The sequence below is a fragment of the Streptomyces sp. NBC_01460 genome (genome assembly GCF_036227405.1).
GTDB lineage: Bacteria > Actinomycetota > Actinomycetes > Streptomycetales > Streptomycetaceae > Streptomyces.
This window is the reverse complement of sequence record NZ_CP109473.1, coordinates 4912418-4967602: the sequence shown is the minus strand read 5'-3', so window position 1 is coordinate 4967602 and position 55185 is coordinate 4912418. Positions and strand designations below refer to the sequence as shown.

Here is a 55185-nt window from a genome sequence, read left to right as displayed (position 1 = left end):
GGCTGGCCCCGGCTAGCTGATGCCGCTCAGCAGGGTGCGCGCGAGGGACGCGGCGAAGTCGTCCAGCGTCTGCGGGGCGGCGCCCATCTCGTAGGCGAAGGCGCGCTGGGCGCAGGCGCCCAGCAGCAGCGAGGCCGCGGCGTAGGTGTCCGCGCCGGGGCCGACGCGGCCCGCCTGCTGTTCGGCGCGCAGATAGGCGTCGAGCCCCTGGATCGGCTTGTGGGGGCCGGTGCCCATCTCCCGCATGGCCGCTTCGTGGCGCTGCTTGAGCCGGGGCTCGGCGTAGAGGGAGGCGAGCACCGGGAAGGTCTGCTCGTAGAAGAGCGCCGCCTGTCGGGCGATCTCGGTGAGGTTCTGCTCCAGGTCGCCCCGGCCCGCCTCCAGATCGCTCAGGAGCGGGCCCAGCCTCGGCATGCGTTCGCCGAGGACGGTCACGAAGAGCTCCTCCTTGCTCCCGAAGTACTTGTACAGCGCCGCCTCGGAACAGCCGGCGGCCTTGGCGATCTCCTTCGTCGTCGTCCGCGCGAGGCCGATGCGGAGCATGAGCTCGTGGGCCGCGTCGACGATCCGGATGCGGGCCGGCTTCTGCTCCATGAGGACTCCCGAAGGGCTTGACGAAGGGGTGAGCGTCCACTCACCCTAAAGGTGAGTGAATACTCACCCACCTGAGGAGGCGTGCGCCATGAGGCTCACAGTGTTCGGAGCGACGGGGGCCGTCGGCCAGGAGATCGTGCGGCAGGCGCTCACGGCGGGGCACGAGGTGACGGCCGTGGTCCGGGACCCCGCACGGCTTCCGGAGGGCCTGCGGGGCGCGGCTCTGCACGCGGTCGTGCCCCTGGGCGACACCGCCGCCGTGCGCGCGGCGGTCGCGGGGCGGGACGCGGTGCTCTCGGGGCTCGGGGCCCGGGGCCGGAAGGCCGGCGACGTGGCGGAGCGGCTGACCCGGCAGGTGACCGGGGCGATGGAGGCGGAGGGGGTGCGCCGGCTGCTCGTCGTCAGCGCGGCACCGGTCGGCCCGGAGCCCGCGGACGACCCCCTGCTGGACCGTGTGGTCCGCCGGGTGATCGGCGCGGTCCTCAAGGAGGTGTACGCGGATCTGACACGCATGGAGGCCGCGTTGGCCGCCGGCGCGACGGACTGGACGTCGGTGCGGCCGCCGAAGCTCACGAACGGCCCGCTGACGGGGACGTACCGGACGGTCGTGGGCGGCACCCCGCGCAGCGGACGGTCCCTCGCGCGGGCCGATGTGGCCCACGCGATGCTGGCGCTGATCGACGAGCCGGGCGCGGTGAAGCAGGGCGTGGGCATCGCCTACTGAACCGCCCCGGAGCCCGTGACCCCGGCGCGGGGCCATGGGCCGCCGGGCCGTGGGCCGCAGGCCGGGCGGCTACAGGCTGACGCCGACCGTCACCGGCTCGTTGACGAGGGTGACCCCGAAGGCCTCGTGGACCCCTGCGACGACCTCGCGGGCCAGCGCCAGCAGGTCCTCGGTGGTCGCCCCGCCCCGGTTGGTGAGGGCCAGCGTGTGCTTGGTGGAGATGCGCGCGGGGCCCGTGCCGTAGCCCTTCGTGAAGCCCGCCTTGTCGATGAGCCAGGCGGCCGAGGTCTTCATCCGCCCGTCGCCCGCGGGGAAGGCCGGGGGCGTGACGTCCGCGCCCAGGCGCTCGGCGGCGCGGTCGAGGAAGGCCGCGTGCTGCGCCTCGTCGAGGATCGGGTTGGTGAAGAAGGACCCGGCCGACCAGGTGTCGTGGTCCTCCGGGTCGAGCACCATCCCCTTGCCCGCCCGCAGCCGCAGGACGGTCTCGCCGGCGGAGGCGAGGGGGACGCGGTCGCCCTGCTCGACGCCCATGGCCCTGGCCGTCTCCGGGTAGCGCAGGGGCGCGGACCGGCCGCCCGCGTCCTCCAGCCCGAACCGGACGCGGAGGACGACGTACCGGTCGGGTTCGGCCTTGAAACGGCTGTGGCGGTAGGAGAAGCCGCAGGCCTCGTTCGGCAGGGTGACCGTCTCCCGGGTGTGCCGGTCGTAGGCGACGACCTCGGTGATGACGGAGGACACCTCCTGCCCGTAGGCGCCGACGTTCTGGATCGGTGTCGCCCCGGCGGACCCGGGGATCCCGGCGAGGCACTCGATCCCGGCCAGACCCGCCTCGACCGTACGGGCCACGGCGTCGGTCCAGACCTCGCCCGCGGCGAGCTCGAGCGTCGTACCGGAGAGCGCGAAGCCCTTGGTCGCGATGCGGAGGGCCGTCCCGTCGAAGCCCTTGTCGCCGATGACCAGGTTGGAGCCGCCACCGATGACCAGGAGCGGGGTGCCGCTGTCGTCGGCTTCGCGTACGGCGGCGATCACCTCGGTGTCGGTGGTCGCCGTCAGGAGGCGGCCGGCCGGGCCGCCGAGCCGGAAGGTGGTCAGGGGGGCGAGGGGGGCGTCGTGGAGTTCCTGCACGGGGACAAGAGTACGGTCCACGGCCCGGGAGCGGACCACGGACCGTGCGGGGCGGGCCAGAGGTCGGACGGCCACGCGGACACACTCCGCGGCCGTCCCGGGTGCCGGGCCGGAGGCCGGCTCGCAGCGCGGGTGACCCGGTCGAGCGCCCCGGCGACCGGACGACGACGAAGGGGCACGGTCCCCTGGACCGCACCCCTTCACCCCGCGTACAGCGGGCTCAGCCGAGCCGCACGACCGCGCGGGACATGCCGAGGACCTTCTTGCCGTCGCTCGTCGCGGTCAGGTCGACCCGCACCAGGTTGTCGTCCAGCTTCGCGGCGACCTTCCCGCTGACCTCGATCAGCGCACCGGTGGCGTCGTTGGGCACGACGACCGGCTTGGTGAACCGCACCCCGTACTCGACGACCGCGCCCGGGTCGCCGGTCCAGTCCGTGACCACCCGGATCGCCTCGGCCATCGTGAACATGCCGTGCGCGATGACGTCCGGCAGCCCGACCTCCTTCGCGAACTTCTCGTTCCAGTGGATCGGGTTGAAGTCACCGGAGGCGCCCGCGTACTGCACCAGCGTCGCCCGGGTCACCGGGAACGACCGCGCCGGCAGTTCCGTGCCGACCTCGACCGCCCCGTAGGCGATGTTCGCCGTCATCACGCCTCCTCGGCGGCGCGTGCCACCAGCTTCGTCCACGCGGTCACCACGTACTCGCCGGACTCGTCGTGCACCTCGCCGCGGATGTCCACGATGTCGTTGCCCGCCATCGTCTTGATCGCCTCGATGGTGGAGGTGACCGTAAGCCGGTCCCCCGCCCGGACGGGACGCGCGTAGGCGAACTTCTGGTCACCGTGCACCACGCGGCTGTAGTCGAGGCCCAGCTGGGGGTCCTGGACGACCTGGCCCGCGGCCTTGAAGGTGATGGAGAAGACAAAAGTGGGAGGAGCGATCACGTCGGAGTACCCGAGAGCCTTGGCGGCCTCCGGGTCCACGTACGCGGGGTTGGTGTCACCCACCGCTTCCGCGAACTCCCGGATCTTCTCCCGGCCGACCTCGTACGCCGGGGTGGGCGGATAGGTCCGCCCCACGAAGGACTGGTCGAGCGCCATGAGCCCGGTACCTCCTGATGAAAGTCGAATAGGGCGAGGGACAGCCCGAGCCATCAAGATAAACGACACGAGGCCGCCCCCAATGGGGACGGCCTCGTGTACGAGCCTGTTTTCAGCGCGTTTCGCGGTGCGCAGTGTGTGAGTTGCAGCGCGGGCAGTGCTTCTTCATCTCAAGACGGTCCGGGTTGTTACGCCGGTTCTTCTTGGTGATGTAGTTCCGCTCCTTGCACTCCACGCAGGCCAGCGTGATCTTCGGGCGGACGTCGGTGGCAGCCACGTGAGTGCTCCTTGGACGGACGGATGGACGGATGAACGCAAAAAAGAGTAGCCGATCGAAGGACCGACCCCACAATCGGCTACCGTTAGTAGCGGTGACCGGACTTGAACCGGTGACACAGCGATTATGAGCCGCTTGCTCTACCGACTGAGCTACACCGCTTTGATGCCGGGCTTCCCCCGCCGAAGCGGGGTGACCCGATCACCAGAGCCCCAATGCGGAATCGAACCGCAGACCTTCTCCTTACCATGGAGACGCTCTACCGACTGAGCTATTGGGGCGAGCGAGGAAGACATTACACGGTCTCTCGCCGATCGCCCAAATCCGTTTCCGTCACCCTCACCGGACCCCGCCGCGCCCCCCGGCCGGCACCCGCCTCCACCCCCCTGATCAGGCCCTTGATCAGCCCGTACGTGATCTCCGCCGCGCACCTCGCGGACGCCCGTGAGGCACCTCTCCGGGCCCGCCCCGGCCCTCACCGCCAGGGCCACATTCGTACGACTAATTCGCTCCTCCCTGGAGCGGGAGGGGCATCCGCCTAGGTTGGGCGCACTCTGCGTGATCTTGCATTTCTTCCAGGAGCGGCGCGATGCCCGACAGCCCTACCGACGCGCCCGCACTCCTCCTCGGCGGAGCCAGGCTCGCGGACGGGCGCACCGTCGACGTACGCATCGGCGGCACGCGGATCGAGGCGGTCGGCACGGCGGGCAGTCTCACCGCCCGGGGGACCCGCCTGGACCTGCGCGGGTACCTCCTGCTGCCCGCCCCCGCCGAGCCCCACGCCCACGCGGACACGGCGCTCACCGGCGCCGCGGAGGGCCCCGCGTCCCGCCGGCCCGAGGACGTCCGCCGCCGCGCCACGGAGGCCGCGCTGCTCCAGCTCAGCCACGGGGCCACCGCGCTGCGCGCCCACGTACGCGTCGGCGACGTCCAGGGACTCGGCTCCCTCGAAGGCGTCCTCGGGGCGCGCCGCTCCCTGCGCGGCCTCACGGAACTGACCGCCGTCGCGGTGCCCCGGCTCCTCACCGGCGTCGCGGGGGCCGACGGCCTCGCCGTGCTCCGTGACGCCGTCGACATGGGCGCGGACGTGATCGGCGGCTGCCCCGACCTCGACCCCGATCCGGCCGGCTACACCGAGGCGGTCCTGGAACTGGCCGCCGCCACGGGCCGGCCCGTGGACCTCCACACCGACGGTGACGACCCCGCCCGGCTCGCCCGGCTGGCCGCGATGGCCGGCGGGCTCCGTCCCGGTGTCTGCCTGGGCCCCTGTGCGGGTCTCTCGCGGCTTCCGGGCGACGAGGCGGCCCGCACCGCCGACCGGCTCGCCGCCGCCGCCGTGACGGTGATCTGCCTCCCCCAGGGCGGCTGCTCGGGCTCCCGGCTCCGCGGGAGCCCGCCCGTACGGCTGCTGAGGGCCGCCGGGGTGCGGGTGGCCGCCGGCAGCGGAGCCCTGCGCGACAGCGCCAACCCGGTCGGCCGCGGCGACCCCCTGGAGGCCGCCTACCTGCTCGCCTCCCAGGGCGGCCTCGGCCCCGGGTCCGCCTACGAGGCCGTCTCCGCCGCCGCGAGGGCGGCCCTGGGCCTTCCCGGGGTGCGCGTCGAGGCCGGCTTCCCCGCCGAGCTGCTGGCCGTGCGCGGGGACGGGCTGGCCGGGGTGCTCTCCCTCGCGTACAGCCGGATCGTGGTGCACCGGGGACGCGTGGTGGCGCGGACCAGCGCCGTACGTGAGTACTGCGACTCGGAGGCCGCGGCCGCCCTGGACCTCCCCCGTCAGGGACGCGCCGATTCCGGCCCCGGCGGCGGGGCTTGAGCACGAGCGTCCCGCGCGGCGTACGGTCGGAAGCATGCGCATTGTCATTGCAGGTGGACATGGTCAGATCGCGCTGCGGCTGGAGCGGCTGCTCGCCGCGCGCGGTGACGAAGCGGTAGGTGTGATCCGCAACCCGGAGCAGCGGGAGGACCTGGAGGCGGCGGGCGCCGAGCCCGTGGTCCTCGACCTGGAGTCGGCCTCGGTCGAGGAGGTGGCGGAGGTCCTGCGAGGAGCGGACGCGGTGGTCTTCGCGGCCGGCGCGGGCCCCGACAGCGGCTCGGCGCGCAAGGACACGGTGGACCGGGGAGCGGCCGTGCTCTTCGCGGACGCCGCGGAGCGGGCGGGGGTGCGCCGCTACGTCGTGGTGTCCTCCATGGGCGCCGATCCCGGCCGCTCCGGCGACGAGGTCTTCGACATCTACCAGCGGGCCAAGGGCGAGGCGGACGCGTACGTGCGCTCCAGGAGCAGCCTGGACTGGACGATCCTGCGCCCCGGGATGCTCACGAACGACGCCGGCACCGGCCAGGTCCTGCTCGCCGCGTCGACGGGCCGCGGGCCGGTCCCGCGTGACGACGTGGCGGCGGTGCTGGCGGAACTGCTGGACACCCCCGCGACGGCGGGCCTGACGCTGGAGCTGATCAGCGGCTCCAAGCCGGTGACCGTGGCGGTGAAGGACATCGCGGGGAACTGAGGCCGGGCGCTGCCCGCGCAGGGGTGCGGTTCTCCGCAGGTCCGGTTCCTGCGGAGAACCGCACCGGACCGGACGGCCGTCCGCATACCGGCCGGTGAGCTGCGGTTCCCAAGATGGAGGGTGATCGGGGTACACGCCCCGGAGTGACGACCCGCCGACTTGGAGACCCTATGCATCTCACGTACGCGGCTGCACCGCAGGAGCCCTCGGGCGGCATCGCGGGCTGGGCCACCGGACTCGTCGAGACCCTGGGCGGCCCCGGAGCGGGCCTGGCCATCGCTCTGGAGAACCTCTTCCCCCCGCTGCCGAGCGAGGTGATCCTGCCGCTGACCGGCTTCGCCGCCGGGCAGGGAGTCCTCAGCCTGGCTTCGGCGCTGTTCTGGACCACGCTCGGCTCGGTCGTGGGAGCCCTGGTCCTCTACTGGATCGGCGCCGGCTTCGGCCGGGAGCGCATGCACGCCCTGTGGGCGAAGCTGCCGCTGGTGAAGGCCTCCGACCTGGTGCGCACGGAGGAGTGGTTCGCCCGGCACGGCACCAAGGCGGTCTTCTTCGGCCGCATGGTGCCGGTCTTCCGCAGCCTCATCTCCGTCCCCGCGGGCGTGGAGCGCATGCCCCTGCCCGTCTTCGTCACGCTGACGGCGCTCGGCAGCCTGATCTGGAACTCGGTTCTGGTGATGGCCGGATACTGGCTGGGCGACCGGTGGGAGTCGGTGGGGACGTACGTGGGCTACGCCTCCAAGGCGGTGCTCGGCCTGGCGGTCGTGGCCGTCGTGACGTACGTGGTCCTGCGGCTGCGCGGCAACGACCGCGCTCAGCACCGCCGCAGTTCGTGAACCGCCCGGGCCACCCGCGGGTGGCGCCCCCGCCTCCTGGACGGTCCGAGCGATCTTGTTGCGGACCCGCCGCCGCACTAGGCTCCGTCGTCGTGCAGGGGAATCCCGCGGACCTCACCACCCGTCACCTCCTGGGCCCGCCAGGGCGGAAGGGCTCCGGAACGGACGATGCCGAGGCCGGCCGGACCGTCTCCTGGTGGCGCCGTGTGCGGGGAACGCTCCTCGGCTGCGCGACGGCCCTGGCCGGATTCCTCTACGTCGTCCTCGCCGGAAGCGTTCTCGGCCCCTTCCTGCTGTGGCCGCGCACCCGGGCCCGCGCCCTCCGCGTCTTCGTGGCCGGAGCCCGACGGCAGGCGGAGCTGGAACGGAAGCGCAGGTCGTCCTTCTTCGGCGACCGCTTCCCGGAGCACTACGAGGCGTCCGACCGCAGGGTCCTCCGCTACCTGGCGGCCCGCAGCTACGCCGGGCTGTTGTGCGCCCTCGTGATCGGGCTGCTGGGTTGTGGTGCCGTCCTGGCGGGACTGCTCACGAGGGGGATGCTGCGGGGTTCGCTCCGGTGGGAGGAGCTGCTCGTGCAGGCCGTCCTCGGCGGTGTGCTGCTCTTCCTCGACCTCCAGGGGCTCCGCTCGCTCCTCGCTCTGGACTCCCGGCTCGCCCGCGCGTGCTTCGGCCCCTCCGAGCAGGAACTGTTGCGCCGGCGGGTCGACGAACTGGCCGGAAGCCGGGCGGCGGCCGTCCGGGCGGTGGACGCCGAGCGCCGGCGCATCGAGCGCGACCTCCACGACGGAATCCAGCAGCGGCTGGTTGCCCTGGCCATGCTGCTCGGCCGGGCCCGCAGGGGACGCGACCCGGGGCAGGCGGACGCGCTGCTGCGCCAGGCGCACCAGGAGGCGGGGGACGTCCTCGCGGAACTGCGCGAAGTGGCCTGGCGGGTCTACCCCTCGGCGCTCGACAGCCTGGGGCTGGAGGAGGCCCTGGGAGGGGTGTCCGAGCGGTGCTCGATCCCCGTCCGCACGGAGTTCGATGTCCGCGGGCCCCTGCCCCGGCCGGTGGAGACCGCCGCGTACTTCGTGGTGTCGGAGTCCGTGACCAACGCGGCCAAGCACGCGGTCGCCACGGCTGTGTCCGTGCGCGTGCTGCTCGACCGCGGAGTGCTCACGGTGTGCGTCCAGGACAACGGCAAGGGCGGCGCGGACCCCGCGGGCATCGGGCTGAGCGGTCTGCGCAGCCGGGTGGACGCGCTCGACGGCACTCTGCGCGTCGACAGCCCCGAGGGGGGACCGACCACGGTGACCGCGGAGCTTCCATGCGCCTGATGCTCGCCGAGGACTCGGCCCTGCTGCGCGAGGGGCTGGTCCGGCTCCTCGTCGAGGAGGGGCACGAGGTTCTGGCCTCGTTCGGGGACGCGGTGTCCCTGCTGAAGGAGATGGAGGCACGGCGGCCGGACGTCGTCGTCCTCGACATCCGGATGCCTCCGACGCACACCGTGGAAGGGCTGCGCGCGGCGCTGGAGATCCGCGAGCGGTGGCCGGACACCGGTGTGCTGGTGCTGTCGCAGCACATCGAACGCCACTACGCGGCCCAACTGCTGGCCTCCGGCGCGGAAGGGGTGGGGTACCTCCTCAAGGACCGGGTCGCCCAGGTCGAGGAGTTCCTGGAGGCGTTGGAGCGCGTGCGGGCCGGTGGCGCCGCCCTCGATCCCGAGGTGGTCCGGCAGCTTGTCGTCCGCTCCGCCCACGGTGACCCCCTGGCCCGCCTCACACCGCGCGAACGCGATGTCCTCGAAGCCCTGGCCCAGGGGCTCACCAACACGGCGATCGCGAAGCAGCTCCACATCTCCGTGAGCGCGGTCGAGAAGAACCTCAACGCGATCTTCGACAAGCTGGATCTGTCGCGGACCACCGGTCACAGCCGGCGGATCCTCGCCGTCCTGAGGTACCTGGAGTCGTAGCCGGGCGCGAGGCGTTGCGGCCTGCCGGAGCGCCTGCGGGATACCGTCGGTCCCATGGACGGTGGCCTTGATCGCCGGGGTTGGCTCGCCTGCTGTCTCAGCGGGGCGGTGTTCGCGGTGTGCATGGCGGGGACCACTCTGCCGACGCCGCTCTACAGCCTCTACCAGCAGAAGCTCGGCTTCTCCGAGCTGACGGTGACCGTGGTGTACGCCGTGTACGCCTTCGGCGTCATCGGGGTGCTCCTGCTGGCGGGAAACGCCTCCGACGCGGTCGGCAGACGCCCGGTGCTGCTCTGGGGCCTGGGCTGCGCGGCGGCGAGCGCGGTCTGCTTCCTGTGCGCCACCGCTCTGGGCTGGCTCTTCGCGGGACGGCTGCTGTCGGGCCTGTCGGCCGGGCTGTTCACCGGGGCGGCCACCGCGTACGTCATGGAGCTGGCGCCGGGCAGGGGCTCTCCCAGGGCCTCGTTCGTGGCGACGGCGGCGAACATGGGCGGCCTGGGCTGCGGGCCGCTGCTCGCCGGGATCCTCGCGCAGTACGCGCCCTGGCCGCTGTACCTGCCGTTCGTCGTGCACCTGGCGCTGCTGGCCGTCTCCGTGGTCGTCCTGCTCGGCCTGAAGGAGACCGTGGGCGAGCGGCGGCCCCTGAACACCGTCCGTCCGCAGCGGCCCGGACTGCCGCCCGGAGTCCGGGCGGTGTTCCGGCCGGCGGCGGCTGCGTCCTTCGTGGGGTTCGCGCTGTTCGGGGTGTTCACCTCGGTCAGCCCGGCGTTCCTGTCCGAGTTCCTGGACGTCGACAACCACGCGGTGAGCGGGCTGATCGTCGCGCTGGCCTTCTTCGCCTCGATCGCCGGGCAGTCGGCCGTCGGCCGGATCGGTGAGCGGCGGTCACTGCCCCTGGGCTGCGCGGGACTCCTCGGCGGGCTCGCGCTGCTCGCGGCCGCGCTGTGGTGGCAGTTGCTGCCCCTGGTGGTGCTGAGCGCACTCCTCGGCGGCGCGGGCCAGGGGCTGACCTTCCGGGCCGCCCTGGCCCAAGTGGCCGCGGCGTCACCGGCCGACAAGCGGGCGGCGGTCATCTCGACGCTGTTCGTGGTGGCCTACGCGGGCATCTCGCTGCCGGTGATCGGCGTGGGCGTCCTGTCGGTCCACATCGGCCTCCAGGACGCGGGGCTGGTCTTCATCGCGTGCATGGCCGTCCTGGTGTCGTGCGCCGGTGTCTACCTGCTGCGGCGCCCGGCGGGTGCCGCGGCGGCGTGAGAGAGCGGTGGCCCCCGGTCGGCGCTTCCGTCCCCAGTGGGGCGAGCCGAACGGCCGAGGGCCCCTCAGGCACCGCGGGAAGGAGTCGCCGCGACCCCACCCGTCTCCTGTTCCGCCAATCACTCTTGACCGCCAGGCACTTTGCAATACAAAGTAGATGTGCGGGGTGGCCGACGGCTACCGAGGCACGACCGACGGGGGACGTCATGGGAAGGCCGGCATCAAGCAGTACGGAGTCAGGGCCGGAGGCTCACGCGGCCGGCCTCCTGGCGACGGCGGAAAGCCTGCGGGCCGGCACCCGCGCGCAGATGAACGGCTCGTGGATCTCCCTCGTCGGCCTCGGCCTTCTCGCCCTGGCGGCCGCTCCCGTCGCCCGGTACGCCTTCAACTTCGGAGCCCACGGCCGCAACGTCGCGTCCTATCCGCTCTTCGCGTACGCGGAGCTGAGCGGCCTCTGCGTGGTCCATGAGCCAGGAACGCCGTGCCTGAAAGGCGAGTTCGACGGCGCCACCCTGCGCTTCGCGGCCTGGGGCGTGTGGTTCGCGCTTCTCCCCCTGGCCTGGTTCGTCTTCGCCCGCTGGTACCGCGTGCGCGGCGAGTCCAGGGGCGTCGTCCCGCGTCGCGGCGCGTGGATCCGTACGACCGCCCTGGCCACCGCGGCGATCGGGACGGCCCTGCTGGCACTGCTGTTCGTCCGGGGCCAGTCGTGGGAGGCAACTCTGCTGGAGAACAGCTACACCTCGCCCTGGTATCTGGCCGGCATCGGCCTCGTCGCCCTCGGACTGGTCGAACGCAGCTGGATCGCCGTAGCCGCCGGTACCGCCCACGCGTTGTTGCTGACCGGCTATCTCGGCGCGTCCTGGGGCAGCGGCTGGGTTCCCGGGCAGCACCCCGTCCACCCGGGCTGGGCCGACGGCCCCGAGGCCAAGGCGTTGCTGCTCGCCGCTGTCCTGCTCCTCGGCGGCCTGGCCGAACGGGCGGTCTCCCTCCGCCGAGCCGCGTCCGGGGACGCCGGTACGGGTACGGTTGCCCCATGAGTGTCGGGGCCTCGGCTGCTACGTCGGACGAGCAAGAAGGACCGCATCCGACCCAGTCGCTGGACGACACCGTCCACCAACGTGTGCGGCTCGGCGTTCTCACCATCGCCCGGGAAGCCGACCGGGTGGAGTTCGGTTTCCTGAAGAAGCAGCTGGCCGTCACGGACGGGAACCTCTCGCGGCATCTGAGGGTGCTGGAGGAATCGGGTCTGATCACCGTGGAGAAGGGCTATGCGGGCCGGCGCCCCCGGACATGGGTCACCCTCACCCGGGACGGCGCGCGTGCCCTGGACGCCGAACTCCGGGCCCTGCGTGCGCTCGTCCTCCGCCTGGACCGCTCCCCCGCTCCCCGCACCTGACGTCGGTTCAGCAGCCCCGGCCCGCTTCCGTGCCCGGGACAGAATTCCCCCCGCCCCGGGCACGCAAGCGGGATGAAACACCCACCGCAGGACTAGGGTCGGCAGGTGAGCCGAACCGAGGAGCGCGCCGAAGGCGCAGGGCCGTTCACGACCCGTCTGACCTGGCGCCTCAGTGATGGAAGCACCGCTGTCTGGGACTCACGGCGGGCGCGGAAGCGCGGCCTGCTCACCGTGCGGGCCTCAGGAGAGTCCGGGAACCGGCCCCGACGCGCGGACACCGCGTCGGTGGATCGCCTCCGCAGGCTGAACGCCATCGCCGCGGGCGCGTTCGCGGCCGGCGGGGGCCTGTTCGTCTCCGGGGCCTCGGTGGCCCAGTTCGGCACGGGCGGTGCGACGGGTGCCTGGATCTACTTCCTCGGAGGCCTGTTCTTCAACACGGGCGGCTACGCGTCCCTGCTCCAGGTGATCAACGCTCCTCGCCAGGACAGCCGCAGCGGGGCGCTTTCCCCACGACTCTGGAGATGGTGGAGCTACGAACCCGGCCGGATCGACTGGCTCAGCACCTTCCTGCTGTTCGCGGGAACGCTGGTGTTCGGGATCAACCTGCTCGGCTCCCTGATGCAAGGGCTCTCCGTACGGCAGGCGAACGCGCTGATCTGGTCCCCCGACCTGATCGGGTGCACGCTGTTCCTCGTCTCCGGACACCTCGCCCTGGTCGAGGTGTGCCACGGCCGGCCCGGCATCCGTACGCGCGATCTCGGCTGGTGGATCGTCGCGGTCAACCAGCTCGGATCGGTGCTCTTCATGGCCTCGGCACTGGCCGACTTCACCCGCCCCGCCACGGGGAGCGTCCTGAACGTCGACATCGCCAACTGGGGCACGCTCACGGGCGCGGCCTGCTTCTCCGCCGGCGGGGTGCTGCAGTTCTACGAGCGGCCCTGATCCGCCGAGAAGGAGCATGTCCCGCACGGGCGGACCGCGCTCTGCGCATACAGCACTTGCTGCGGCCTCACCGATGCCCGGCAGCTCGACTCCGCGGGCACCGTTTCCCGAGAACTCGGAGTGGCCGGACGGCGACCGGCTCTTCCGCGTCGGCCGCCTGCGGCGGAAGGACGCCGTACCCGACAGCGAATGGGGCGCCGTCCGGTCGGTCATGCGCTCGCCGGCACACCTGCGCGGCGACGAGGGAGTCCGCCTCGTCGTCCGGTTCGACGGCTGACGCCACCAGAACCGAATCCACCGGCCGACTACGCCGGAGGCCGGCCGGGCCGGATCCGCCCCTGGACCGACCGTGCTGATGGATCGCGCTCTTCGGGGATCGGCACAGCACTACGGGAGTGGAACGAGACCCGCACGAGAGTGGGACGAGACGGAGTGAGCCTGTTCCCCCGGGGGACAGGCTGGGGGCAGCCGGGGGGACACACCCCGACAAGGGCGGATCCCGGTGGGACGGCGTGGGATTTCGGGGGCCGGCAGGCCCGCTCCGCAGCGACACGTGCACGCACGAAAAAACCCCGCCCGACCTGGTGTTTAAGCAGGTCGGACGGGGTTTCCCGTCCTGTGGCGGCGCCAGGGTTCGAACCTGGGTAGGCGAAGCCGGCAGATTTACAGTCTGCTCCCTTTGGCCACTCGGGCACACCGCCTGGAACGACGCCTCGGATCCCCGTAAGGGCTCCTTGGCGACGACGTAAACGATACCCGATACCCAGGGGTGCTACGCCACCCGGTTGATCAGCACCGGGCGCCGGCGGGGGTGGCTAGGCTTTGTGCCGTACCCACCGCATACGACGCAAGGAGCCACACGTCATGGCCGACTCCAGTTTCGACATCGTCTCGAAGGTCGAGCGGCAGGAGGTCGACAACGCCCTCAACCAGGCCGCCAAGGAGATCTCCCAGCGCTACGACTTCAAGGGGACGGGCGCGTCGATCTCCTGGTCCGGCGAGAAGATCCTCATGGAGGCGAACGGCGAGGAGCGGGTCAAGGCGATCCTCGACATCTTCCAGTCCAAGCTGATCAAGCGCGGGATCTCCCTGAAGTCGCTGGACGCGGGCGAGCCCCAGCTCTCCGGCAAGGAGTACAAGATCTTCGCCACGATCGAGGAGGGCATCTCCCAGGAGAACGCCAAGAAGGTGGCGAAGATCATTCGCGATGAGGGCCCGAAGGGCGTCAAGGCGCTGGTCCAGGGCGACGAGCTGCGCGTCAGCTCCAAGAGCCGGGACGACCTGCAGGAGGTGCAGGCGCTGGTCAAGGGCAAGGACCTCGACTTCGCGGTGCAGTTCGCCAACTACCGGTAGACGGCTCGCTGCCGTGTGCAGCGGGGCGCGGGCGGGGCGGGAAGCGCCGTGCGGCGCTTCCCGCCCCGTTGCCGTTCGCGTGGCAGCGGGCAGCGGCGACCGGGGGCCGGGTCAGCGGCGTTCGCGGGAGTTGCCGAAGAGCAGCCGGTAGGCGATCAGCAGGACGAGGGATCCCGCGATGGCGGCGACCCAGGTAGCCGCGTCGAAGAAGTCCGTGCTGATGGGGCGGTCCAGGAAGCGCGACGACAGCCAGCCGCCGAGGAAGGCGCCCACGACGCCTATCAGGGTGGTGCCGATGATGCCCCCGGGGTCGCGGCCCGGAAGCAGGATTTTGGCTATGGCGCCGGCCAGCAGCCCAAGGATGATCCAGCTGATGATGCTCATGTCCGCGTTCCTACCCGTCACTCGTTCCTGCAAGCCATGACGCCTTCAGGACGGGTGCGGTTGCCGGCCGGCCGTTCCGTCAGTGGCCCACGAGCGGCTGGTCGCTCGGGACGATCTCCTTGCCGAAGGGCATCAGCGAGACCGGGATGAGCTTGAAGTTCGCGATGCCCAGCGGGATGCCGATGATCGTGACGCACAGGGCGATGCCGGTGAAGATGTGGCCGAGCGCGAGCCACCAGCCCGCCAGGACGACCCAGAGGACGTTGCCGATGAGGGAGCCGCCTCCGGCTCCGGGACGGTCCACGACGGTGCGGCCGAAGGGCCAGAGGGCGTAGACGCCGATACGGAACGCGGCCACGCCGAAGGGGATGCCGATGATCGTGATGCAGAGCAGGAGCCCCGCGGCGATGTAGCCCAGGAACATCCAGAGTCCGCACAGGACCAGCCATATGACGTTCAGGATTGCGTTCATGGTCGATACCCTGCCATCTGCTCGAGTCGGGCGATGCGTTCAGCCATGGGCGGGTGGGTGGAGAACATCTTGGACATGCCCTGCCCGGGACGGAACGGGTTCGCGATCATCATGTGGCTCGCGGTCTCGATCCGCGGTTCGGGCGGGAGCGGAAGCTGTTTGGTCCCGGCGTCCAGCTTGCGCAGGGCGGACGCCAGGGCGAGCGGGTCGCCGGTGAGCTGAGCCCCGGACGCGTCGGCCTGGTACTCACGGGATCGGCTCACGGCGAGCTGGATCACGGAGGCGGCGAGCGGGCCGAGGATCATGATCAGGAGCATCCCGAGGAGACCGGGGCCGTCGTCGTCGTCCGACCGCCCGACGGGGATGAGCCAGGCGAAGTTGACCAGGAACATGACGACGGAGGCGAGGGCTCCCGCGACGGAGGAGATGAGGATGTCGCGGTTGTAGACGTGGCTCAGCTCATGGCCGAGCACGCCGCGCAGTTCGCGCTCGTCGAGGATCTGGAGGATGCCCTCGGTGCAGCACACGGCGGCGTTGCGCGGGTTGCGGCCGGTGGCGAAGGCGTTCGGTGCCTGCGTCGGGGAGATGTAGAGCCGGGGCATGGGCTGGCGCGCCGCAGTCGAGAGCTCGCGGACCGTGCGGTAGAGCTGCGGTGCCTCGAATTCGCTGACCGGGCGGGCCCTCATGGCGCGCAGGGCGAGCTTGTCGCTGTTCCAGTACGCGTAGGCGTTGGTGGCGAGCGCGACGAGGAGGGCCACGATCAGGCCGGTCCGTCCGAAGAAGCTGCCGATGACGATGATGAGGGCCGAGAGGCCCCCGAGGAGTACAGCGGTTTTCAGCCCGTTGTGCCGGCGGTGCACGGTACGCCCTCCAAATGGTGCAGCAGGGGAACCCTTGCTCGGTGGTGCTCCACTCCCCAGTGGAACGTCCTGTACTGGTCAACGCGAGGCGAAGGGAGCTAGTTCCCTTGTGCGAGGTGGCCGGGGGCACAGGCAGCAGGGGCGGATCCTGGTGGATCCGCCCCTGGGCCGTACGGGTGGAAGTGCCGCCGCGGGCGGGTGGCTCCGCGCGGTGGAGGGGTCAGCGCTGGGCGGGGAGCCCCGCGAGAGCGCGCGCCTCGGCGTCCGGCTCGACCTCACAGGTGCAGTGCGCGCACCGGCTGGCGACCGAGGGGATCTCGCTGAAGCACTGGGGGCAGTCGCGCAGGGCGGCCTTGATGTCGGCCGCCTTCTCCTCCGCCTTGGCCGTGAAGCGGTTCTGGACCTTGGCCATGGGGAGGACGACCAGGAAGTAGAGGACCGCGGCGGTGATGAGGAAGGCGATGGCGGCGCTGATGAAGAGGCCGTAGGGGAACGTCACGCCGTCGACGGAGTAGGAGGCCTTGCTGAAGTCTCCGGTGCCGCGGGTGAAGAGGCCGATCAGCGGCAGGATGAAGGCGTTGCTGAAGGCGGTGACGACAGCGGTGAAGGCGGCTCCCACGGCGAGGCCGATGGCCATGGAGATGACGTTCCCGCGGAGGATGAAGTCCTTGAACCCGTTCAGCACCGCTCTGGCTCCTCTGTGCTCTTCTGTGTGGTCGTCCTGCGTCCCTTTTCGTGACGCCTGCACGCATGACCATGCCCTGTCCGCGGCTCCGCGGGCAAGCCGGTCGGAGCGGCTCAGAAGAGGCTGACGGCGGCGAAGCGGAGGATGAGCTGCGGTGCCCCGGAGAGTGTGATTCCGGCTACGGCGGTCAGGACGATCGCCACGGTGAGCGGCGCGGGGACCCGGTGCGTGGGCGCGGCGGGGACGTCTTCGGCGGCCGTGTCCTTCGCCGGGCTCCTGAAGAGCGCGGCGGTCCACCGGAGGTAGTAGTACAGCGCGATCACGACGTTGACGGCCATGACGACGGCGAGCCAGCCGAGTCCCGCGTCGACGGCCGTGGAGAAGACCGTGACCTTGGCGAAGAGGCCCACGATGCCGGGCGGCAGGCCCGCGAGGCAGAGCAGGAAGAAGCCCAGGGCGAGCGCGGCCAGGGGCCGGGTTGCGTAAAGGCCGCGGTAGTCGCTGAGGCGGTTGCCGGGGTGGCTGCGGGCGACCAGGGCGGCGACCGCGAAGGCTCCGAGGTTCACCACGGCGTACATGAGCGCGTAGGCGACGGTCGAGCCGATCTGTGTGTCCCCGGCGTAGGCGGCTGCCGCGATCGGTACGAGGAGGTAGCCGGCCTGGCCGACGGACGACCAGGCGAGGAGGCGCACGGCGCTCCGGGCGCGGGTGGCGTTCTGGCGGAGCGCGGCGAGGTTGCCCGTGGTCATGGTCAGCGCGGCGAGGACGGCCAGGGCCGGGCCCCAGACGTCGGCGTACGACGGGAAGCCGATGACGGTGACGAGGATGAGGCCGGAGAAACCGACCGCCTTGCCGACGACCGAGAGGTACGCGGCGATGGGGAGCGGCGCCCCCACGTAGGTGTCGGGGACCCAGAAGTGGAACGGGGCGACGGCCGTCTTGAAGGCGAAGCCGACCAGGGTGAGGACGACGCCCGCCTCGGCGAGGGTGGTGAACCTGCCCGGTACGTCGTCGAGCCGGGCGGCGATCTCCGTGAGGTGCATGGTGCCGGTGGTGGCGTAGACGAAGCTGACGCCGAGGAGCATGACGGCGGTGGCGACGACCGAGGAGAGGAAGAACTTCAGGGCGGCCTCGGAGGAGCGCCGGTCGCCGCGCTTGATGCCGACGAGGGCGAACGCGGGGAGCGAGGCGACTTCGAGCGCGACGACGAGGGTGGCCAGGTCCCGGGCCGCCGGCAGGAGCGCCGCGCCCGCCGCGGAGGAGAGCAGCAGGAACCAGAACTCGCCGGCGGGGAGCTTGCGGGTGTCGCCGATCGAGAGCAGCGCGGTGAGCAGTGCTCCGCCGAGCACGAGCGCCTGGATGACGAGCGCGAAGTGGTCGGCGGTGTAGCTGCAGGCCTGGGTGGCGCCGGTGAGGCAGAAGGTGGAGCGGTCACCGGCGCGCAGCGGGACGAGCACGGCGAGCGCGGCGACGAGCCCGGCCACCGCCCCGTAGCCGAGGAGCGGCTTGTGCCGTTCGCCGACGAAGAGGTCCGCGACGAGGATCAGCAGGGCTGCGGACGCCGCGATGACGGGGGGTGCGATGGCGAGCCAGTCGACGGACTGGACGAGGCTTTCCGCCCCGGTTGCGCTGCCGGCTGCCACGGTCACGACTTGCCTCCTGCGAGGAGCTTCTGCACGGCCGGGTCGGTGAGGCCGAGGAGGACGGCGGGCCAGAGGCCGGCAAGGACGGTCAGGGCGGCGAGCGGGGTCCAGGCGGCGAATTCGTAGCGCTGGATGTCGGCGACCGGGTGGGGCTGCTCGCGGTGCTCGCCCATGCAGACGCGGCGTACGACGATCAGCATGTACGCGGCGGTGAGCAGGGTGCCGAAGGCGCCGATCGCCATGAAGGTGAGGAAGGCGGGGCGGCTGAGTCCCGCGGCGGGGTCGAAGGCGCCGAACAGCGTGAGCATCTCGCCCCAGAATCCGGCGAGGCCGGGGAGTCCGAGCGACGCGACCGCGGCGAAGGCGAGGAGTCCGCCGAGCCGGGGGGCGCGGCCGTAGAGGGCGGCTCCGGTGGCACCCGACAGGGTGTCGAGGTCGGCGGTGCCGTAGCGGTCCTTGACGGCGCCGACCAGGAAGAACAGCAGGCCGGTGATGAGGCCGTGGGCGATGTTCGCGAAGAGCGCGCCGTTGACGCCGGTCGGGGTCATCGTCGCGATGCCGAGGAGCACGAAGCCCATGTGGCCCACGGAGGAGTAGGCGATCAGGCGCTTGAGGTCGCCCTTGGCGCCGGGGCGGGCGAGGGCGAGGCAGGCGAGGGATCCGTAGATGATCCCGACGACGGCGAAGGCGGCGAGGTACGGCGCGAAGGTCCGCATCCCGTCGGGGGCGACGGGGAGCAGGATCCGGACGAAGCCGTAGGTGCCCATCTTCAGCAGCACGCCGGCGAGGAGGACGGAGCCGACGGTGGGGGCCGCGGTGTGGGCGTCCGGCAGCCAGCTGTGCAGGGGCCACATCGGGGTCTTCACGGCGAGCCCGATCCCGACGGCGAGTACGGCGATGACCTGCACGGACGTGGTCAGGCCACGGCCGTTGTCAGTGGCGAGTGCCACCATGTCGAAGGTGCCGCTCTTCAGTCCGATGAGGAGCAGCCCCAGCAGCATGATCACGGAACCGAGCAGGGTGTAGAGGATGAACTTCCAGGCGGCGGGCTGCTTCCGGTCGCCGCCCCAGCGGGCGATGAGGAAGTACATCGGGATGAGGACCATCTCGAAGGCCAGGAAGAACAGCATCAGGTCGAGGACGGCGAAGGTCGCGAGGGTGCCGGCCTCGAGGACGAGGACGAGAGCGACGAAGGCCTTCGGGGAGGGTCCCGCGGGGAGCTTGAAGTAGCTGTAGAGCGCGCAGAGGAAGGTCAGCAGCGCGGTCAGCACGAGAAGGGGGAGCGAGATGCCGTCTGTGCCGAGATGGATCCGGACGTCGAGTGCCGGGATCCAGCTGATGTCCGTGGTGGCCTGCATCCTCGACGGGTGGTCGTGGTCGAAGCCGGCGGCCAGGACGAGCGTGGCCAGGAGTACGGCGCCGGTGACGGTCACGCCGTGGCGGAGCACGGCCTGGTCGGGGCTGCTGCCCTTGAGCCCGGGCGGGGCGGGCAGGAGGGCCGCGACCGCGCCGAGGAGCGGGGCGACGACGACGAACGCCAGAAGGAACTGCATCACGGATGCGCTGATATCGAACACGGCTCACGCCCCGGCGTAGACGTTGGCAAAGACGACGGCGGCGATCGCCAGGACAAGGGTTCCGGCGAGCAGCGCGCCGAGGTAGGTCTGCACGTTGCCCGTCTGGGCGCGGCGGACCGCGGTGCCGAGTCCGCGGGCGATGCTGCCCGAGCCGCGTACGTAGGTCTCGACGACCTCGCGGTCCAGGAAGCGGACGAGCCGGGCGGCGGCGGCGACGGGGCGGACGAACACCGCCGTGTAGAGGGCGTCCAGGTGGAAGCCGGTCACCGCGTGGCGGTGGAGCGGGCCCAGCAGGAGACGGCCGGGGTCCGAGGGGTCCTGGGCGTCCGCGATGGTGCCGTACGCGGCGGTGTGCGAGGTCATCGCCTCGGCCTCCACGAGGGCGGGTTCGGCGTCGGGGTGGGCGGCGACGGCGCCGACCGGGGGGCGGTCGGCGAGCGCCGTGGTGTGGCGCCAGGCCCCGTAGGTGACGAGTCCGCCGACGAGCCCGACGCCGGTGGAGAGGACGGCGGTCGTGAGGGAGGGGGTGAGGCTGTGTCCGTCGAACCAGTCGGTGAGGGTGCCGACGGTGAGGCCGAAGGCGATCGTCGGGACGGCGAGGACCCAGAGCACGGAGGTCATCGCGACGGGCTGCCTGCCGTGGTCGGGGGCCTCGGGGCCGCGTCCGCGGAAGGCCAGGAGCCACAGCCGGGTGGCATAGGCGGCGGTGAGGACCGCCGCCGCGAGTCCGGCGACGAGGATCGTCCAGCCCGCCGCGGCCGGTGCGACGTCGCGGTCCCCGAAGGCGGTGTGCTCGGCGGCGACGAGAACGGCTTCCTTCGAGAAGAAGCCGGCGAACGGGGGGATGGCGGCGAGCGCGAGAAGGGCGACGGTCATCGTCCAGTAGGCGTCCGGGATCCGCTTGGTCAGGCCTCCCATGCGGGACATCGCGGCGAGTGAGTTGGTGCCGGCCGCGTGGATGACGACGCCCGCGGCAAGGAAGAGGACTGCTTTGAAGGCGCCGTGGGACAGGAGGTGGAAGACGGCGGCCCCGCGGTCGCCGACGGCGAGGGCGCCGGACATGTAGCCGAGCTGGCCGATCGTCGAGTAGGCGAGGACGCGCTTGATGTCGTCCTGGGCGAGTGCGGCGAGTCCAGAACCGACCATGGTGACGGCCGCCATCACGGCGAGGACGACGAGGGCGGCGCCCGAGGCGGCGAAGACGGGCAGGAGCCGGGCCACGAAGTAGATGCCGGCGGCGACCATCGTCGCGGCGTGGATCAGCGCGGAGACGGGGGTGGGGCCGGCCATCGCGTCGGGCAGCCAGGTGTGCAGGGGGAACTGCGCGGACTTGCCCGCGACACCGGCGAGGAGCAGCAGGGCGACGATCGTGGGGTGGTCGAGTCCGCCGTTGGTGACCGCGGCCAGGATGCCGGTGATGCGGAAGGTCCCGGTGTCCGCGGCGAGCGCGAACAGGCCGATGAGGAACGGCACGTCGCCGAGCTTGGTGACGAGGAAGGCCTTGAGGGAGGCGGCGCGCGCCTCGGGGGTCTCCCAGTAGTGGCCGACGAGGAAGTACGAGCAGATGCCCATGATCTCCCAGCCGACCAGGAGCACCATCAGGTCGCCGGAGTAGACGACGAGCAGCATCGCGGAGGTGAAGAGGGAGACGAGGGCCGCGTACGAGGGGTAGCGGACGTCGTCCTTGAGATACGCCGTCGAGTAGATCTGCACGCAGGTGGCGACGAGCCCGACGAGGACGGCGACGAGGACGGCGAAGCCGTCGAGGTGCAGGGCGAGGTCGATCGGGACGGAGCCGGTGGGGGTCAGCTGCGTCGCGGCGTCGATGGGGCGGCCGCCGCCCTGGCGCGCGGCGACGACGACGGCGAGCACGGCGGCGGTCAGGGTCGGCAGGACGGCGAGGGGGCGGACGAAGCCGGGTGCGCTCCGGCCCAGGAGCAGCCCTGCGGCGGCACCCAGGAAGGGAAGGAGGGGGACGAGGACGGCGAGGGTCGTGGTGGTCACGCGGTGGCCTCTGCCTTCTTTGCCTTCCCTGCCGGAGCAGTGGCCTGGTCTGCGGTGGTGTCCTGGGAGCCGTCGTCGGCGTCGTCCGGGAGCGATTCGGCGTCGTCGGTCTCCGCGGTGTCGCGGAGACGGTCGATGTCCGAGCTGCCGCGGTTGCGGTAGACGGCCAGGACGATCGCGAGCCCGATACCGATCTCGGCCGCGGCGATGGCGATCGTGAAGAGGGTGAGGGCCTGGCCGGCGTGGAGCGCGTCGCGGAGCCAGACGTCGAAGGCGACCAGGTTGAGGTTGACGGCGTTGAGCATGAGCTCGACGGACATCAGGACGAGGATCACGTTGCGGCGGGCCAGCACTCCGTACAGCCCGGTGCAGAAGAGGAGGACGGCGAGGACGGCGGGATAGGCGAGGTGCATCAGCTCTGTTCCTCCCTCTCGGCCCGAAGGTTCCGGCCGGTCCGGCGGTCGTCGCTGCCCTTGCCGCCCTTGCCGCCGTTGCCGTCCTGGCGGTCCTTGCCGTCCTGGCGGTCCGTGCCGTCCGTGCCGTCCTTGCGGGACACGACGATCGCGCCCACGAGGGCGGCGAGCAGCAGGACGGAGAGTGCTTCGAAGGGCAGCACCCAGTGCCTGAAGAGGAATTCCCCGGAGGCCTTGGTCGAGCCCTGGGCGGGACCGTCCAGATCGATCCAGGTCGTACGGAAGGCGTCCACGACGACCCAGACCAGGGTGCCCGCGGCGGCGGCCGAGGCGCCGAGCGCGATCCACCGGTTGCCCGAGTCGGCGTCCGGGGAGCGGCCGATGGGGGCTCTGGTGAGCATCAGCCCGAAGAGGAGGAGGACGACGACGGAGCCGACGTAGATCAGGACCTGCACCCAGGCGATGAACTCAGCGGTGAGCAGCAGGTACTCCACCGCGATGCCGCCGAGTGCCACGACGAGCCAGAGGGCCGCGTGCACGAGCTGCTTGGTCGTGACGGTGATCAGGGCTGCGCCGAGGGTGGCGAGGCCGACGAGGACGAAGGCGATCTCGACACCGGTCGGGGAGAGGAAGCCGGGATGGCCGGCGGCGGCCGCGAGGGTCACTCCTGCCCCTCCTGTTCCGCTTCCTGGCCCGACCGCTGGGCTTCCTGTGCCTGGAGGGCCTCTTGGGCCTCCTGGGCCTCCTGGGCCTGGAGCTTGTCGGCCGTCTTGCGGGCGGCGGCGATCTCCTTGGGCTCCTCGGCCCCCGGGTCGAGCGCGGGCGGCTCGGGAACGGTCCACATCCACTCACGGAGCTTGTCGCGCTCGTGGGTGAGCTCGTGGATGTCCGTCTCCGCGTACTCGAACTCGGGCGACCAGAACAGCGCGTCGAAGGGGCACACCTCGATGCAGATACCGCAGTACATGCACAGGGCGAAGTCGATCGCGAAGCGGTCCAGGACGTTGCGGCTGCGCTCCCGGCCGCCGGGTGCGGCGGCGGGCATCGTCTCCTTGTGGGAGTCGATGTAGATGCACCAGTCGGGGCACTCGCGGGCGCAGAGCATGCAGACCGTGCAGTTCTCCTCGAACAGTCCGATGACTCCCCGGGTGCGGGGCGGCAGTTCGGGCTGGACGTCCGGGTACTGCGCGGTGACCGTGCGCTTCGTCATGGTCCGCAGGGTGACGGCGAGACCCTTGGCCAGGCCTGAGCCGGGGATCGGGGGCACTAGTTGATCGCCACCTTCACGATGCCGGTGAGCGCGATCTGCGCGAGGGCGAGGGGGATGAGCGTGGTCCAGGCGAGCTTCTGCAGCTGGTCCTCACGCAGGCGGGGGTAGGTGACCCGGAGCCAGATGACGACGAACGCGAGGACCGCGGTCTTGAGCAGGGTCCAGACCCAGCCGAGCCCGTCGGCGCCGAGCGGTCCGTGCCACCCGCCGAGGAAGAGGACGGTCGTCAGGCCGCACAGGACGACGATCCCGGCGTACTCGGCGAGCAGGAAGAGGGCGAAGCGAAGTCCCGTGTACTCGGTGTAGGCACCGAAGATGATCTCCGAGTCCGCGACCGGCATGTCGAAGGGCGGGCGCTGGAGTTCGGCGAGGCCCGCCACGAAGAAGACCAGGGCGCCGACGATCTGCCAGGGCAGCCACCACCACTCGAAGGCGTTGAGGATGCCGGGGAGGGAGACGGTGCCGGCCGCCATGGCCACGGACGCCGCGGCGAGCAGCATCGGCAGTTCGTAGGCGAGGAGCTGTGCGGCCGTGCGGAGACCGCCGAGGAGGGAGAACTTGTTGGCCGAGGCCCAGCCCGCCATCAGCGAGCCGAGCACGCCCACGCCCATGACGGCCAGCACGAAGAAGATGCCCGCGTCGACGACCTGACCGACCGCTCCCTCACCGGGGCCGATCGGGATGGCGACGATCACGAGGAGGTACGGGAGCAGGGCGACGGCGGGGGCCATCTGGAAGACGCGGCGGTCCGCGGCGGCCGGTACGACGTCTTCCTTCTGCGCGAACTTCACCCCGTCCGCGACGAGCTGGGCCCAGCCGTGGAAGCCGCCCGCGTACATGGGGCCGAGGCGGCCCTGCATGTGGGCCATCACCTTGTGCTCGGCCTGTCCCACGACGAGCGGGACCACCATGAACACGGCAAAGACGATGACGAGGCGGAGGGCGACGTCGAGTACGTCGTTCACGCGGTATCGCCTCCGGCAGGTCGGTCGGGACCGGCGGAACGGTCGGGTCGGGACGAGGAGTCGGGGTCCGGGTCAGGGGTGGAACGGTCCGGGTCGGTGCCGGACCCCTGGCCGTCCGGACCGCTGTCCGGGCCACGGTCCGGTTCGCGGACGTCATCGTCCTGCGCGGCGGTGTCCGAGGGTTCGGGCTCCGTCGGCTGCTCGGACTCGGGTGTGGGCTCGGCTGCCGGTTCCGACGGTGCGGACTCGGCAGACTGCTCGGGCGCGGGTTCGGCCGACGCGGACTCCGCCGACGCAGAGTCCGACGGTTCGGGCTCCGTCCGAGCAGGCCCGGAGGACTCGGGCTCGGAGGACGACTCGGGCTCGGAGGACTGTTCGGGCGCAGGCGCGGACCGTCGCTCCCCCGTCGGCTGCTCCGGGGCGGCCTCGTCGAACGCGGGGCGCGCGTCGTGCCAGGGTGCGTCGGCACTGCTCGCCGCGCCCCTCGCCCGTGCCGTGTCGCCGCCGCTCTGGGTGGTGCCGGTCTCCGTCGTGGCGGGCGGAGGTACGGAGGGCGGAGGTGTAGCTGCCGGAGGCGTCTCTGGCGCAGGCGTCCCTGCCGGAGGCGTCGCCGCCGGCCCCGCGGCCTGGCTCGCCGAGCCCTGGGAGACGCTGCGGCTGCGGCGCGGAGGCGACGCCTGCGGTGTCTCCGCCGCGTCGGGCCGCTGCGCCGCCGACCCCTCGGTCACGCTCCGGGCCCGGCGCACCGGGCGGTCGCCCGCCGCGCGCGCCCCTCGGGCCGGGCGGGCGGGAGCGGGCGGGAGCTGTCCCTTGAGCGGGCCCCATTCGTTGGGATCGGGCACCCCGGGCGGCAGCATCGTGCGCCGCTTGGGCCCGCCGTGCTCGGATTCGCCCGGCTCCTTCGCCCCCGGCCATGCCTTGGCGACCCGGGCCGCCAGGACGAAGTCCTTGCGCAGCGGGTGGCCCTCGAAGCTCTCGGGCAGCAGCAGGGGGACCAGGTGCGGGTGGTCCTCGAAGGCGATGCCGAACATCTCGTGCGTCTCGCGCTCGTGCCATGCCGCGCCCGCGTACACGCCGACGGCGGTGGGCAGGGTGGCCGCGTCGTGCGGGACGGTCGTACGGATCAGCAGGCGCCGGACCGTGCCGTCGCCGAGCGCGGCGACGTGGGCGCAGACGCGGAAGCCGGTGCCCGGTTCGTCGACGGCGCTCAGCCAGTCGAAGTAGGTGCAGCCCAGCGCGTCGCGGGCCGTTTCCAGGGCCCCGGTCCAGGACGCGGCAGGGACGTCCACGGTGAGCAGGTCGTACGCGTGCGCGGCGGTGGCGCCCTCGCCGAAGACGTCGGTGACGGCGTCGGGCAGCCGGTCGTAGGCGTCCGATGCGGCACCCGGGGTGGCGTCCGAGGCGGTGTCCGATGCGGCACCCGGGGTGGCGTCCGAGGGGTTCACCTGTCCTCCTCCCCCGGCGTCCTCGGGGCGGCGACGAGACCGCTGCGCAGGGCGGCGGACGAGGGCCGCGCCGTGTCCTCGGTCGCGTACCGCTCGGCGAGCGATTCGCGGGCGATCTTCTCCTGGAGCTTGAGGATGCCCTGCAGGAGCGCCTCGGGCCGGGGCGGGCACCCGGGTACATAGACGTCGACGGGGATGATCTGGTCGACGCCCTTCGTCACGGAGTACGAATCCCAGTACGGTCCGCCGCAGTTGGAGCAGGCACCGAAGGAGATGACGTACTTCGGCTCGGGCATCTGCTCGTACAGGCGTTTCACGGCCGGCGCCATCTTGTCCGTCACCGTGCCGGACACGATCATCAGGTCGGCCTGCCGGGGGCCGGGAGCGAACGGGATGACGCCGAGCCGGATGAAGTCGTGCCGTGCCATGGAGGCGGCGATGAACTCGATCGCACAGCAGGCGAGTCCGAAGTTGAAGACCCAGAGGCTGTAGCGGCGGCCCCAGTTGAGGACCACCTTCATCGGTTCGGGCGCGAGCCGGGACAGCACCCCGAGCTTCTTCGGCCCGGGGAGCGTCGTCGGATCGGGCAGCGACACGGGGGGTTCGGGGTTCGGCCGGCTCGTCACGCCCATGCGAGGACGCCCTTCTTCCATGCGTAGAGCAGTCCCACGGCCAGGAAACCGAGGAAGATGAACATCTCCACCAGCGTCGTCGCCCCGTATCCGGGAGCCGCGAACACCGTCGCCCAGGGGAAGAGGAAGATCGAGTCGACGGCGAAGATCACGTACAGGAAGGCGTACACGTAATAGCGAACCTGGGTGTGGGCCCAGCCCTCCCCCACGGGGTCCACGCCGCACTCGTACGTGAGGAGTTTCTCCGGCGTCGGGACCACGGGCCTCAGCAGCCGGCCGGCCCCGAAGGCGACGGCGACGAACAGCACGCCCACCAGGGCGAGCAGTCCGACCACTGAGTAGCTCTGGAAGTAGTCCGACGCGAGAACGGTCGGTCCCGGCACGTCCGCCACGTCCGCCCCTCGCTCCCTCAACCTGTTCGACGGTCTGTACGCACGGGAGTCTAGGCCCTGTTAAAGAGACGGTAAGCAGCCCCGTCGCACAACGGGTGGGACGGGAGGTGACAGGGGGCCCGGTGCGAGGTGGGGTTACCCCTACCCGGCTCCCACCCACGAACCCCATGGCGTGGCCGGGCCCGGCCCGGCACGCTGGTCCTATGACCATGAGCCCCTCACTGCCGGACAACGACCGGCCGCCGCCCGCGCGCTTCGCCTTCGACCGGCGGACGTGGAAGGAGATCGCCCATCTCCTGGCCAATCTGCCGATGGCGATCGCCGGGTTCGTGTACGCCGTGTTCCTGGTCGGGGTGGGCGCCGGGCTCTCGGTCACCGTGATCGGACTGCCGCTCCTCGCGCTGGGGCTGCAGGGTGCGCGCGGGCTGGGCCGGGCCGAGCGCGCCCGGGCGCGGGGGATGCTCGGCGTGCGGATCGACGAGCCGAGCCCGATGGCGCGCGGCCGACGGGAGCAGGGCTTCTTCTCCTGGCTGTGGTCGGGGCTGAAGGACCCGGTGGGATGGCGGGCGTTGCTGTACGCGTTCATGCGGCTGCCGTGGGGGGTGGCGACGTTCGTCGTGACGCTGGTGGGCCTGTTCGTGCTCTGGCCGGTGCTCCCGTTCATCGCGCGGGGACTGACGAACGCGGACCGGGCGATGGCGCGGGCGCTGCTCTCGCCCTCCGACGAGCTGGAACGCAGGATCGCCGAGCTGGAGTCGGACCGGGGTGTGGTCGTGGACACGGCCGCCGCGGACCTGCGCCGCATCGAACGCGACCTCCACGACGGCGCACAGGCCCGCCTCGTCGCCCTCGCCATGGGCCTGGGGCTGGCGAAGGAGAAACTCACCGACGACCCCGAAGCAGCCGCCCGCATGGTCGACGAAGCCCACGGAGAGGTCAAGGTCGCCCTCCAGGAACTCCGTGACCTCGCCCGCGGCATCCACCCCGCCGTCCTCACCGACCGCGGCCTCGACGCCGCACTCTCCGCCATCGCCTCCCGCTGCACCGTCCCCGTCACGGTGTCGGTGGACCTGGAGTCCCGGCCGGCGGAGGCCATCGAGGGCATCGCCTACTTCACCGTCTCCGAACTCCTCCAGAACGTCAGCAAGCACGCCCGCGCCACCCGCGCCACCGTCGACGTCTGGCGCGCCGCCGACCGGCTGATGCTCCAGGTGCGGGACGACGGGAGGGGCGGTGCCCGGCTCGACGGCGGTACGGGCATGTCGGGTCTGGCGGAGCGGCTGGGCGCGGTCGACGGGCTGTTCGTCGTGGACTCCCCCGAGGGCGGCCCCACCACGGTCACCGCGGAGCTGCCCTGGCGCGACCGTGCGGACTCCGGAGCCGAACGGGTCGGTGCGGCATGACCGCGAGGCGGGACCGCACACCCCCGCGACGCGACGGCTCGACCGCGGGACGGGACCGCACGCCCCCGCACCGCGACGGCACGAGCACGGCAGCCCGCCGCGGCCGCCGCCCGTCCCCATGGTGGGGAAAACCCCCTGCCCGATACGGAGACCGCCCTCATGGTGCGGAGTCCCCGGGCACAGCAGTCTTGAGGTATCAGCCGACGTATCGGCTCGCGGGGAAATCCCGCCCGGAAGAACCCGCGGGGAACTCCCGCCCAGAAGAAACGGACGGACGCCACTGATGGCCACGGCATACGGACCGGACACGCGGGACCGCTACAGGCCCGCCACCGGGTCGGGGGGCCGCCCCCCGGCGAAGCACTTCCTCCCCGCGGCACTGCGCGCGCCAGTCGAGGCGCGTACCTGGCGCGAGCTGGCCTACGTGATCCTGAGCCTGCCGATCGGTGTCGTGACGTTCAGCTTGGCGGTCACCATGGTGTCGCTGGGCCTGGGCATGCTGATCACCTTCCTCGGCATCCCGATACTCGCCGCCGGCCTGGTCATGTGCCGCGGCTTCGGCGCAGTGGAGCGGGGCAGGGCGCGCGGGCTGCTGAGGCTGGACGTCGCCGATCCCGCGCCGGTGCGCGGCAGGGGCGGCCTGATGTCCTGGGTCGGCGCGGTGCTGAAGAGCGGGGTGTCCTGGCGGCACCTGCTCTACGCGGTGCTGCACATGCCGTGGGCGACGTTCGCGTTCACCGTCGCGGTGACGTTCTGGGCGTACGGCTGGGCCGCGTTCACGTATCCGCTGTGGCGCTGGGTCTTCCCGGCGTACGCGGGTGTCGACGGCATCCAGCTGTACGGCGACGCGACGCACCAGGTCTACCTCGACTCGCCCTTCGAGATGGCGGTGACCAGCGCGCTCGGTCTGGCGCTCGTCCTGGTCACACCGTGGATCATCCGTGGTCTGGTGTCCGTGGACCGGCTGATGGTGGCGGGTCTGCTCGGTCCCTCCCGGCTGGCCACCCGGGTCTCGGAGCTGGAGTCGGACCGGGGTGTGGTCGTGGACACGGCCGCCGCGGACCTGCGCCGCATCGAACGCGACCTCCACGACGGCGCACAGGCCCGCCTCGTCGCCCTCGCCATGGATCTCGGGCTGGCGAAGGAGAAACTCACCGACGATCCCGAAGCCGCCGCCCGCATGGTCGACGAAGCGCACGGAGAGGTCAAGGTCGCCCTCCAGGAACTCCGCGATCTCGCTCGCGGCATCCACCCCGCCGTCCTCACCGACCGCGGCCTCGACGCCGCACTCTCCGCCATCGCCTCCCGCTGCACCGTCCCCGTCACCGTCACCGTCGACCTGGACTCACGACCCGCCCAGGCCATCGAGGGCATCGCCTACTTCACCGTCTCCGAACTCCTCCAGAACGTCAGCAAACACGCCCGCGCCACCCGCGCCACCGTCGACGTCTGGCGCACCGCCGACCGGCTGATGCTCCAGGTCACCGACAACGGACGGGGCGGCGCCGATGTGGCGACGGGCAGCGGTCTGGCCGGGCTGACGGAGCGGTTGGACGCGGTGGACGGCATCCTCGTCGTCGACTCCCCGGCCGGGGGCCCGACGACGGTCACGGCGGAGCTGCCCTGGAGGGGCTGAGCCCTGAGCCGCTGCCCGTGGTGCCCCGGACGCCGTGACGGCGTCCGGGGCACCACGGCGTGCCCGGCACGGACCGGAACCGCTGGTCCGCCCCCTTCGGGGCGCCGATGCTGGAATGCTGGGCGTCCAGGGCGGCGCGTGCAGCGGCGTACACACGGAAGACAGACAGTGGGGGACACATCGTCGTGGAGGAAAGAGTGCGGGTCGTCATCGCCGAGGATTCGGTGCTGCTCCGGGAAGGGCTCACCCGGCTGCTGACCGATCTCGGGCACGACGTCGTCGCGGGGGTGGGGGACGCCGAGGCACTGCTCAAGACGGTGGCCGACCTCGCGGGACAGGACGCGCTGCCGGACGTGGTGGTCGCCGATGTGCGCATGCCGCCGACCCACACCGACGAAGGGGTGCGGGCGGCGGTGAAGCTGCGCAAGGAGTACCCGGACATCGGGGTGCTGGTGCTCTCGCAGTACGTCGAGGAGCAGTACGCCACCGAGCTGCTGGCCGGCAGCAGCCGCGGGGTGGGCTACCTGCTGAAGGACCGGGTGGCCGAGGTCAGGGAGTTCGTGGACGCCGTCGTGCGGGTGGCGAAGGGCGGGACCGCGCTGGACCCGGAGGTGGTGGCCCAGCTGCTGGGCCGGAGCCGCAAGCAGGACGTCCTGGCGGGTCTCACTCCCCGTGAGCGGGAGGTCCTGGGCCTGATGGCGGAGGGGCGTACGAATTCAGCCGTCGCCCGCCAGTTGGTGGTCAGCGACGGAGCCGTGGAGAAGCACGTCAGCAACATCTTCCTGAAACTTGGCCTGTCACCCAGCGACGGCGATCACCGGCGAGTTCTCGCCGTTCTTACGTATCTGAACTCGTGACAGAACGATGATCCATCCGCGATCACCGCGGGTGATCCACCCGCGGTGAACCGATACCTCACCCCCGACGAAAGGATGGGCACCGGGGGAAGCTCGTCCCCTCACCTGGGGATTCCGGGAAATATGGCGGAGCGTGACGCATTCAAGCGCCGGAAACGCGTCCACCATATGACCGGTCCGAGGAAGGTGACCCTTACAGAAGTAGGGTGGTGCCTGGACCGCCGGGGGGCCGGCCGGTCCCGAGCCGCCGCCCAGAGGGAGGTCCAGTTCAGTGACCAGTCAGGTCAGTAGCCCAGCCGGAATGTCCGACGAGGCCGGCGAGGCCGTCGTCGGGGAGCAGCGCGCCCCGCACGGTGATCGTCCGAGCACCACCGAGAAGGAAATCCGCCGCCTGGACCGGGTGATCATCCGTTTCGCGGGTGACTCCGGCGACGGCATGCAGCTGACGGGTGACCGGTTCACGTCGGAGACGGCGTCCTTCGGGAACGACCTGTCGACGCTGCCCAACTTCCCGGCCGAGATCCGGGCGCCTGCCGGCACCCTGCCGGGTGTGTCGTCGTTCCAGCTGCATTTCGCGGACCACGACATCCTCACACCGGGTGACGCGCCGAATGTACTGGTCGCCATGAATCCGGCCGCACTGAAGGCGAATATCGCCGACGTGCCGCGCGGTGCCGACATCATTGTGAACACGGATGAGTTCACCAAACGTCCGATGGCGAAAGTCGGATATGCCGAGTCCCCGCTCGAGGACGGGTCACTCGAGGCGTACAACGTCCATCCGGTTCCCTTGACGACCTTGACGATCGAGGCTCTGAAAGAGTTCGGGCTTTCCCGTAAGGAGGCCGAGCGGTCGAAGAACATGTTCGCGCTCGGGCTGTTGTCCTGGATGTACAACCGTCCGACCGAGGGGACGGAGACATTCCTCCGGTCCAAGTTCGCCAGGAAGCCGGTCATCGCCGAGGCGAATGTGGCGGCGTTCCGCGCGGGCTGGAATTTCGGTGAGACGACGGAGGATTTCGCGGTCTCCTACGAGGTCGCCCCCGCGTCGAAGGCTTTCCCGACCGGCACGTACCGCAACATCTCGGGGAACCTGGCCCTGTCGTACGGGCTGATCGCGGCGGGCCGGCAGGCGGATCTGCCGGTGTATCTGGGCTCGTACCCGATCACCCCGGCGTCCGACATCCTGCACGAGCTCAGCAAGCACAAGAACTTCGGCGTACGGACGTTCCAGGCGGAGGACGAGATCGCCGGGATCGGGGCGGCGCTCGGGGCCGCGTTCGGCGGTTCGCTCGGCGTGACCACGACCTCCGGTCCGGGTGTGGCGCTCAAGTCGGAGACGATCGGTCTGGCGGTGTCGCTGGAGCTGCCGCTGCTGATCATCGACATCCAGCGCGGCGGCCCCTCGACCGGCCTGCCGACCAAGACGGAGCAGGCCGACCTGCTCCAGGCCATGTACGGGCGCAACGGTGAGGCGCCGGTCCCGATCGTGGCGCCGAGGACCCCGGCGGACTGCTTCGACGCGGCCCTGGACGCCGCCCGGATCGCGCTGACCTACCGGACCCCGGTCTTCCTGCTGTCCGACGGCTACCTGGCGAACGGCTCCGAGCCGTGGCGGATCCCCGAGGCCGACAGCCTCCCGGACCTGCGGACCCGGTTCGCGACCGGGCCGAACCACGAACTCGCGGACGGTACGGAGGTGTTCTGGCCGTACAAGCGGGATCCGGAGACCCTCGCCCGTCCCTGGGCGGTGCCCGGCACGCCGGGTCTCGAGCACCGGATCGGGGGGATCGAGAAGCAGGACGGTTCGGGGAACATCTCCTACGACCCGGCCAACCACGAGTTCATGGTCCGCACCCGTCAGGCGAAGGTCGACGGCATCGAGGTCCCCGACCTGGAGGTCGACGACCCGGCGGGCGCGAAGACCCTCGTCCTGGGCTGGGGTTCGACGTACGGGCCGATCACCGCGGCCGTCCGGCGGCTGCGCGCGGCCGGCGAGACCATCGCACAGGCCCATCTGCGCCACCTCAACCCCTTCCCCAGGAACCTCGGCGAGGTGCTGAGGCGCTACGACAAGGTCGTCGTCCCGGAGATGAACCTCGGTCAGCTGGCCCTGCTCATCCGCGCGAAGTACCTGGTCGACGCGCAGTCGTTCAACCAGGTCAACGGAATGCCCTTCAAGGCCGAGCAGCTCGCCACCGTACTCAAGGAGGCCATTGATGCCTGACACCAACGAGCTCCTCCAGCTGGTCCCCAAGGCCGAGGGCGCGCAGTCCATGAAGGACTTCAAGTCCGACCAGGAGGTGCGCTGGTGCCCGGGCTGCGGTGACTACGCGGTCCTCGCGGCCGTGCAGGGCTTCATGCCCGAGCTGGGGCTGGCCAAGGAGAACATCACGTTCGTCTCCGGCATCGGCTGCTCCTCCCGCTTCCCGTACTACATGAACACCTACGGGATGCACTCCATCCACGGCCGCGCCCCCTCCATCGCCACGGGCCTGGCCACCTCCCGCCGTGACCTGTCCGTCTGGGTCGTCACCGGCGACGGCGACGCGCTGTCCATCGGCGGGAACCACCTCATCCACGCCCTGCGCCGCAACGTCAACCTCAAGATCCTGCTGTTCAACAACCGGATCTACGGACTGACCAAGGGCCAGTACAGCCCGACCTCCGAGGTCGGCAAGATCACCAAGTCGACGCCGATGGGCTCGCTCGACGCGCCCTTCAACCCGGTCTCCCTCGCCCTGGGCGCCGAGGCCTCCTTCGTCGCCCGCACCGTCGACTCCGACCGCAAGCACCTCACGAGCGTGCTCCGCGCCGCCGCCGACCACCCGGGCACCGCGCTCGTGGAGATCTACCAGAACTGCAACATCTACAACGACGGCGCCTTCGAGGTCCTCAAGGACAGGGAGAGGGCCGAGGAGGCGGTCATCCGCCTCGAACACGGCAAGCCGATCCTCTTCGGCTCGGAAGGCTCCAAGGGTGTCGTACGCGACCCCCTGACGGGTGACCTGAGCGTGGTCGCGGTCACCGAGGACAACCAGTCGCAGATCCTGGTGCACGACGCCCACAACCCCAGCCCCACGACCGCGTTCGCGCTGTCCCGGCTGGCCGACGCCGACACCCTGCACCACACGCCGATCGGCGTCCTGCGCAGTGTGGAGCGCCCGGTCTACGACGTGCTCATGTCCGACCAGCTCGACGCCTCGATCGACCTGCACGGCAAGGGCGACCTGAACGCCCTGCTGGCCGGCAGCGACACCTGGACCGTCGTCGGCTGACCCGTCCCCGCACGCCCGAAGCCCGGCCCCGGACGATCAGGGCCGGGCTTCGTCGTACGCCTCGCGGGCCGTCTCCACCGCGCCCAGCCGGCGCTCCGCCCACCGGGCCAGTCCCCAGACCTGCTCCGCGGCCTCCCTGCCGAGCGGGGTGAGCGAGTAGTCCACCCTCGGCGGGATCACGGGCTTGGCGTCCCGGTGCACGAACCCGTCGCGCTCCAGTGTCTGCAGGGTCTGGGCCAGCATCTTCTCGCTCACGCCCCCGACGGCGCGGCGCAGCTCGCTGAAGCGGTACGAACGCTCCAGCAGCTCGGCCAGCACCAGCACCCCCCAGCGGCTGGTGACGTGCTCCAGCACCAGCCGGGAGGGACACATCGGCTGGTTGACGTCGGAGGACCTCACCGGGCTTACGTTCATATCAGTACCTTACTTCAAAGTGGGTACTTTCTCTTGGTTAGTGCCAGCCTTATGGTGAGTAAGGAGAAAGCACACATACGAGGATCAGCGCATCCAGGAGGAACCTCATGAGCATCGTCGTCACCGGAGCAACCGGACAGCTCGGCCGTCTCGTCGTCGAGCGGCTGCTCGCCACCGTCCCGGCGGAGTCGGTCGCCGCGGTCGTCCGCGACCGGGAGAAGGCCGCATCGCTCGCCGCCCGAGGTGTCGAGATCCGCGTCGCCGACTACGACCGGCCCGAGACCCTCGCCGACGCGTTCCGGGCGGGCGACCGCGTGCTGTTCGTCTCCGGCAGCGAGGCCGGCAGGCGCGTACCTCAGCACACGGCCGTCATCGACGCCGCGAAGGCGGCAGGCGTCGCGCAGCTGGCCTACACCGGGGTGCTGGGCGGCCCCGACGCGGACTTCCTGCTGGCGGCCGAGCACAAGGTGACCGAGCAGCTGATCCTGGACTCCGGAGTCCCGTACACCTTCCTGCGCAACGGCTGGTACACCGAGAACTACACGGCGAACCTCGGACCCGTCCTGGAGCACGGCGCCGTCGTCGCCAACGCCGGCGAGGGCCGTGTCGCCTCCGCCACCCGGGCCGACTACGCGGACGCCGCCGCCGCCGTACTGACCGGCGAGGGGCACATCGGCGCGGCGTACGAGCTGAGCGGCGACGTCGCCTGGTCGCTGTCCGAGTACGCCGCCGTGGTGGCCGCCGCGTCCGGCAAGGAGATCGTGTACACCGAGGTGCCGGCGGAGGTGCACCAGGAGATCCTCGTCAAGGCCGGACTGCCCGAGCCCTTCGCCGCGATCCTCGTCGATGTGGACGAGGCCATCGCGCGCGGCCTGCTCGCCGGGACGAGCGGTGACCTGGCCCGCCTGATCGGCCGGCCGACCACCCCGCTGGCCGAGACGGTCGCCGCGGCACTGGCCGCCTGAGCACCCTCGCACCGGTCACGACCGTTTCCGTGAGACGGCAATGACAGAGGGCTCTTCCGGCGCTACCGTCGTGCAGTCGGCCGATCGCCGACACAGGAGTGCCGGGAGGGCCCGTGAAGGGGAAGAACGAGCAGCGGGCAGGCCTGCTGTACGGAGTCGCTGCGTACGGGATGTGGGGGCTCGTCCCCCTCTTCTGGCCGCTGCTCGAACCGTCGGGGGCGGTGGAGATCCTCGCCCACCGGATGGTCTGGTCGCTGGGCGTCGTCGGCGTGGCCCTGCTGGTCCTGCGCCGCTGGGCGTGGATCGGCGAGCTGATACGGCAGCCCCGGCGGGTGGGGCTCATCACGCTCGCCGCGTCCGTGATCTCCGTCAACTGGGGCCTGTACATCTGGTCCGTCAACAACGGCCACGTCGTCGAGGCGTCGCTGGGCTACTTCATCAATCCGCTGGTCACGATCGCCATGGGCGTCCTGCTGCTCGGCGAGCGGCTGCGCCCGGTCCAGTGGACCGCGGTGGCGACCGGCTTCGCGGCGGTGCTCGTCCTGGCGATCGGCTACGGGCAGCCGCCGTGGATCTCGCTGGTGCTGGCGTTCTCGTTCGCGACGTACGGCCTGATCAAGAAGAAGGTCGGCATGGGCGGCCTGGAGTCCCTCGCCGCCGAGACCGCTGTGCTCTTCCTGCCCGCGCTCGGCTTCCTGCTGTGGCTCGGGGCGAGCGGCGACGCGACGTTCCTCTCCGGGGGTGCGGGGCACGGCGCCCTCCTCGCCGCGACGGGACTCGTGACCGCGATCCCGCTCGTCTCGTTCGGCGCCGCGGCGATCCGGGTGCCGCTGTCGGTGCTGGGCCTGTTGCAGTATCTGGCGCCGGTGTTCCAGTTCGCGCTCGGCATCCTGTACTTCCACGAGGAGATGCCGCCCGAGCGGTGGGCCGGTTTCGCGCTGGTCTGGGTGGCCCTGATGCTGCTGACCTGGGACGCGCTGCGGACGTCACGGCGCACGAGGGCGGAGGCACTGCGCCTGGCCGTGCGGGCCGCGGAAGCCGCCGGTCCGGTCGGGACGGCGTCCGCCTCGGCGCCGGACACGGACACCCCCGCCATGAAATAGTTACTCGGTTGCTTTTTTGACCTGGTTGCGGTTTTCTGTCCTCCGGGACGAGCGAACCGAGGAGCAGGCATGACCGACGTACTGATCGTGGGCGCGGGCCCGACCGGACTGACTCTGGCGTGCGATCTCGCCAGGCGCGGCCTCACCATCCGGATCGTGGACAAGTCGCCCGGCCACCCGCGCAGTTCGCGGGCCAAGGGGCCCAACGCCCGCTCCCTGGAGGTGCTGGAGGACCTGGGCGTCGTCGAGGCGGTGCTGGCGGCGGGCTCGGCGCCGCTCCCGATGCGCAAGTACCGCGACGGCGTCCCCGTCGCCGACACCGACCCGTACGCCGGCTCCGCGCCGACGCCGGACGCGCCCTACGACCGGGGCCGGCTGATCGCGCAGTGGCGGCTGGAGGAGATCCTGCGCGACCGCCTCGCCGGGTACGGCGTGGCCGTGGAGACGGGCACCGAGGTCGTGGGCCTCACCGACGACGGCACCTCCGTGACCGTCGCCCTCGCCGACGGCTCCAGCACCTCGGCCCGTTACGTGGCGGGCTGCGACGGGGCACACAGCCGCGTACGGAAACTGCTCGGCGTCCCCTTCGAGGGGGAGACGGCCGAGGACCAGGTGATGGTCTGCGGCGACGTCGAGATCGATCCGGGTGTGCTGGACCGGGGCATCTGGCACCAGTGGTTCGACGAGGACGGCGCGGTCATGCTCTGCCCCGTTCCCGGGACCCGGGCGGCCTGGTGGTTCCAGTCGGGCCCCGAGCGGGACGCCGACGGCCGGCCCCTCGCCCCCTCGGCCGACGGCTTCCGGCGGCTCTTCGCCCGGCACACCCGGCTTCCGGCCGCCCACCTCACCGAGGCCACCCTGCTCTCGACGTACCGCGTCAACGTGCGCATGGCGGACCGCTACCGGGTCGGCAGGGTTTTCCTGGCCGGGGACGCCGCCCATGTGCACGCGATCGCGGGCGGGCTGGGCATGAACACCGGCATCCAGGACGCGTTCAACCTCGGCTGGAAGCTCGCCCAGGTGCTGCGGGGACGGTCGGGCACGGAGCTGCTGGACACCTACGAGGAGGAGCGGCTCCCGGTCGCCGCCTGGACGCTGGACCTCACGTCGGAGCGACTGCGGGCCACGCTGGAGGCGATCAGGAAGCCGGGCGGCGGGCTCGACAGCGCGATCACACCCTCGACGAGCGGGCTCGACCGCGGCTACCGGTGGAGCTCGCTCGCCCACCCCGGCGGCGACGGCGACGCCCTGCGGTCCGGCGACCGCGCCCCGGACGCGCCCTGCGCCGTGGCGGCGACCGGCGCGCCCACCCGCCTCTTCCGCTCCTTCGCCGGGCCGCACCTCACCGTCCTGGGCTTCGGCGCCGGCACCGAGGGGGTGCTGCGGGCCGCGGCCTCGGCCCACGGTGACGCGGTGCGCGCCGTGCGGGTGTACGGCGCCGACGCCCCGGAACCCGGGACGGAGGCGGCCGGTCCGGACGCCCTGCACGACCGGGAGGGGCTCGCCCGCACGGCGTACGGCGTCGGCCGGGACACCGTCGTCGTGATCCGGCCGGACAACCACGTGGGGCTGATCTCGGACACGGACGGCTTCGACGCGGTGCACCGGTATCTGGAGGCGCTGGACGGCGTGCGGAAGCCCGATCCGATGAGTGTGGCAGGCATGGTGGACGGCACCCGCAAAGGCTGATTGAGTGCCCGGATGGCGACGATCCTGAAGGACATGAGGCACGTTCAGTGGCATGAGCTGCGCCATGCCCAGGGCTCCGCCTCCCAGGTCCCCGGGATGCTGTCGCGCATCGCCTGGGGCGACAGCGAGTCGGCCGAGGACGCGCTGAGCGACCTGGGGCGGTGGATCGGCGCCATGGCCGTCTTCGACGCGACGGTCGCCGCGGTGCCGTTCCTCTGGGAGCTGGCCGCCATGGAGACCGTGAAGGACCGCGCCGGGGTGCTCGGGCTGCTGGGGACGATCCTCGCCCACGGCCACGCGCACCACCCCGAGTGGACCAGGGACGCGCACCTGGCGGTGCTGGCCGGCCGCCCGACGGCCGAGCTGCTGGCCGCCGACGGCGACCCGGCGGTGAGCGCGGCGGCCGGGGAGCTGCTGGCGGCCCTCGGCGTGCACGTCTGCGGGACCTGCCCGCGGCGCTGAGGTCCGCGGGTCAGCCGAGCGCGGCCTCGACCCGGTCCATCACGCCCTTCCAGTGGGCGCGCCGCTCCTCGCGTTCCTCCGCGCTCGTCAGGTGCTCCTGGTGGAAGCGGAGGACGGACCTGCCGTCCCGGACGCCGGGCGCCACGGCGACCTGCACGGTCGTCGGCCCGTGGGTGAGGCGGACGCGGTCTCCGGGGCGGTAGCTGCGGATCTCGCCCTCGACCCCCTCGGCCGTGCGGTAGGCGGCGCCCTTCTCGGTGGGCAGCGTCACCCCGGGCCCGAGCCAGAGGGCCACCCCCTCCTCCCCCGCGACGAAGTCCCAGAGCGCGTCCGCGGGCAGGGGCAGGGTCCGGGAGACACCGATCTCCCATCCCGCGTCCTGTGTGAGTCCGGTCGGCATCGCGGCTCTCCCTTCACTCCCCGGCGTCGCCGGGTGCGGTGTGGCGGGCGCGGTGCGCCCGCACCTTGTTGAGGTTCCCGCACCGGCCCATCGCGCACCAGCGCCGCCTGCCGGGCCGGGAGGTGTCGACGAAGTGCAGGGCGCAGTCATGGGCCTCGCACACACGGATCCGGTGGGCGTACGGGCCGGTGAACAGGTCCACGGCGTCACGGGCGACCGTCGACAGCAGCGCCGTGCCGCTCGCCTCCGGCGCCCACCTCCGCTCGCCGCCGGGCGTCATGGCGGCCACCAGCGGCGAACGGGCCGCCACGGTGTTCACCAGGTCCGTGTCGGCCGGGGCGAGGCCGTCACCCCGGGCCCGGGACATGGTCATCCGCCAGAGCGCGCCCCGTAGTTCACGGGCGCGGTCGAGCTCGGCCGCGTCGACGGCGAGCCGCAGTCCGTCCGGCAGCCGGCTCTCCTGCGCCCAGCGCACCAGGTCGGCGGGTTCGCCCAGGGTCTCGTAGTGCCAGGGCAGGCCGCCCGGATCGCTGGTGAGCAGCAACTCCAGGCAGAGGGCGCCCGGATCGAAGCGGAAGACGCGGCCTCGGGGTGTACGAAGAATCAGCCCCGGTTCCGGCGTGCCCGTTGCCGCACCATTCATGTAACCAGTATAAACGGTTTCCATGACACTGCACTGGAAGCTCGTCATCGATGCCACCGACCCGCACACCCAGGCCGACTTCTGGGCCGAGGCCCTCGGCTACCTCGTGGAGGACAACAGCGTCCTGATCGACGAGCTGCTGCAGGCCGGTGTCGTGACCGAGGCCGACACGGTCGAGCCGCACGGCCGCCACGCCTGGCGCGACCTCGCCGCGGCACGGCATCCCGACGACCCGTACGACGAGAAGAGCGGCGCGGGGCTCGGCCGCCGGCTGCTCTTCCAGCGCGTACCGGAGGCCAAGACGGTCAAGAACCGCCTCCACATCGACGTCCACGCGGCCCCCGGCCGGCGCGAGGCCGAGACGGAACGACTGGTGGGGCTGGGCGCGAGCGTGCTGCGGCTCGTCGAGGAGCCCGGGGGGACGTGGCAGGTGCTCCTGGACCCGGAGGGCAACGAATTCTGCGTCCAGTGACGGGACCGACCGTCCCCGCAGGTCGGAGGCGTACGGCGGGAAAGCGGTCTCTCTAGGCTGACCCCATGGTCACGCCACCCGCCGCACACACCCTCGTCGCCACGGATCTGGACGGCACGCTGCTGCGTTCCGACGACACCGTGAGCCCCCGCTCCCGCGCCGCCCTCGCCCGCGCCACGTCGGCCGGCGCGCGGCATCTGATCGTCACGGGCCGCCCGGTGCCCGGGATACGCGCCCTGCTCGCGGACCTCGGCTACGACGGCCTCGTGGTCTGCGGCCAAGGCGCCCAGCTGTACGACGCGGGCTCGGGCCGCCTGCTGCGCTCGGTGACGCTGGACCGGGAACTGGCCGACACCGCGCTCGGCAAGATCGAGGCCGAGGTGGGGCCGGTGTCCGCCGCGGTGGACCAGGACGGCACCGACGGCCGGACCCTGACCGAGCCGGGTTACCTCATGCCGCACCCCTCACTCCCCGCACAGCGGGCCGGGCTCCGCTCGGAGCTGTGGGCCGCCCCGGTCATCAAGGTCCTGATACGCCACCCGGAGCTGACGGACGACGAACTGGCCGCGTCCGCCCGCGGCGCGGTCGGCGATCTGGCGTCCGTGACGATGGCGGGCCCGGGAACGGTGGAGCTGGCGCCGTACGGCGTGGACAAGGGCACCGGCATCTCCCTGGCCGCGGGGATGCTGGACCTCGACCCGGCCGGGGCGGTGGCCTTCGGCGACATGCCCAACGACCTGCCGATGTTCCGGCTCTGCGGCCACGGCGTGGCGATGGGCAACGCCCACCCCGCGCTCCGGGCCGAGGCGGACGAGATCACCGGGTCCAACGAGGAGGACGGGGTGGCCTCGGTGCTGGAGCGCCTGTTCGGCTGAAAACCACTCCCGCCGACCCGTCGTGCGCCGATATGCTGCGCACGCATGTAATCGCCGCACGCGGGCAAATGGAGTGATCATGGCAGCACGCTCTTTCCTCTTCGTACTCGGCAGCAGCCGGCCCGACGGCAACACCGAGACGCTCACGCGGATCGCCGCCGAACAGCTCCCCACGGACACCGGGCAGCATTGGCTGAGCCTGCGGGAGCTCCCGCTGCCCGAGTTCGAGGACGTGCGCCACCCCGAACGCCGTCACGCCCCTCCCGGCGGCAACGCCGGGACCCTGCTCCGGGCCACGCTGGACGCCACCGACGTGGTGATCGCGTCGCCGCTCTACTGGTACTCGGTCTCCTCGTCCACCAAGCGGTACCTGGACCACTGGTCGCACTGGCTGAGGACGCCCGGGGCCGACTTCAGGCGGAGGATGGCGGGCAAGACCCTCTGGGGGGTCACGGCCCTCGCGGACAGCGACCCCGCGGTCGCCGAGCCGCTGGCGGGCACCCTGCGGATCTCGGCGGAGTACCTGGGGATGCGGTGGGGCGGGGTGCTGCTGGGCACCGGCAGCAAGCCCGGCGACGTGCTGTCGGACACCGCCGCCACCACCCGGGCGAAGACCTTCTTCAGCTGAGGCACCCCGGCCCCCGGACACCTCCGGAGCCCAGGGACCGCAGGACGTGGGAGACGAGGGCGGCGATCGTCGCCTCGTCCTGGGCCGGCTTCCGCAGCACGTGGCGGTAGTAGACGGGGCCGTAGAGCATCTCGACCGCGAGGGGGAGGTCCGCGCCGGCCGGGATCTGCCCCTGCTCCTGGGCGCGGCGCAGTCGTCCCACGGCGGCGTCGACCCGGGGGCCGACGAGCTGCTCGCGGACGGCTCGCGCCAGGTCCTCGTCGTGGTGGAGCTCCGACAGGATCCCGGCGTAGGCCGGCCCGTAGGGCGGAGTGGAGATCAGCCTCACCAGACTGGTGAGGTGGGTCCGCAGGTCCGCCTCGATGTCCCCGGTGTCGATGAACGGTGTGGCGCCGACGAGCATGCCGGCGAACGCCTCCAGCACCACCGCGCCCTTCGACGGCCACCAGCGGTAGATCGTCTTCTTGCTCACCCCGGCGCGTGCCGCGATGGCCTCGACGGTGACCCGCCCGTACCCCTTCTCCGTACACAGCTCCAGAGCGGCGTCCAGCGTCGCCCGCCGCGACCTCTCGCTGCGGCGCAGGGAACTCGGCGATGTGATCATTCGGTGAGCATAGGGGGATTCCGCCCACCGCTTATTGACAGGCCGTCGCCAAAAGTCGAACAATGACCAGGCTGGAAACGGAACGTACCGTGTCGTGACGTTCCGTGCAGCAGACCGTTCGTGCCGTTCGTGCCGCGACGAGCCGATCGGGGGACGGCTCGACCGGCCGACGGCGCGGGCGGATCCCCTGCGGGCCCCTCAGACGCTGATGTCCTTCGCCGAGAACCGCGCCCAGGCCGCCGAGCCGAACACCGCCGCGTACAGCCCCTGCAGACCCAGGTTCCTGACGATCTCGTCCCAGTAGACCGGCTCGCGCAGCAGGTCCGTGAAGGACAGCCAGTAGTGCGGGAAGAGATACGGGTGGATCCCGTCCAGCTGCGGCATCGTGTCCAGGATCTGCACGGTGATGAGCACTCCCACCGTGGCCGCCATCGCCGCGATCCCGCTGTTGGTGAGGGTCGAGACGAAGAGGCCCAGGGCCGCGAACCCGATGAGGGACGCCGCCACCACGACCGCGATCAGTCCGGCCCGCAGGAGCCCTTCGCCGAAGCCGATCCGGGTCCCCGAGATCGTCGTGACCTCGCCGACGGGGAAGAGCAGCGCACCGGTCGCGAGCGCCGATGCCGCGACGACCAGGGTGGCGGCCAGGCAGAAGACCAGCACGGAGGCGTACTTCGCGAGCAGCAGACGGGTGCGGCCCGCCGGGGCGACCAGCAGGTAGCGCAGTGTGCCGCCGCTCGCCTCGCCCGCCACGGAGTCCCCCGCCACGACGCCGACGGCCATCGGGAGGAAGACGGGCAGCGTCGCGGAGAGCGCCGCGAAGACCAGGAAGAGACCGTTGTTGGTGACCTGGGCGAGGAAGGCCGGCCCGCCGCCTCCGCCACCCGGCCCGCCCCCCGGTCCGTCGCCCGTCTCGATCCGGACGGCGACCCCGATGAGGACGGGCACGGCGGCCAGCACCCCGAGCAGGGCCAGGGTGCGCCACCGCCGGAGCATGGTGGCCAGCTCGGAGCGGAGGATCCCGAAGGTCCACAGCGCCCGGCGCGGGGCACGGGGCACGGCGACGGCCATGAGGTCAGCCTGCGACATCGAATCCCTCTCCGGTGAGTGCGACGAAGGCGTCCTCCAGCGAGGCCCGCTCGACGCCGAAGGCGCGTACGCGGACCCCGGCGCCCACGAGGGCGGCGTTGATGTCCGCGAGTTCCACGTCGCCCGGGGGCGCGTCCGCGCTCACCCGGTCCCCGTCGCTCACCAGGCCCGTCGCCCCGTGCGCCGCGAGGATCCGGGCCGCGTCACCGGGGTCGGGGGTGGTGACGGCGAGCCGTCCCCGGGCGCCCGCGGCGAGCTCGGCGACCGGTCCCTGGACGAGGAGCCGGCCGCGGGCCATCACCGCCGCGTGGGTGCAGACCTGTTCGATCTCGTCGAGCAGATGGGAGGAGAGGAAGACCGTGGTGCCCTCGGCCGCCAGCTCCCGGACCAGGGAACGGATCTCGCGCATGCCCTGCGGGTCGAGGCCGTTGGTCGGTTCGTCCAGGACGAGCAGTCCGCGCGGCTGGAGCAGGGCGGCGGCGAGCCCGAGGCGCTGCTTCATGCCGAGCGAGTACGCCTTGGCCTTCCTGCCGGCCGCGGCGGCGAGACCGACCCGCTCCAGGGCGCTCTCCACCCGCGCGCGCCGGGTGCGCGGATCGGCAGCCGGGTCGGCCGAGTCGAACCGTACGAGATTGCCCCGGCCTGTCAGGAACCCGTACAGCGCGGGCCCTTCGATGAGCGCGCCGACCTGCGGGAGCACCGTGCGCGCGGCGGCCGGCATGGGGCGGCCCAGGACGTGGGCGGTCCCGGAGGTCGGGGTGATGAGCCCCATGAGCATCCGGATGGTGGTGGTCTTCCCCGAGCCGTTGGGCCCCAGGAAGCCGAAGACGCTGCCGGCGGGGACCGCGAGGTCGAGCCCGTCGACGGCCGGCGGTCCGCCCCGGTAGCGCTTGGTGAGCCCGTGCGTCTCGATCACGGTGCCGGTCCCCGGCCACGTGCCCGGGCCCGCCGTCGCGGCAGCTGTCTCGGTCATACGCACTCCCGGTCCCGTCCCGCCGTGTCCGTCCGCCCCGCCGTGCGGACCGCCCCGTCGCACGAGCCGGCCCCCTGCGCGGACCGCCCTGTCGCACGAGCCGCCCCGCCGTACGGAGCGTACGACGGGGCGGGGCGTACTGTGCGTCCTACTTGGCGGTGTCGGCCGCCTTCACCAGCGCGTCCTTGGTGACCGCGCCGACGTAGACCTTGCCGTCGTCCGTCAGCAGGGCGTTGACCAGGCGCGTCTTGAAGACCGTGCCCGAGCCGAAGTCCCCGGTGACCTTGTCGCCGAGGGCGTCGAGGAACTGCTGCGCCTGTGCCGGTACGTCGCCGGAGCCCTGCGCGGGCAGGCCCGCCCCGCCCGGGACCTCGATCTCCGCGACGGCGTTCCAGCCCTCGCCGATGACGTTCAGGCCCTGGAAGCCCTCCAGCGCGCCCAGGTCCTTCCGTGCCTTCTCCGCGGCGCCCTTCTCCTCGGCCCCGGCCTTCAGCTCGTCGGCCTCGGTCACCTTCGCGCCCTTGGGCGGGGTGAAGGAGAAGGAGGAGGCGGCGGGCTTCGCGAAGTCGACCTGGGTGAAGCCCGCGTCGACCACGGCCTTGCCGCCGCCGCTGGGGGCCAGCGTGAACTTCAGGGGTACGCCGGTCGAGGCGTCGACGGCGACCGTGACGGAGCCGATCGTCGAGCCGGACTGCTTGGGCTTGATCAGGAGCTTGTAGGCGTCGCGCCCCGCGACCTGCGCGGTGCCGTCGACGGTGACGGACGTGGTGTCGTCGGCGGCGGCGAGCGCCTCCTCGGCGAGCTCCTCGGGCGTGGCCGGCACACCCTTCGGCGCCTTGTGCTCCTCGGCCTTGCCGCCCGCGCGCTCGCCGGAGTCCGCGTGGTAGACCTCGTTGCTCTCGCTGTCGTAGCCCCAGACGTCGTCCCCGTGGTGGACGAGGCTGTACTCGGAGCCCTCGCCGAGGATGGAGAGGCGCTGCTTGTCGGGACCGTCGGCCGCGACCCGGAGCGTGTGCGTCCCGGAGGCGAGCTCCATCAACTTGGCGTCGGGGGACGCGCTCGACCCGCCGGATCCGGAGCCCGGCGCGAAGGAGCCCGCGAGCCCTCCGAGCGAGGGGATGCCGAGGTCGGTGCTGACCTTCACCGTGCCGGAGAGCTGCTCCTCGTCCGACGCGGCGATCTTCTCGATGAGTTCCTGGGCGGTGATGTCCGGCAGATCCGGGTCGCCGGAGTCCGCCAGCGCCGGGACGAGCCCGATCGTCGCCGCCGCCACTCCCGCCACCGCGAACGGGACGATGTAGCGCGCCGCCTTCCGGCGGCCCACGACAGTGCCCGTGGCCTCGCCGTTGGTCTCCGCGCTGTCGTTCGGTGCCATGTGTGCTCTACCTCCGTGGTCGGCGGCTGCCATCCCGTTGAGCGTGTCCACTCCCCGCCGCCATTCTCACCCGATGTGGTCAGGAGTGGTTGTTATCCATCTGACCAAATCGGGCGAGGACAAGCGTCAGCCCCCGGGAGCAACTGGGCGTACCTCTCCGGGATGACACGCGGGGCGTGCCGTCCGCCGAGCCCTTAGGGGTCGGGCGGGCCACGGGCGGGTCAGCCCGCGCGGTGCACCACGGCGTCGCACAGCTCTTCGAGCGCGGCCTTCGCGTAGCACTCGGGCAGCGGAGCCAGCGTCGCCCGCGCCTCCTGGGCGTAGCGGACGGTGTCGCGCCGCGCCTGTTCGAGCGCCGGGTGGGCGCGGAGCCTGCGCAGCGCCTCGGCGAGCAGGGCGTCGTCCCCGAGGTCGCCCTCCAGCAGCGCCACGAGCTCCTTGTCCTCCGGACGGCCCTCGGCCTCGGCCCGCGCGCGCAGGAGGAGGACCGGGAGGGTGGGGATGCCCTCGCGCAGGTCGGTGCCGGGTGTCTTGCCCGACTCGTGGGAGTCGGAGGCGATGTCCAGGACGTCGTCGGCGAGCTGGAAGGCGATGCCGAGGCGTTCGCCGTACTGGGTGAGGATGTCGACGACCGACTCGTCGGCCCCCGCCATCAGGGCGCCGAACCGGCCGGACACGGCGACCAGCGAGCCGGTCTTGCCGCTGAGCACGTCCATGTAGTGGTCGACGGGGTCGCGTCCGTCGCGCGGGCCGGCGGTCTCCAGGATCTGACCGGTGACCAGGCGTTCGAAGGCCTCCGCCTGGATGCGGACGGCCTCGGGGCCGAGGTCGGCCAGGATGTGCGACGCGCGGGCGAAGAGGAAGTCGCCCGTCAGGACGGCGACGGAATTGCCCCAGCGGGTGTTGGCGCTGTCCACCCCGCGGCGCACGTCCGCCTCGTCCATCACGTCGTCGTGGTACAGCGTCGCCAGGTGCGTCAGCTCGACGACGACGGCCGAGGGGACGACACCCGGGGCGTCCGGGTCGCCGAACTGGGACGCGAGCATCACCAGCAGCGGCCGGAAACGCTTGCCCCCCGCGCTGACGAGGTGCTGCGCGGCCTCCGTGATGAACGGGACCTCGCTCTTGGTGGCATCCAGCAGCCCCGCCTCGACAGCGGCCAAACCGGCCTGGACATCGGCCTCAAGTGCCTGGTCCCGCACGCTCAGTCCGAACGGCCCGACGACGGTCACGAGGGGATCTCCTGTCTGCTGACGATCACACGGAATGTCGATGTGTCGCTGTCCTCACTCAACTCAGCGTATCCGGTCCCGTTTGGATCACCGTGGGCGCCTTCCCGCCACCGCCGGTATGTTCGGGATCAGCTCATACGATCAGGAGTTATCGCTTTGTCCCACACCACGGCCGGTACCGAACCGACCCAGCCGCCCCCCGGAGACGACACCGCGTTCTTCGGCCAGCCGCGGGGTCTGATGACCCTGTCCGGACTGGAGGTCTGGGAGCGCTTCTCGTTCCTCGGGATGCAGGCCATCCTGGTCCTCTACTTCGCGGACAAGGTCTCCGACGGGGGCCTGGGCATGGACCCCGGCACCGCAGCCTCGGTCTCGGCCGCCTACGGCACGCTGGTCTACCTCGTCTCGGTCGCCGGCGGCTGGCTGGCCGACCGCATCCTCGGTTCCTACCGCGCGGTCCTGTACGGCGGCATCCTCATCGCCTGCGGCCACTACGCCATGGCGGTCCCGACCGCCACGATGACCTGGGTGGGCCTCGGGCTTATCAGCGCCGGAACGGGCCTGCTCAAGCCCAATGTGGCCTCCATGGTCGGCAAGCTCTACGGCACCGAGGACCAGCGCCGCGACGCCGGCTTCGCCCTCTACTACATGGGCATCAACATCGGCGCCTTCGCCGGCCCGCTGATCACCGGCTGGCTCGGCGAGCACGCGAGCTGGCACTGGGGCTTCTCGGCCGCCGCCTTCGGCATGACGCTCGGCCTGATCCAGTACGTCCTGGGCCGGCGTCACCTGGCCGGGCGAAAGCACAGTGCCGAGTACGCGCTGGCCCCCGGCCCGATGCGCCGGGCGGTGCTGCTGATCGTGGCGGGCACCGTCGTGGTCGCGGCCGTGGCGACGGTTCTGGCCCTGGCCGGCTGGCTCACGATGGACCGTTTCGTCGACGTGCTCACCGTGATCTCGGTGATCGCGCCGGTCGTCTACTTCGTGGTCATGTTCCGCTCCCCCCGGGTGACCGCGGAGGAGCGCGGGCGGCTGCGCCCGTACGTCGTGCTGTTCCTGGCGTCCGTGGTCTTCAACTTCATCCTCTTCCAGGCCTACTCGACGATGATCCTGCTCGCCTCGACGAACGCGCGGACGGAGATCTTCGGCTTCCACTTCCCGGCGAGCTGGTACGCGTCGGCCCTGGGCGCGTTCGAGGTGGCACTGGCCCCCGTCGTGGCCGCCGTGTGGGCCCGGATGGGCCCGCGCCAGCCGCACGCCTCGAACAAGATCGCGATCGGGGTGATCCTCGGCGGCCTGTCGTTCATCCTGATGGTCCTGCCGACCTCCGGCCACGCCGACGACACCTACAAGATGGCCGCCTGGTGGATCGTCGGCTCGTACCTGCTGCTCGGGCTCGGCGACATCCTCGTGGAGACGTCCGGCATGTCCGCCACCACGAAACTCGCGCCCAAGGCGTTCGCCAGCCAGACGATGGCCCTGTGGTTCCTGTCGCTGGCCCTCGCCAACGGCATCCAGTCACAGATCGTGAAGCTGTACGGCGAGGTGTCCAACCCTGCCTACTTCGGTGTCAATGGCGCTATCGCGGTGGCGGCCGGTGTGGCCGTCATCGCCGCCGCTCCCTGGCTCAAGCGCACCATGCACCCCGTCCACTGAGGTACCGCCATGCACATCCGCACCGATTTCCCGTACGAGACCACCCACGAGGACCTCTACATCCCGCTGGCGGACGGCACCGAGCTGTACGCCCGGATCTGGCGGCCGGTCACCGACGAACCGGTGCCCGCGCTGCTGGAGTACCTGCCCTACCGGCTCAGCGACTGGACGGCCCCGCGCGACTGGCAGCGCCACCCCTGGTACGCGGGCCACGGCTACGCCTCCGTACGCGTCGACGTCCGCGGGCACGGCAACAGCGAGGGCATGCCGGGTGACGAGTACGACGCGACGGAGCTCGCCGACGGGGTCGCCGTCGTGCACTGGCTCGCGCGGCAGGAGTGGTGCTCCGGGCGGGTCGGCATGTTCGGCATCTCCTGGGGCGGCTTCAACTCGCTCCAGATCGCGGCGCTCGCACCGGAGCCCCTGAAGGCGATCGTGACCGTCTGTTCGGCGGACGACCGCTACGACAACGACGTCCACTACATGGGCGGCTCCGTCCTCGGCGTGGACATGCACGCATGGGCCTCCACCATGCTGGCCTTCGTCTCGCGCCCCCCGGACCCGGCGGACGTGGGCGACGACTGGCGGGACATGTGGCTGCGGCGCCTGGAGAAGGTGGAGCCGTTCATCCACACCTGGCTGGCCCACCAGACCCGCGACGACTACTGGAAGCACGGCAGCGTCTGCGAGGACTACGGCGCGATCACGGCGAAGGTCATGGCGGTGGGCGGCTGGCACGACCCGTACCGCGACACCGTCCTGCGGCTCGTCGAGCACCTGGACCCCGGGCAGGTGCGCGGGCTGATCGGACCCTGGTCGCACCAGTACCCGGACCGCGGGCTCCCCCCGGGCCCCGCGATCGGCTTCCTCCAGGAGACGCTGCGCTGGTGGGACCAGCACCTCAAGGACCAGGACACAGGGGTGATGAGCGAGCCCCTGCTGCGGTCCTGGATCAGCGGCTCGCACCGCCCCGCCACGGTCTACGAGACGCTGCCCGGCCGCTGGGTCGGCGACGCGAGCTGGCCGTCCGAGAACGTCTCCCCGGTGGCGTACGCCCTGGCCGGCGGGGCGCAGGCCGTCCGCTCGCCGCAGCAGACCGGGATGGACGCCGGACGCTTCTTCCCGTTCGGCAACGACGCCGACCTGCCACCCGACCAGCGGGACGAGGACGCCAAGTCGGTGTGCTTCGAGTTCCCCGTCGAGGAGGCCCCCATCGAGATCCTGGGCCGCCCCCGGGTACGGCTCCGCATCCGGATGGACGTACCGCGCGGCCAGGCGATCGCCCGGCTCTGCGACGTGGCCCCGGACGGCGCCTCCACCCTGGTGACCCGGGGCGCCCTCAACCTGGCCACCCGCCACGGGCGCGACCGGTCCGACGACTGGCCCGTCGGGGAGACCGAGGACGTGACCTTCGAGCTCAACGGCATCGGGCACACCTTCCCGCCCGGCCACCGGATCAGGCTGGCCGTCTCCTCCTCGTACTGGCCGTGGATCTGGCCGCAGGCGGGTTCGGACGGCTTCACGCTCGAAGCGGACGGCAGCCTCGTGGAGCTGCCGGTGCGCCGGCACACCGAGGACCCGGCGATCACCTTCGGCGAGCCGGAGCAGGCGGAGCCGCTCGGCGTCGTCTTCCCGGCCACGCTCGACGAACAGCGTCCGGAACGTCTCGTGGTCCGTGACGTCGCCAAGGGCGAATGGCGGCTGGAGGTCGATCCGCGCTACGGCGGCACGCGGGTCTACCCGGACGGGCTGGAGTTCACCGAGGACGCGCTGGAGACGTACACGATCCAGCAGGACGACCCGCTGTCGGCCAGGGCCCGGTCCGACTGGACGATCCGGCTGCACCGGCCGGAGATGTCCTGGGACGTGCGGATCGAGACGCGTTCGGAGACGAGTGCGGACGCGGACGACTTCATCACGTCGAACGAGGTCGTCTGCAAGGACGGCGACGAGGTCGTCTTCCACCGGACCTGGGAGAAGCGCATCCCGCGTACGGCGGGCTGACCCGGCCCGCACGGCGGGTCGAGCAGGGTTATCACGTAACTTTCCGGGCATTACGCCTACTTGAGGCACTGCCGCCGACCGGCGACGCCGACGTACCGTGTTCCTCAAGCGACTGGAAAGGGGCAGCGACAGATGCCCGAGCAGAGCAGCCCGCTCGACCTGGCCGAGGGCGATCCCTTCGGTCCGCACAACCTTCCGTACGGCGTGTTCTCCACCCCCGGGCACCCCGAGGACCGAAGGGTCGGAGTCCGCGTCGGCGGACATGTGCTGGACGCCGGAGCGGCGGCGCACGCCCTCGGTTCGCCGTACGCCAGACTGCTGGCGCAGCCGAGCCTGATGCCGCTGCTGGCGGCGGGGCGCACCGCCTGGCGGGATGTGCGCAGGGCGCTGACGGCGTGGGTGACGGTGCCGTCGCACCGCCCGCAGCTGGAGCCGCTGCTGCACCCGCTCGACTCGGTGACCCTCCATCTGCCGTACGAGGTCGCGGACTACGTCGACTTCTACGCCAGCGAGCACCACGCCACCAACGTGGGGAGGATCTTCCGTCCCGACGGGGCGGCGCTCACCCCCAACTGGAAGCACCTGCCGATCGGTTACCACGGGCGGGCCGGCACGGTCGTCGTCTCCGGCACGGACGTGGTGCGCCCCTCCGGGCAGCGCAAGGCGCCGTCCGACCCCGCCCCCGTCTTCGGCCCCTCGGTGAAGCTGGACATCGAGGCCGAGGTCGGCTTCGTGGTGGGTGTCCCCTCCACGCAGGGCTCCCCGGTGCCGCTCTCCGACTTCCGCGAGCACGTCTTCGGGCTCTCCCTGCTCAACGACTGGTCCGCGCGGGACATCCAGGCCTGGGAGTACGTGCCGCTGGGCCCCTTCCTCGGCAAGTCCTTCGCCACGTCCGTGTCGGCCTGGGTCACCCCGCTGGAGGCCCTGGACGCGGCCCGCACGGCCCCCGCCCGTGACGTCGCGCTGCTCCCCTACCTGGAGGACGCGGACGACGAGGAGCCGGGCGGCTTCGACATCCGGATCTCGGTGGAGATCAACGGGCAGACCGTCTCCGAGCCCCCGTTCTCGACCATGTACTGGACGGCGGCGCAGCAGCTGGCCCAGATGACGGTGAACGGCGCCTCGCTGCGCACGGGCGACCTCTACGGTTCCGGCACCGTCAGCGGCGCGGAGCCCGGGCAGCGCGGCTCCCTGCTCGAACTCACGTGGAACGGGCGCGATCCGCTGGATCTCGCCGAGGGGAAGCGGACGTTCCTGGAGGACGGCGACACCGTCACCCTGACCGCCTGGGCGCCGGGACCGCACGGCACGCGGGTCGGGCTCGGTGAGGTCACCGGACGGATCACGGCCTCGGCGTGAGCGACGACGTCACGCCCACGCTCCCCGAGGAGCTGCTGCTGCTCGCCCTGGACCCCGTACACGGAAGGCCGTACTGCCGCGGCCGGTTCCTCGCGTACGGGATCGCCGGCGCCGTCCTGGCGGAGCTGGAGCTGCAGGGCCGGACGGCGCAGGAGCGCGGACGGGTGGTGGTCGTGAATCCGCTGGACCCGCCGGACGCGCTGCTCGCGGTGTTCCTGCGGAGCCTCCCGCCGCCCGGCAAGAGCCGGTTCGGTTCGGGGGTGTCCGCGAGGGGCTGGGTGCGGCAGGTGGGACGGCGGGCCGAAGGGCTGTACCTGGACGCCCTGGTGGAGCGGGGCGTCCTGCGCAGGGAGACGCGCCGCTTCCTCGGCCTGTTCCCCTACCACCGGCATCCCTCCGGCTCCGCCTCCCCGGCGGAGCAGGTGCGGCAGCGCTTCGAGGCGTCCCGCGCGGCCGGATACCCGGACCGCAGGGGCCGGCTGCTCGCGGGCCTGGCCGCGGCGGTCGAGCTGCCGTCGGTGGTGCGGCAGGGCGACCACCGCACACGCGCGGCGGCGCGGGCGCTGGCCCGAGAGGAGGGGCCGCCGCTCGCGGTGCACCGCAACGTGCGCCAGGACAAGGCATCCCAGGCCGGCGGTGGGGCCGGCGGGGGCGGCGGCGGAAGCGGCGACGGCGACTGACGCTCCGGTGCCCCGGGTGTCCGAGGGGTGGTCGCCCGGGTGGCAGATCTTGCCGGGACGGGCGGAACACCGCTGGTCACAGCGGTGGGCCCGGCGCCCTCAGGTGGCGCAACACTGTCGCAACACCACCGTGTGGACCCCGTCGGTATGGTCCAGCGCATGCCAGCCGAACGCACCCGTGAGCACACCGTGCCCGTCGCCGCCGCCCGTCGGCGCCGGCTGCGCGCGGACCATGCGCGGCTGCTCGCCGACCTGCTGCGCCACCAGGTGCGGACCGGCGGCTTCCCGGGCGGGGTGCTGCCCTTCGAGGACGCGATCGGCAGCGACTACCGCGTCTCGCGCAACACCGTCCGCCAGGCCCTGGACCTGCTGCGCGCCGAGGGCCTCGTGGAACGGCAGCCGGGCGTCGGCACCGTCGTCGTCAGCGAGAGGTACCCGCACCGCCTCGACCGGCTCCAGGGCCTGGCCGAGACCCTCCGCGAGCACGGCCGGGTCACCAACGAGGTCCGTACCGTCGGCCCGGTGCCCGCGCCGGGCCCCGTCGCACGGCGGCTGCGGATCGCGGTCCACACCGACGTGCTCTACATCGAGCGGCGGAGGCTGCTGAACGGGCTGCCGCTCTCCCTCGACCTCACCTACGTGCCCATGGACATCGGGGCCGGTCTCCTCGGCTGCGACCTGGAGAACACCGACGTCTTCCGGCTGCTGGAGAGCCTCACCGGGCAGCCGCTCGGCACCGCCGAGATCACCATGGAGGCCGTCAACGCCGACGCGCACTCCGCCGCCGTCCTGGAGACCCCGCAGGGCTCCGCCGTCCTGATGCTGGAACGGCTCACCCACCTCCGTGACGGCCGCCCCGTGGACCTGGAGTTCATCCGCTTCCGCGGCGACCGCATCAGCATGAGCGGACTGCTGCACCGGTCCGACTGAGCCCCCTCCCTTCTGTCCTTCCTTTCCCCTTTCCCGGACGTATCCCCTCTTTCCTGGAGACCGCCATGCCTCTGGCGCCCCAGCGGGCCGACGTGCCCGTGACCATCGACGAGTCCAAGTGCATCGACGGCTGCACCCTCTGCGTCGACATGTGTCCGCTCGACTCCCTGGCCATCCACCCGGACAGCGGCAAGGCGTTCATGCACGTCGACGAGTGCTGGTACTGCGGCCCGTGCGCGGCCAGGTGTCCCACCGACGCGGTCACGGTCAACATGCCCTACCTCCTCCGGTGAAAGGCCCCTCCTCCCATGCGACGCACGGCAATCCGTACGGCCGGCGCCCTGCTGGCCCCCGCGCTGCTCGTCCCGCTCACGGCGGGCTGCGGAGGCGAGGCGAGCGCGGGTGACGACGGCACGGTCACGGTGACCGTCGGCTATCAGTCCAGGACCATCAACACCGTCACGGCGGGCACGCTGCTGCGCTCGCTGGGCTACTTCGAGGACGAGCTGCGGGCCCGCGGCGAGCGGGACGGCGTCACGTACGAGGTGAAGTGGCAGGACTACGCGACCGGCGCCCCGATCACCGCCCAGATGACGGCGGGAAAGATCGACATCGGCTCGATGGGCGACTTCCCCCTGCTGATCAACGCCGCCCGTGGCACACAGCTGGGCCGCCCGACCAAGCTGGTCTCGGTCACCGGCTACAACCTGCGCGGCGGCCTCAACACCGTGGTGACCGCGGCTGATTCGAAGCTCCGCTCCCTGAAGGACCTGCGCGGCAGGAAGGTCTCCACGAGCGTCGGTTCGGCCGCGGACGGGACGCTCGTCCGCGCGCTCCAGCAGGCCGGGCTCGACCCGGAGAAGGACATCCGCAAGCTCAACCAGCAGCCCGCGGTGGGCGCGTCGGCCCTCCAGGCCGGCAGCGCGGACGCCCTGTCCCAGTTCGTGGCCTGGCCCGGACTGCTGGCGTTCCAGGGCCGGGCGAAGGCGCTCTACGACGGGGCGGAGCTGAATCTTCCGACGTTCCACGGGGTCACCGTCGTCGAGGACTTCGCCAAGAAGCGGCCCGCCGTGCTGGAGGACTTCCTCCGGGCGCAGGGCCGGGCGACGGAGTACCTGCACGCGCACCCGGTGGCGGCCTCCGAGTCGGTGGCGAAGGCGACGGGCCTGCCGGCCGAGGTCGTCCACCTCTACAACGGCGCCCAGGGCATCGCGACGTTCGACACGACGGTGAAGCCCGCACTGGTGGCCGCGCTCGAGAAGGACGTCCCCGTGCTGCGTTCGGCGAAGCTCGTCGGGGACGTGGACGTCGACTCCTTCGTCGACGAGCAGTACGTGAAGCGTGTGTACGGCTCCGCCTACGCGAAGGCCCGGGCCGCCGGACCGCCGGCCGCACGCGGCGGCGAGGTCTGGCTGAAGGGCGAGGACACCACGTCGGCGTTCGCCACTCCCACCGAGGTCCTGCGGTACGCCGCCGGGCACGAGGGAAGGGTCCGCGCCGCGTACGTCCCCGACGCGGGCACCGGGACCCTGTGGTTCGCGGACCGTGCGGTCTGGGTGGAGGACGCCGGGGAGCTGAGGCCGTACGTCACGGAGTCGGCCGCCCGCGCGGACGTCGCGGCGCACCCCGGCTCCCGGACCGTCCCGTACGCCACCGCGCTCGGTC

59 protein-coding genes and 3 tRNA genes (2 of these 62 only partly in view) are annotated in these 55185 nt (G+C 71.8%); 32 read left to right on the top strand and 30 right to left on the bottom strand.

Going from position 1 to position 55185, the window contains the following annotated elements; all coding sequences use genetic code 11:
- Positions 1 to 20, top strand: partial view of an adenosine deaminase gene (locus tag OG488_RS22435; RefSeq protein ID WP_329231811.1) — the 3' portion only. The gene continues 1000 nt to the left of window position 1, outside the view; only the last 20 of its 1020 coding nucleotides appear in the window; its start codon lies off the left edge, out of view; the stop codon is at positions 18 to 20.
- Here OG488_RS22435 and OG488_RS22430 read toward each other — a convergent pair.
- Positions 13 to 594, bottom strand: a complete 582-nt coding sequence (locus tag OG488_RS22430) for a TetR/AcrR family transcriptional regulator (protein WP_329231809.1) — start codon at positions 592 to 594, stop codon at positions 13 to 15. The genes OG488_RS22435 and OG488_RS22430 overlap by 8 nt on opposite strands.
- 88 nt (positions 595 to 682) lie before the next feature.
- Here OG488_RS22430 and OG488_RS22425 point away from each other — a divergent pair, with 88 nt between their 5' ends.
- Entirely contained in the window at positions 683 to 1318 is a 636-nt protein-coding gene (locus tag OG488_RS22425) for an NAD(P)-dependent oxidoreductase (RefSeq protein ID WP_329231807.1), read from the top strand.
- Positions 1319 to 1387: 69 nt separating this feature from the next.
- On the opposite strand, the gene OG488_RS22420 is transcribed toward OG488_RS22425, so the two are convergent.
- From OG488_RS22420 to OG488_RS22395, 6 genes are all read right to left on the bottom strand, one after another.
- The gene (locus OG488_RS22420; RefSeq protein ID WP_406464023.1) at positions 1388 to 2443 is read right to left on the bottom strand and encodes a UDP-N-acetylmuramate dehydrogenase; all 1056 of its coding nucleotides are present in this window, start codon (positions 2441 to 2443) and stop codon (positions 1388 to 1390) included.
- 220 nt (positions 2444 to 2663) lie between these two features.
- A complete protein-coding gene (locus OG488_RS22415) occupies positions 2664 to 3092 on the bottom strand; it encodes a MaoC family dehydratase (RefSeq protein ID WP_329231805.1) in 429 nt (142 codons plus the stop codon).
- Complete coding sequence (locus OG488_RS22410; RefSeq protein ID WP_329231804.1) at positions 3092 to 3544, bottom strand: MaoC family dehydratase N-terminal domain-containing protein; 453 nt, start codon at positions 3542 to 3544, stop codon at positions 3092 to 3094. Before OG488_RS22410 ends, OG488_RS22415 begins: the two co-directional genes overlap by 1 nt.
- Before the next feature lie 112 nt (positions 3545 to 3656).
- Entirely contained in the window at positions 3657 to 3821 is a 165-nt protein-coding gene (rpmG, locus tag OG488_RS22405) for a 50S ribosomal protein L33 (RefSeq protein ID WP_003956487.1), read from the bottom strand.
- An 89-nt stretch (positions 3822 to 3910) separates the two neighbouring features.
- Positions 3911 to 3983 (bottom strand) — tRNA-Met (locus OG488_RS22400).
- A gap of 46 nt (positions 3984 to 4029) precedes the next feature.
- A tRNA-Thr gene (locus tag OG488_RS22395) sits at positions 4030 to 4102 on the bottom strand.
- Positions 4103 to 4410: 308 nt separating this feature from the next.
- On the opposite strand from OG488_RS22395, the gene OG488_RS22390 reads away from it, so the two are divergent.
- From OG488_RS22390 to OG488_RS22345, 10 genes are all read left to right on the top strand, one after another.
- Positions 4411 to 5631, top strand: coding sequence for an amidohydrolase family protein (locus OG488_RS22390; RefSeq protein WP_329231802.1), 1221 nt, complete (start codon positions 4411 to 4413; stop codon positions 5629 to 5631).
- Positions 5632 to 5665: 34 nt separating this feature from the next.
- Positions 5666 to 6322 (top strand): SDR family oxidoreductase, encoded by a 657-nt coding sequence (locus tag OG488_RS22385; protein WP_329231800.1) that lies wholly within the window; start codon positions 5666 to 5668, stop codon positions 6320 to 6322.
- A 170-nt stretch (positions 6323 to 6492) separates the two neighbouring features.
- Positions 6493 to 7155: a DedA family protein gene (locus OG488_RS22380; protein WP_329231798.1), complete on the top strand. Its 663-nt coding sequence runs from the start codon at positions 6493 to 6495 to the stop codon at positions 7153 to 7155.
- Positions 7156 to 7247: 92 nt separating this feature from the next.
- Positions 7248 to 8471, top strand: coding sequence for a sensor histidine kinase (locus OG488_RS22375; RefSeq protein ID WP_443074238.1), 1224 nt, complete (start codon positions 7248 to 7250; stop codon positions 8469 to 8471).
- Positions 8462 to 9106, top strand: a complete 645-nt coding sequence (locus tag OG488_RS22370) for a response regulator transcription factor (RefSeq protein WP_329231796.1) — start codon at positions 8462 to 8464, stop codon at positions 9104 to 9106. The genes OG488_RS22375 and OG488_RS22370 overlap by 10 nt, the downstream gene beginning before the upstream one ends.
- Positions 9107 to 9160: 54 nt before the next feature.
- Positions 9161 to 10360, top strand: a complete 1200-nt coding sequence (locus OG488_RS22365; protein WP_329231795.1) for an MFS transporter — start codon at positions 9161 to 9163, stop codon at positions 10358 to 10360.
- Between the two features lie 308 nt (positions 10361 to 10668).
- Positions 10669 to 11397 carry a hypothetical protein gene (locus tag OG488_RS22360; protein WP_329231793.1) on the top strand — a complete coding sequence of 243 codons (729 nt, stop codon included), beginning with the start codon at positions 10669 to 10671 and terminating at the stop codon, positions 11395 to 11397.
- Positions 11394 to 11756: a winged helix-turn-helix domain-containing protein gene (locus OG488_RS22355; RefSeq protein WP_329231791.1), complete on the top strand. Its 363-nt coding sequence runs from the start codon at positions 11394 to 11396 to the stop codon at positions 11754 to 11756. The genes OG488_RS22360 and OG488_RS22355 overlap by 4 nt, the downstream gene beginning before the upstream one ends.
- Positions 11757 to 11861: 105 nt before the next feature.
- A complete protein-coding gene (locus OG488_RS22350) occupies positions 11862 to 12698 on the top strand; it encodes a hypothetical protein (protein ID WP_329231790.1) in 837 nt (278 codons plus the stop codon).
- Between the two features lie 73 nt (positions 12699 to 12771).
- Positions 12772 to 12975, top strand: a complete 204-nt coding sequence (locus OG488_RS22345) for a hypothetical protein (protein WP_329231788.1) — start codon at positions 12772 to 12774, stop codon at positions 12973 to 12975.
- Between the two features lie 342 nt (positions 12976 to 13317).
- On the opposite strand, the gene OG488_RS22340 is transcribed toward OG488_RS22345, so the two are convergent.
- Positions 13318 to 13399, bottom strand: a tRNA-Tyr gene (locus tag OG488_RS22340).
- A gap of 163 nt (positions 13400 to 13562) precedes the next feature.
- Here OG488_RS22340 and OG488_RS22335 point away from each other — a divergent pair.
- Positions 13563 to 14051 (top strand): YajQ family cyclic di-GMP-binding protein, encoded by a 489-nt coding sequence (locus OG488_RS22335; protein ID WP_329231786.1) that lies wholly within the window; start codon positions 13563 to 13565, stop codon positions 14049 to 14051.
- 111 nt (positions 14052 to 14162) lie between these two features.
- On the opposite strand, the gene OG488_RS22330 is transcribed toward OG488_RS22335, so the two are convergent.
- The 14 genes from OG488_RS22330 to OG488_RS22265 all read right to left on the bottom strand — a co-directional run bounded on the left by OG488_RS22330 (position 14163) and on the right by OG488_RS22265 (position 26793).
- The gene (locus OG488_RS22330; RefSeq protein WP_103517791.1) at positions 14163 to 14435 is read right to left on the bottom strand and encodes a GlsB/YeaQ/YmgE family stress response membrane protein; all 273 of its coding nucleotides are present in this window, start codon (positions 14433 to 14435) and stop codon (positions 14163 to 14165) included.
- Positions 14436 to 14514: 79 nt separating this feature from the next.
- Complete coding sequence (locus tag OG488_RS22325) at positions 14515 to 14907, bottom strand: YccF domain-containing protein (RefSeq protein WP_329231782.1); 393 nt, start codon at positions 14905 to 14907, stop codon at positions 14515 to 14517.
- Positions 14904 to 15767, bottom strand: coding sequence for a zinc metalloprotease HtpX (gene htpX, locus OG488_RS22320; protein ID WP_099173877.1), 864 nt, complete (start codon positions 15765 to 15767; stop codon positions 14904 to 14906). Before htpX ends, OG488_RS22325 begins: the two co-directional genes overlap by 4 nt.
- Positions 15768 to 15987: 220 nt before the next feature.
- The gene (gene mscL / locus OG488_RS22315; protein ID WP_329231780.1) at positions 15988 to 16452 is read right to left on the bottom strand and encodes a large conductance mechanosensitive channel protein MscL; all 465 of its coding nucleotides are present in this window, start codon (positions 16450 to 16452) and stop codon (positions 15988 to 15990) included.
- 113 nt (positions 16453 to 16565) lie between these two features.
- On the bottom strand, positions 16566 to 18101 hold the full coding sequence (locus tag OG488_RS22310; protein ID WP_329231778.1) for an NADH-quinone oxidoreductase subunit N: 1536 nt from the start codon (positions 18099 to 18101) through the stop codon (positions 16566 to 16568).
- On the bottom strand, positions 18098 to 19648 hold the full coding sequence (locus tag OG488_RS22305; protein WP_329238922.1) for a complex I subunit 4 family protein: 1551 nt from the start codon (positions 19646 to 19648) through the stop codon (positions 18098 to 18100). The genes OG488_RS22310 and OG488_RS22305 overlap by 4 nt, the downstream gene beginning before the upstream one ends.
- A gap of 27 nt (positions 19649 to 19675) precedes the next feature.
- Positions 19676 to 21676, bottom strand: coding sequence for an NADH-quinone oxidoreductase subunit 5 family protein (locus OG488_RS22300; RefSeq protein WP_329231776.1), 2001 nt, complete (start codon positions 21674 to 21676; stop codon positions 19676 to 19678).
- On the bottom strand, positions 21673 to 22089 hold the full coding sequence (gene nuoK / locus OG488_RS22295) for an NADH-quinone oxidoreductase subunit NuoK (RefSeq protein ID WP_329231774.1): 417 nt from the start codon (positions 22087 to 22089) through the stop codon (positions 21673 to 21675). Before nuoK ends, OG488_RS22300 begins: the two co-directional genes overlap by 4 nt.
- Complete coding sequence (locus OG488_RS22290; protein WP_329231772.1) at positions 22089 to 22754, bottom strand: NADH-quinone oxidoreductase subunit J family protein; 666 nt, start codon at positions 22752 to 22754, stop codon at positions 22089 to 22091. Before OG488_RS22290 ends, nuoK begins: the two co-directional genes overlap by 1 nt.
- The gene (locus OG488_RS22285) at positions 22751 to 23356 is read right to left on the bottom strand and encodes a NuoI/complex I 23 kDa subunit family protein (protein ID WP_329231769.1); all 606 of its coding nucleotides are present in this window, start codon (positions 23354 to 23356) and stop codon (positions 22751 to 22753) included. The genes OG488_RS22290 and OG488_RS22285 overlap by 4 nt, the downstream gene beginning before the upstream one ends.
- Entirely contained in the window at positions 23356 to 24324 is a 969-nt protein-coding gene (locus OG488_RS22280) for a complex I subunit 1/NuoH family protein (protein ID WP_329231767.1), read from the bottom strand. The genes OG488_RS22285 and OG488_RS22280 overlap by 1 nt, the downstream gene beginning before the upstream one ends.
- Entirely contained in the window at positions 24321 to 25682 is a 1362-nt protein-coding gene (locus tag OG488_RS22275; protein ID WP_329238919.1) for an NADH-quinone oxidoreductase subunit C, read from the bottom strand. The genes OG488_RS22280 and OG488_RS22275 overlap by 4 nt, the downstream gene beginning before the upstream one ends.
- 83 nt (positions 25683 to 25765) lie before the next feature.
- Positions 25766 to 26401, bottom strand: coding sequence for an NADH-quinone oxidoreductase subunit B (locus OG488_RS22270; protein ID WP_329231766.1), 636 nt, complete (start codon positions 26399 to 26401; stop codon positions 25766 to 25768).
- Positions 26392 to 26793 (bottom strand): NADH-quinone oxidoreductase subunit A, encoded by a 402-nt coding sequence (locus OG488_RS22265; RefSeq protein ID WP_329231764.1) that lies wholly within the window; start codon positions 26791 to 26793, stop codon positions 26392 to 26394. Before OG488_RS22265 ends, OG488_RS22270 begins: the two co-directional genes overlap by 10 nt.
- A 203-nt stretch (positions 26794 to 26996) precedes the next feature.
- Between OG488_RS22265 and OG488_RS22260 the strand changes: the two genes are divergently transcribed.
- From OG488_RS22260 to OG488_RS22240, 5 genes are all read left to right on the top strand, one after another.
- The gene (locus OG488_RS22260; RefSeq protein ID WP_329231763.1) at positions 26997 to 28196 is read left to right on the top strand and encodes a sensor histidine kinase; all 1200 of its coding nucleotides are present in this window, start codon (positions 26997 to 26999) and stop codon (positions 28194 to 28196) included.
- 283 nt (positions 28197 to 28479) lie between these two features.
- The gene (locus OG488_RS22255) at positions 28480 to 29832 is read left to right on the top strand and encodes a sensor histidine kinase (RefSeq protein ID WP_329231762.1); all 1353 of its coding nucleotides are present in this window, start codon (positions 28480 to 28482) and stop codon (positions 29830 to 29832) included.
- A gap of 197 nt (positions 29833 to 30029) precedes the next feature.
- Positions 30030 to 30689 (top strand): response regulator transcription factor, encoded by a 660-nt coding sequence (locus tag OG488_RS22250; protein WP_329238917.1) that lies wholly within the window; start codon positions 30030 to 30032, stop codon positions 30687 to 30689.
- Positions 30690 to 30960: 271 nt separating this feature from the next.
- Positions 30961 to 32916: a 2-oxoacid:acceptor oxidoreductase subunit alpha gene (locus OG488_RS22245; protein WP_329231761.1), complete on the top strand. Its 1956-nt coding sequence runs from the start codon at positions 30961 to 30963 to the stop codon at positions 32914 to 32916.
- Positions 32909 to 33967, top strand: a complete 1059-nt coding sequence (locus tag OG488_RS22240; protein ID WP_329231760.1) for a 2-oxoacid:ferredoxin oxidoreductase subunit beta — start codon at positions 32909 to 32911, stop codon at positions 33965 to 33967. The genes OG488_RS22245 and OG488_RS22240 overlap by 8 nt, the downstream gene beginning before the upstream one ends.
- A 36-nt stretch (positions 33968 to 34003) precedes the next feature.
- On the opposite strand, the gene OG488_RS22235 is transcribed toward OG488_RS22240, so the two are convergent.
- Complete coding sequence (locus OG488_RS22235; protein ID WP_329231758.1) at positions 34004 to 34381, bottom strand: winged helix-turn-helix transcriptional regulator; 378 nt, start codon at positions 34379 to 34381, stop codon at positions 34004 to 34006.
- A gap of 107 nt (positions 34382 to 34488) precedes the next feature.
- Between OG488_RS22235 and OG488_RS22230 the strand changes: the two genes are divergently transcribed.
- From OG488_RS22230 to OG488_RS22215, 4 genes are all read left to right on the top strand, one after another.
- A complete protein-coding gene (locus tag OG488_RS22230; protein WP_329231755.1) occupies positions 34489 to 35346 on the top strand; it encodes an SDR family oxidoreductase in 858 nt (285 codons plus the stop codon).
- A 113-nt stretch (positions 35347 to 35459) separates the two neighbouring features.
- A complete protein-coding gene (gene rarD, locus OG488_RS22225) occupies positions 35460 to 36449 on the top strand; it encodes an EamA family transporter RarD (protein WP_329231753.1) in 990 nt (329 codons plus the stop codon).
- A gap of 69 nt (positions 36450 to 36518) precedes the next feature.
- Positions 36519 to 38138, top strand: coding sequence for an FAD-dependent monooxygenase (locus OG488_RS22220; protein WP_329231751.1), 1620 nt, complete (start codon positions 36519 to 36521; stop codon positions 38136 to 38138).
- Positions 38139 to 38150: 12 nt separating this feature from the next.
- Positions 38151 to 38600 (top strand): hypothetical protein, encoded by a 450-nt coding sequence (locus OG488_RS22215; RefSeq protein ID WP_329231749.1) that lies wholly within the window; start codon positions 38151 to 38153, stop codon positions 38598 to 38600.
- Positions 38601 to 38610: 10 nt separating this feature from the next.
- Here the strand turns inward: OG488_RS22215 and OG488_RS22210 are convergent, their stop codons facing one another.
- A complete protein-coding gene (locus OG488_RS22210) occupies positions 38611 to 39000 on the bottom strand; it encodes an SRPBCC domain-containing protein (protein WP_329231748.1) in 390 nt (129 codons plus the stop codon).
- Positions 39001 to 39013: 13 nt separating this feature from the next.
- Positions 39014 to 39643, bottom strand: coding sequence for a CGNR zinc finger domain-containing protein (locus tag OG488_RS22205; RefSeq protein WP_329231746.1), 630 nt, complete (start codon positions 39641 to 39643; stop codon positions 39014 to 39016).
- 22 nt (positions 39644 to 39665) lie between these two features.
- Here OG488_RS22205 and OG488_RS22200 point away from each other — a divergent pair, with 22 nt between their 5' ends.
- The 3 genes from OG488_RS22200 (at position 39666) to OG488_RS22190 (ending at position 41618) form a co-directional block, all read left to right on the top strand.
- A complete protein-coding gene (locus OG488_RS22200; protein WP_329231744.1) occupies positions 39666 to 40115 on the top strand; it encodes a VOC family protein in 450 nt (149 codons plus the stop codon).
- A gap of 65 nt (positions 40116 to 40180) precedes the next feature.
- Positions 40181 to 40990, top strand: a complete 810-nt coding sequence (locus OG488_RS22195) for an HAD family hydrolase (RefSeq protein WP_329231742.1) — start codon at positions 40181 to 40183, stop codon at positions 40988 to 40990.
- 79 nt (positions 40991 to 41069) lie between these two features.
- Positions 41070 to 41618: a flavodoxin family protein gene (locus OG488_RS22190; protein WP_329231740.1), complete on the top strand. Its 549-nt coding sequence runs from the start codon at positions 41070 to 41072 to the stop codon at positions 41616 to 41618.
- Here OG488_RS22190 and OG488_RS22185 read toward each other — a convergent pair.
- The 5 genes from OG488_RS22185 to OG488_RS22165 form a co-directional block, all read right to left on the bottom strand.
- Complete coding sequence (locus OG488_RS22185) at positions 41611 to 42222, bottom strand: TetR/AcrR family transcriptional regulator (RefSeq protein ID WP_329231738.1); 612 nt, start codon at positions 42220 to 42222, stop codon at positions 41611 to 41613. The genes OG488_RS22190 and OG488_RS22185 overlap by 8 nt on opposite strands.
- A 198-nt stretch (positions 42223 to 42420) precedes the next feature.
- The gene (locus OG488_RS22180; RefSeq protein ID WP_329231736.1) at positions 42421 to 43311 is read right to left on the bottom strand and encodes an ABC transporter permease; all 891 of its coding nucleotides are present in this window, start codon (positions 43309 to 43311) and stop codon (positions 42421 to 42423) included.
- Entirely contained in the window at positions 43298 to 44284 is a 987-nt protein-coding gene (locus OG488_RS22175; protein WP_329231735.1) for an ABC transporter ATP-binding protein, read from the bottom strand. The genes OG488_RS22180 and OG488_RS22175 overlap by 14 nt, the downstream gene beginning before the upstream one ends.
- 148 nt (positions 44285 to 44432) lie before the next feature.
- Positions 44433 to 45659 (bottom strand): LolA family protein, encoded by a 1227-nt coding sequence (locus OG488_RS22170; RefSeq protein ID WP_329231734.1) that lies wholly within the window; start codon positions 45657 to 45659, stop codon positions 44433 to 44435.
- 221 nt (positions 45660 to 45880) lie between these two features.
- A complete protein-coding gene (locus OG488_RS22165; protein WP_329231733.1) occupies positions 45881 to 46891 on the bottom strand; it encodes a polyprenyl synthetase family protein in 1011 nt (336 codons plus the stop codon).
- Positions 46892 to 47047: 156 nt separating this feature from the next.
- On the opposite strand from OG488_RS22165, the gene OG488_RS22160 reads away from it, so the two are divergent.
- The 7 genes from OG488_RS22160 to OG488_RS22130 all read left to right on the top strand — a co-directional run.
- The gene (locus OG488_RS22160; protein ID WP_329231731.1) at positions 47048 to 48547 is read left to right on the top strand and encodes a peptide MFS transporter; all 1500 of its coding nucleotides are present in this window, start codon (positions 47048 to 47050) and stop codon (positions 48545 to 48547) included.
- Between the two features lie 9 nt (positions 48548 to 48556).
- Positions 48557 to 50551, top strand: a complete 1995-nt coding sequence (locus OG488_RS22155) for a CocE/NonD family hydrolase (protein WP_329231729.1) — start codon at positions 48557 to 48559, stop codon at positions 50549 to 50551.
- A 132-nt stretch (positions 50552 to 50683) separates the two neighbouring features.
- A complete protein-coding gene (fahA, locus tag OG488_RS22150; protein ID WP_329231728.1) occupies positions 50684 to 51910 on the top strand; it encodes a fumarylacetoacetase in 1227 nt (408 codons plus the stop codon).
- The gene (locus OG488_RS22145) at positions 51907 to 52590 is read left to right on the top strand and encodes a GOLPH3/VPS74 family protein (protein ID WP_329231727.1); all 684 of its coding nucleotides are present in this window, start codon (positions 51907 to 51909) and stop codon (positions 52588 to 52590) included. Before fahA ends, OG488_RS22145 begins: the two co-directional genes overlap by 4 nt.
- Before the next feature lie 159 nt (positions 52591 to 52749).
- Positions 52750 to 53520, top strand: a complete 771-nt coding sequence (locus OG488_RS22140) for a GntR family transcriptional regulator (protein WP_329231725.1) — start codon at positions 52750 to 52752, stop codon at positions 53518 to 53520.
- A gap of 65 nt (positions 53521 to 53585) precedes the next feature.
- Complete coding sequence (locus OG488_RS22135; protein WP_099173911.1) at positions 53586 to 53813, top strand: 4Fe-4S dicluster domain-containing protein; 228 nt, start codon at positions 53586 to 53588, stop codon at positions 53811 to 53813.
- A 15-nt stretch (positions 53814 to 53828) separates the two neighbouring features.
- A protein-coding gene (locus OG488_RS22130; RefSeq protein ID WP_329231722.1) for an ABC transporter substrate-binding protein crosses the window boundary here: on the top strand, positions 53829 to 55185 show its 5' portion. It continues 17 nt past the right edge of the window; the window shows 1357 of its 1374 coding nt (coding positions 1-1357); it begins with the start codon at positions 53829 to 53831; its stop codon lies beyond the right edge, outside the window.

Excerpts from the sequence above, each read along its gene's own strand:
- OG488_RS22430 (WP_329231809.1), bottom strand. The coding sequence starts at position 594 with ATGGAGCAGAAGCCGGCCCGCATCCGGATCGTCGACGCGGCCCACGAG.
- OG488_RS22425 (WP_329231807.1), top strand. The coding sequence starts at position 683 with ATGAGGCTCACAGTGTTCGGAGCGACGGGGGCCGTCGGCCAGGAGATC.
- OG488_RS22415 (WP_329231805.1), bottom strand. The coding sequence starts at position 3,092 with ATGACGGCGAACATCGCCTACGGGGCGGTCGAGGTCGGCACGGAACTG.
- OG488_RS22410 (WP_329231804.1), bottom strand. The coding sequence starts at position 3,544 with ATGGCGCTCGACCAGTCCTTCGTGGGGCGGACCTATCCGCCCACCCCG.
- OG488_RS22390 (WP_329231802.1), top strand. The coding sequence starts at position 4,411 with ATGCCCGACAGCCCTACCGACGCGCCCGCACTCCTCCTCGGCGGAGCC.
- OG488_RS22385 (WP_329231800.1), top strand. The coding sequence starts at position 5,666 with ATGCGCATTGTCATTGCAGGTGGACATGGTCAGATCGCGCTGCGGCTG.
- OG488_RS22380 (WP_329231798.1), top strand. The coding sequence starts at position 6,493 with ATGCATCTCACGTACGCGGCTGCACCGCAGGAGCCCTCGGGCGGCATC.
- OG488_RS22370 (WP_329231796.1), top strand. The coding sequence starts at position 8,462 with ATGCGCCTGATGCTCGCCGAGGACTCGGCCCTGCTGCGCGAGGGGCTG.
- OG488_RS22365 (WP_329231795.1), top strand. The coding sequence starts at position 9,161 with ATGGACGGTGGCCTTGATCGCCGGGGTTGGCTCGCCTGCTGTCTCAGC.
- OG488_RS22360 (WP_329231793.1), top strand. The coding sequence starts at position 10,669 with ATGAACGGCTCGTGGATCTCCCTCGTCGGCCTCGGCCTTCTCGCCCTG.
- OG488_RS22355 (WP_329231791.1), top strand. The coding sequence starts at position 11,394 with ATGAGTGTCGGGGCCTCGGCTGCTACGTCGGACGAGCAAGAAGGACCG.
- OG488_RS22345 (WP_329231788.1), top strand. The coding sequence starts at position 12,772 with ATGCCCGGCAGCTCGACTCCGCGGGCACCGTTTCCCGAGAACTCGGAG.
- OG488_RS22335 (WP_329231786.1), top strand. The coding sequence starts at position 13,563 with ATGGCCGACTCCAGTTTCGACATCGTCTCGAAGGTCGAGCGGCAGGAG.
- OG488_RS22330 (WP_103517791.1), bottom strand. The coding sequence starts at position 14,435 with ATGAGCATCATCAGCTGGATCATCCTTGGGCTGCTGGCCGGCGCCATA.
- OG488_RS22325 (WP_329231782.1), bottom strand. The coding sequence starts at position 14,907 with ATGAACGCAATCCTGAACGTCATATGGCTGGTCCTGTGCGGACTCTGG.
- OG488_RS22305 (WP_329238922.1), bottom strand. The coding sequence starts at position 19,648 with ATGCAGTTCCTTCTGGCGTTCGTCGTCGTCGCCCCGCTCCTCGGCGCG.
- nuoK (WP_329231774.1), bottom strand. The coding sequence starts at position 22,089 with ATGCACCTCGCCTATCCCGCCGTCCTCGCCGTCCTCCTCTTCTGCACC.
- OG488_RS22270 (WP_329231766.1), bottom strand. The coding sequence starts at position 26,401 with ATGGGCGTGACGAGCCGGCCGAACCCCGAACCCCCCGTGTCGCTGCCC.
- OG488_RS22260 (WP_329231763.1), top strand. The coding sequence starts at position 26,997 with ATGACCATGAGCCCCTCACTGCCGGACAACGACCGGCCGCCGCCCGCG.
- OG488_RS22255 (WP_329231762.1), top strand. The coding sequence starts at position 28,480 with ATGGCCACGGCATACGGACCGGACACGCGGGACCGCTACAGGCCCGCC.
- OG488_RS22240 (WP_329231760.1), top strand. The coding sequence starts at position 32,909 with ATGCCTGACACCAACGAGCTCCTCCAGCTGGTCCCCAAGGCCGAGGGC.
- OG488_RS22235 (WP_329231758.1), bottom strand. The coding sequence starts at position 34,381 with ATGAACGTAAGCCCGGTGAGGTCCTCCGACGTCAACCAGCCGATGTGT.
- OG488_RS22230 (WP_329231755.1), top strand. The coding sequence starts at position 34,489 with ATGAGCATCGTCGTCACCGGAGCAACCGGACAGCTCGGCCGTCTCGTC.
- OG488_RS22220 (WP_329231751.1), top strand. The coding sequence starts at position 36,519 with ATGACCGACGTACTGATCGTGGGCGCGGGCCCGACCGGACTGACTCTG.
- OG488_RS22215 (WP_329231749.1), top strand. The coding sequence starts at position 38,151 with ATGGCGACGATCCTGAAGGACATGAGGCACGTTCAGTGGCATGAGCTG.
- OG488_RS22210 (WP_329231748.1), bottom strand. The coding sequence starts at position 39,000 with ATGCCGACCGGACTCACACAGGACGCGGGATGGGAGATCGGTGTCTCC.
- OG488_RS22205 (WP_329231746.1), bottom strand. The coding sequence starts at position 39,643 with ATGAATGGTGCGGCAACGGGCACGCCGGAACCGGGGCTGATTCTTCGT.
- OG488_RS22200 (WP_329231744.1), top strand. The coding sequence starts at position 39,666 with ATGACACTGCACTGGAAGCTCGTCATCGATGCCACCGACCCGCACACC.
- OG488_RS22195 (WP_329231742.1), top strand. The coding sequence starts at position 40,181 with ATGGTCACGCCACCCGCCGCACACACCCTCGTCGCCACGGATCTGGAC.
- OG488_RS22190 (WP_329231740.1), top strand. The coding sequence starts at position 41,070 with ATGGCAGCACGCTCTTTCCTCTTCGTACTCGGCAGCAGCCGGCCCGAC.
- OG488_RS22185 (WP_329231738.1), bottom strand. The coding sequence starts at position 42,222 with ATGATCACATCGCCGAGTTCCCTGCGCCGCAGCGAGAGGTCGCGGCGG.
- OG488_RS22180 (WP_329231736.1), bottom strand. The coding sequence starts at position 43,311 with ATGTCGCAGGCTGACCTCATGGCCGTCGCCGTGCCCCGTGCCCCGCGC.
- OG488_RS22175 (WP_329231735.1), bottom strand. The coding sequence starts at position 44,284 with ATGACCGAGACAGCTGCCGCGACGGCGGGCCCGGGCACGTGGCCGGGG.
- OG488_RS22170 (WP_329231734.1), bottom strand. The coding sequence starts at position 45,659 with ATGGCACCGAACGACAGCGCGGAGACCAACGGCGAGGCCACGGGCACT.
- OG488_RS22155 (WP_329231729.1), top strand. The coding sequence starts at position 48,557 with ATGCACATCCGCACCGATTTCCCGTACGAGACCACCCACGAGGACCTC.
- fahA (WP_329231728.1), top strand. The coding sequence starts at position 50,684 with ATGCCCGAGCAGAGCAGCCCGCTCGACCTGGCCGAGGGCGATCCCTTC.
- OG488_RS22140 (WP_329231725.1), top strand. The coding sequence starts at position 52,750 with ATGCCAGCCGAACGCACCCGTGAGCACACCGTGCCCGTCGCCGCCGCC.
- OG488_RS22135 (WP_099173911.1), top strand. The coding sequence starts at position 53,586 with ATGCCTCTGGCGCCCCAGCGGGCCGACGTGCCCGTGACCATCGACGAG.